This is a genomic window from Paenibacillus chungangensis, assembly GCF_042675905.1.
Lineage (GTDB): Bacteria > Bacillota > Bacilli > Paenibacillales > Paenibacillaceae > Pristimantibacillus > Pristimantibacillus chungangensis.
Genome location: NZ_JBHTJZ010000021.1, coordinates 57,672 through 115,342, shown reverse-complemented (window position 1 = coordinate 115,342; position 57,671 = coordinate 57,672). Strand labels below are relative to the sequence as shown.

General features: G+C 50.9%; 44 protein-coding genes and 1 pseudogene (2 of these 45 cut by a window edge). 31 read left to right on the top strand and 14 right to left on the bottom strand.

Features of this window, described 5'->3' with window-relative positions:
* From ACFQ2I_RS14070 to ACFQ2I_RS14050, 5 genes and pseudogenes are all read left to right on the top strand, one after another.
* Positions 1 to 676 carry the end of a CBM96 family carbohydrate-binding protein gene (locus ACFQ2I_RS14070; protein WP_377565032.1) on the top strand. Its footprint begins 4,508 nt before the window's first position, so only the last 676 of its 5,184 coding nucleotides appear in the window; the start codon falls outside the window, past its left edge; its stop codon occupies positions 674 to 676.
* Between the two features lie 121 nt (positions 677 to 797).
* On the top strand, positions 798 to 2,750 hold the full coding sequence (locus ACFQ2I_RS14065; protein WP_377565031.1) for an alpha/beta hydrolase family protein: 1,953 nt from the start codon (positions 798 to 800) through the stop codon (positions 2,748 to 2,750).
* Positions 2,751 to 2,796: 46 nt separating this feature from the next.
* On the top strand, positions 2,797 to 3,783 hold the full coding sequence (locus ACFQ2I_RS14060; protein WP_377565030.1) for a Gfo/Idh/MocA family protein: 987 nt from the start codon (positions 2,797 to 2,799) through the stop codon (positions 3,781 to 3,783).
* A gap of 99 nt (positions 3,784 to 3,882) precedes the next feature.
* Positions 3,883 to 4,692 carry an AAA family ATPase gene (locus tag ACFQ2I_RS14055; protein WP_377565051.1) on the top strand — a complete coding sequence of 270 codons (810 nt, stop codon included), beginning with the start codon at positions 3,883 to 3,885 and terminating at the stop codon, positions 4,690 to 4,692.
* 21 nt (positions 4,693 to 4,713) lie between these two features.
* A pseudogene (locus ACFQ2I_RS14050) lies at positions 4,714 to 5,040 on the top strand (type II toxin-antitoxin system RelE/ParE family toxin); the annotation flags it as partial.
* 89 nt (positions 5,041 to 5,129) lie between these two features.
* On the opposite strand, the gene ACFQ2I_RS14045 reads toward ACFQ2I_RS14050, so the two are convergent.
* Positions 5,130 to 6,005 (bottom strand): amidohydrolase family protein, encoded by an 876-nt coding sequence (locus ACFQ2I_RS14045; protein ID WP_377565028.1) that lies wholly within the window; start codon positions 6,003 to 6,005, stop codon positions 5,130 to 5,132.
* Between the two features lie 63 nt (positions 6,006 to 6,068).
* Complete coding sequence (locus tag ACFQ2I_RS14040; protein WP_377565049.1) at positions 6,069 to 6,248, bottom strand: hypothetical protein; 180 nt, start codon at positions 6,246 to 6,248, stop codon at positions 6,069 to 6,071.
* Between the two features lie 533 nt (positions 6,249 to 6,781).
* On the opposite strand from ACFQ2I_RS14040, the gene ACFQ2I_RS14035 reads away from it, so the two are divergent.
* Positions 6,782 to 8,557 carry a cache domain-containing sensor histidine kinase gene (locus ACFQ2I_RS14035; protein WP_377565026.1) on the top strand — a complete coding sequence of 592 codons (1,776 nt, stop codon included), beginning with the start codon at positions 6,782 to 6,784 and terminating at the stop codon, positions 8,555 to 8,557.
* Positions 8,550 to 9,425 carry a response regulator transcription factor gene (locus tag ACFQ2I_RS14030; protein WP_377565025.1) on the top strand — a complete coding sequence of 292 codons (876 nt, stop codon included), beginning with the start codon at positions 8,550 to 8,552 and terminating at the stop codon, positions 9,423 to 9,425. Before ACFQ2I_RS14035 ends, ACFQ2I_RS14030 begins: the two co-directional genes overlap by 8 nt.
* An 891-nt stretch (positions 9,426 to 10,316) precedes the next feature.
* Here the strand turns inward: ACFQ2I_RS14030 and ACFQ2I_RS14025 are convergent.
* On the bottom strand, positions 10,317 to 10,658 hold the full coding sequence (locus ACFQ2I_RS14025) for a hypothetical protein (protein WP_377565023.1): 342 nt from the start codon (positions 10,656 to 10,658) through the stop codon (positions 10,317 to 10,319).
* Positions 10,659 to 10,882: 224 nt separating this feature from the next.
* Here ACFQ2I_RS14025 and ACFQ2I_RS14020 point away from each other — a divergent pair, with 224 nt between their 5' ends.
* From ACFQ2I_RS14020 to htpG, 5 genes are all read left to right on the top strand, one after another.
* Positions 10,883 to 11,806, top strand: coding sequence for an ABC transporter permease (locus tag ACFQ2I_RS14020; protein ID WP_377565022.1), 924 nt, complete (start codon positions 10,883 to 10,885; stop codon positions 11,804 to 11,806).
* Positions 11,806 to 12,681: a carbohydrate ABC transporter permease gene (locus ACFQ2I_RS14015; protein ID WP_377565020.1), complete on the top strand. Its 876-nt coding sequence runs from the start codon at positions 11,806 to 11,808 to the stop codon at positions 12,679 to 12,681. Before ACFQ2I_RS14020 ends, ACFQ2I_RS14015 begins: the two co-directional genes overlap by 1 nt.
* A gap of 158 nt (positions 12,682 to 12,839) precedes the next feature.
* Entirely contained in the window at positions 12,840 to 14,519 is a 1,680-nt protein-coding gene (locus ACFQ2I_RS14010; RefSeq protein WP_377565018.1) for a hypothetical protein, read from the top strand.
* 392 nt (positions 14,520 to 14,911) lie between these two features.
* Positions 14,912 to 17,299 (top strand): iron-containing alcohol dehydrogenase, encoded by a 2,388-nt coding sequence (locus ACFQ2I_RS14005; RefSeq protein WP_377565016.1) that lies wholly within the window; start codon positions 14,912 to 14,914, stop codon positions 17,297 to 17,299.
* A 360-nt stretch (positions 17,300 to 17,659) separates the two neighbouring features.
* Positions 17,660 to 19,540, top strand: a complete 1,881-nt coding sequence (htpG, locus tag ACFQ2I_RS14000; protein WP_377565015.1) for a molecular chaperone HtpG — start codon at positions 17,660 to 17,662, stop codon at positions 19,538 to 19,540.
* A gap of 189 nt (positions 19,541 to 19,729) precedes the next feature.
* Here the strand turns inward: htpG and ACFQ2I_RS13995 are convergent, their stop codons facing one another.
* The gene (locus tag ACFQ2I_RS13995; RefSeq protein WP_377565013.1) at positions 19,730 to 20,173 is read right to left on the bottom strand and encodes a hypothetical protein; all 444 of its coding nucleotides are present in this window, start codon (positions 20,171 to 20,173) and stop codon (positions 19,730 to 19,732) included.
* Between the two features lie 401 nt (positions 20,174 to 20,574).
* Between ACFQ2I_RS13995 and ACFQ2I_RS13990 the strand changes: the two genes are divergently transcribed.
* From ACFQ2I_RS13990 to ACFQ2I_RS13970, 5 genes are all read left to right on the top strand, one after another.
* A complete protein-coding gene (locus tag ACFQ2I_RS13990; RefSeq protein WP_377565012.1) occupies positions 20,575 to 21,609 on the top strand; it encodes an HD domain-containing phosphohydrolase in 1,035 nt (344 codons plus the stop codon).
* 224 nt (positions 21,610 to 21,833) lie between these two features.
* Positions 21,834 to 22,208, top strand: a complete 375-nt coding sequence (locus ACFQ2I_RS13985; RefSeq protein ID WP_377565010.1) for a GntR family transcriptional regulator — start codon at positions 21,834 to 21,836, stop codon at positions 22,206 to 22,208.
* An 82-nt stretch (positions 22,209 to 22,290) separates the two neighbouring features.
* Positions 22,291 to 23,076: a hypothetical protein gene (locus ACFQ2I_RS13980; protein ID WP_377565008.1), complete on the top strand. Its 786-nt coding sequence runs from the start codon at positions 22,291 to 22,293 to the stop codon at positions 23,074 to 23,076.
* Between the two features lie 14 nt (positions 23,077 to 23,090).
* Positions 23,091 to 24,377, top strand: a complete 1,287-nt coding sequence (locus ACFQ2I_RS13975) for a hypothetical protein (RefSeq protein WP_377565007.1) — start codon at positions 23,091 to 23,093, stop codon at positions 24,375 to 24,377.
* 24 nt (positions 24,378 to 24,401) lie between these two features.
* Positions 24,402 to 25,121: an ABC transporter ATP-binding protein gene (locus ACFQ2I_RS13970; protein ID WP_377565006.1), complete on the top strand. Its 720-nt coding sequence runs from the start codon at positions 24,402 to 24,404 to the stop codon at positions 25,119 to 25,121.
* Between the two features lie 706 nt (positions 25,122 to 25,827).
* On the opposite strand, the gene ACFQ2I_RS13965 is transcribed toward ACFQ2I_RS13970, so the two are convergent.
* Positions 25,828 to 29,265, bottom strand: a complete 3,438-nt coding sequence (locus ACFQ2I_RS13965; protein WP_377565005.1) for a DEAD/DEAH box helicase — start codon at positions 29,263 to 29,265, stop codon at positions 25,828 to 25,830.
* Between the two features lie 158 nt (positions 29,266 to 29,423).
* On the opposite strand from ACFQ2I_RS13965, the gene ACFQ2I_RS13960 reads away from it, so the two are divergent.
* From ACFQ2I_RS13960 to ACFQ2I_RS13950, 3 genes are all read left to right on the top strand, one after another.
* On the top strand, positions 29,424 to 30,185 hold the full coding sequence (locus ACFQ2I_RS13960) for a DUF4184 family protein (RefSeq protein ID WP_377565004.1): 762 nt from the start codon (positions 29,424 to 29,426) through the stop codon (positions 30,183 to 30,185).
* A gap of 75 nt (positions 30,186 to 30,260) precedes the next feature.
* Positions 30,261 to 31,295 carry an LLM class flavin-dependent oxidoreductase gene (locus ACFQ2I_RS13955; protein WP_377565003.1) on the top strand — a complete coding sequence of 345 codons (1,035 nt, stop codon included), beginning with the start codon at positions 30,261 to 30,263 and terminating at the stop codon, positions 31,293 to 31,295.
* Positions 31,296 to 31,394: 99 nt separating this feature from the next.
* Positions 31,395 to 32,606, top strand: a complete 1,212-nt coding sequence (locus tag ACFQ2I_RS13950) for an MFS transporter (RefSeq protein WP_377565001.1) — start codon at positions 31,395 to 31,397, stop codon at positions 32,604 to 32,606.
* Positions 32,607 to 32,876: 270 nt separating this feature from the next.
* On the opposite strand, the gene brnQ is transcribed toward ACFQ2I_RS13950, so the two are convergent.
* Positions 32,877 to 34,211 (bottom strand): branched-chain amino acid transport system II carrier protein, encoded by a 1,335-nt coding sequence (gene brnQ, locus ACFQ2I_RS13945; protein WP_377565000.1) that lies wholly within the window; start codon positions 34,209 to 34,211, stop codon positions 32,877 to 32,879.
* A 203-nt stretch (positions 34,212 to 34,414) separates the two neighbouring features.
* On the opposite strand from brnQ, the gene ACFQ2I_RS13940 reads away from it, so the two are divergent.
* Positions 34,415 to 35,125, top strand: coding sequence for a hypothetical protein (locus ACFQ2I_RS13940; RefSeq protein WP_377564999.1), 711 nt, complete (start codon positions 34,415 to 34,417; stop codon positions 35,123 to 35,125).
* Position 35,126: 1 nt separating this feature from the next.
* On the top strand, positions 35,127 to 36,692 hold the full coding sequence (locus ACFQ2I_RS13935; protein WP_377564998.1) for a DUF4127 family protein: 1,566 nt from the start codon (positions 35,127 to 35,129) through the stop codon (positions 36,690 to 36,692).
* A 345-nt stretch (positions 36,693 to 37,037) separates the two neighbouring features.
* Here ACFQ2I_RS13935 and ACFQ2I_RS13930 read toward each other — a convergent pair whose 3' ends face one another.
* The 6 genes from ACFQ2I_RS13930 to ACFQ2I_RS13905 all read right to left on the bottom strand — a co-directional run bounded on the left by ACFQ2I_RS13930 (position 37,038) and on the right by ACFQ2I_RS13905 (position 47,302).
* Positions 37,038 to 42,401 carry an RICIN domain-containing protein gene (locus ACFQ2I_RS13930; protein WP_377564996.1) on the bottom strand — a complete coding sequence of 1,788 codons (5,364 nt, stop codon included), beginning with the start codon at positions 42,399 to 42,401 and terminating at the stop codon, positions 37,038 to 37,040.
* Between the two features lie 42 nt (positions 42,402 to 42,443).
* Positions 42,444 to 43,247 (bottom strand): metallophosphoesterase family protein, encoded by an 804-nt coding sequence (locus ACFQ2I_RS13925; RefSeq protein WP_377564995.1) that lies wholly within the window; start codon positions 43,245 to 43,247, stop codon positions 42,444 to 42,446.
* Positions 43,248 to 43,331: 84 nt separating this feature from the next.
* Positions 43,332 to 44,045: a histidine phosphatase family protein gene (locus tag ACFQ2I_RS13920; RefSeq protein WP_377564994.1), complete on the bottom strand. Its 714-nt coding sequence runs from the start codon at positions 44,043 to 44,045 to the stop codon at positions 43,332 to 43,334.
* A 2-nt stretch (positions 44,046 to 44,047) separates the two neighbouring features.
* Positions 44,048 to 45,400, bottom strand: a complete 1,353-nt coding sequence (locus tag ACFQ2I_RS13915) for an ABC transporter substrate-binding protein (protein ID WP_377564993.1) — start codon at positions 45,398 to 45,400, stop codon at positions 44,048 to 44,050.
* A gap of 98 nt (positions 45,401 to 45,498) precedes the next feature.
* Positions 45,499 to 46,380, bottom strand: coding sequence for a carbohydrate ABC transporter permease (locus ACFQ2I_RS13910; RefSeq protein WP_377564992.1), 882 nt, complete (start codon positions 46,378 to 46,380; stop codon positions 45,499 to 45,501).
* Entirely contained in the window at positions 46,370 to 47,302 is a 933-nt protein-coding gene (locus ACFQ2I_RS13905) for a carbohydrate ABC transporter permease (protein WP_377564991.1), read from the bottom strand. The genes ACFQ2I_RS13910 and ACFQ2I_RS13905 overlap by 11 nt, the downstream gene beginning before the upstream one ends.
* Positions 47,303 to 47,700: 398 nt before the next feature.
* Between ACFQ2I_RS13905 and ACFQ2I_RS13900 the strand changes: the two genes are divergently transcribed.
* From ACFQ2I_RS13900 to ACFQ2I_RS13890, 3 genes are all read left to right on the top strand, one after another.
* On the top strand, positions 47,701 to 48,549 hold the full coding sequence (locus tag ACFQ2I_RS13900) for an AraC family transcriptional regulator (RefSeq protein ID WP_377564990.1): 849 nt from the start codon (positions 47,701 to 47,703) through the stop codon (positions 48,547 to 48,549).
* Between the two features lie 199 nt (positions 48,550 to 48,748).
* On the top strand, positions 48,749 to 48,889 hold the full coding sequence (locus ACFQ2I_RS13895; protein WP_377564989.1) for a hypothetical protein: 141 nt from the start codon (positions 48,749 to 48,751) through the stop codon (positions 48,887 to 48,889).
* A 242-nt stretch (positions 48,890 to 49,131) separates the two neighbouring features.
* The gene (locus ACFQ2I_RS13890) at positions 49,132 to 49,566 is read left to right on the top strand and encodes an SRPBCC family protein (RefSeq protein ID WP_377564987.1); all 435 of its coding nucleotides are present in this window, start codon (positions 49,132 to 49,134) and stop codon (positions 49,564 to 49,566) included.
* 379 nt (positions 49,567 to 49,945) lie between these two features.
* Here the strand turns inward: ACFQ2I_RS13890 and ACFQ2I_RS13885 are convergent, their stop codons facing one another.
* Together ACFQ2I_RS13885 and ACFQ2I_RS13880 are read right to left on the bottom strand one after the other, a co-directional pair.
* Entirely contained in the window at positions 49,946 to 50,602 is a 657-nt protein-coding gene (locus ACFQ2I_RS13885) for a M15 family metallopeptidase (RefSeq protein ID WP_377564986.1), read from the bottom strand.
* Positions 50,603 to 50,736: 134 nt separating this feature from the next.
* A complete protein-coding gene (locus ACFQ2I_RS13880; RefSeq protein ID WP_377564985.1) occupies positions 50,737 to 51,783 on the bottom strand; it encodes a LacI family DNA-binding transcriptional regulator in 1,047 nt (348 codons plus the stop codon).
* 157 nt (positions 51,784 to 51,940) lie between these two features.
* Here ACFQ2I_RS13880 and ACFQ2I_RS13875 point away from each other — a divergent pair, with 157 nt between their 5' ends.
* The 6 genes from ACFQ2I_RS13875 to gshAB form a co-directional block, all read left to right on the top strand.
* Positions 51,941 to 53,494, top strand: coding sequence for an FAD-dependent oxidoreductase (locus tag ACFQ2I_RS13875; protein ID WP_377564984.1), 1,554 nt, complete (start codon positions 51,941 to 51,943; stop codon positions 53,492 to 53,494).
* Between the two features lie 268 nt (positions 53,495 to 53,762).
* A complete protein-coding gene (locus ACFQ2I_RS13870) occupies positions 53,763 to 54,083 on the top strand; it encodes an ArsR/SmtB family transcription factor (RefSeq protein WP_377564983.1) in 321 nt (106 codons plus the stop codon).
* 13 nt (positions 54,084 to 54,096) lie between these two features.
* Positions 54,097 to 55,155, top strand: a complete 1,059-nt coding sequence (gene arsB / locus ACFQ2I_RS13865; protein ID WP_377564981.1) for an ACR3 family arsenite efflux transporter — start codon at positions 54,097 to 54,099, stop codon at positions 55,153 to 55,155.
* Between the two features lie 19 nt (positions 55,156 to 55,174).
* The gene (arsC, locus tag ACFQ2I_RS13860; protein ID WP_377564980.1) at positions 55,175 to 55,597 is read left to right on the top strand and encodes an arsenate reductase (thioredoxin); all 423 of its coding nucleotides are present in this window, start codon (positions 55,175 to 55,177) and stop codon (positions 55,595 to 55,597) included.
* A gap of 61 nt (positions 55,598 to 55,658) precedes the next feature.
* Positions 55,659 to 57,002: an MATE family efflux transporter gene (locus ACFQ2I_RS13855; RefSeq protein ID WP_377564979.1), complete on the top strand. Its 1,344-nt coding sequence runs from the start codon at positions 55,659 to 55,661 to the stop codon at positions 57,000 to 57,002.
* Between the two features lie 26 nt (positions 57,003 to 57,028).
* Positions 57,029 to 57,671: the beginning of a bifunctional glutamate--cysteine ligase GshA/glutathione synthetase GshB gene (gene gshAB, locus ACFQ2I_RS13850; protein ID WP_377564978.1), read on the top strand. The gene runs 1,697 nt beyond the window's last position; only the first 643 of its 2,340 coding nucleotides appear in the window; it begins with the start codon at positions 57,029 to 57,031; its stop codon lies beyond the right edge, outside the window.

Here is a 57,671-nt window from a genome sequence, read left to right as displayed (position 1 = left end):
CCCTCTTGTTAACCAACTGACCAATCGCATGGCTCAAGTCCAGCATCACTATTCAGCTGGCCGAATAGCACAAGCATACAAGCATCTGGAAGATTTCCTGAAGCATATGAACAATCCGCCTATGCAACAGAATATTGAAGCGGACGCCAAGCAAACCTTGGAACAAATGGTGAGAGAGTTGCTGGCTCAGTATGTTACGGTCGAGCCTACAGACGATGCCAGTGTGCGGGGCGGGATACATGCGGATAACAATTATGGAAGCGCTAATCAAATCCGAATTTACGAAGGACCGAATGCCAATACGAGAAGAAAGGGATATGTGCAATTTCAGCTACCAGCGCTTGAGGACGTAGATCGTGCGACTTTAAGACTGTATGGTGGGACGAATGGCGACCATGCAACTTTGAATATTCACGTGCTATCAGATCATGCATGGAGCGAGTCCGGCATAACGTGGAATACAGCTCCAATGTCCGGGACGCTTGTCGGCACGCTGCAATTCACCGGGACCGAACAGTTTTGGGATCTCGACGTCTCCCCCTATGTGCAGAGCGGGATGTCCGATGGAGTGTTCTCCTTCATGCTGGACACGGAGGATGAAGGAGTTTTCATCGATCTTCACAGCAAAGAAAACATCAATGGTCCGCAGCTCATCCTCAGACATTACGACTATTGAAGTAGGGCCTTCTGGAGCTGAGCAAGCCTGATTTTGTTGCAACCTGAAACGGATCGTCTGCCGCACCTTCTAGCAGGGCGTTGCGGACGATCTGTTTTACGGAGAAAGGGGAACATGTACGATGCATATAACAGACTATCTGATACGGATTGCAGAGGAAATAACTGATCAGCCTTTACCAAGCTTCTCCGACTTGGCTGAATTTCAGATTTGGCGCAAACAACGGCAGACTGAGTTTCACAAGATGATCGGAATTGAAACGTATTTACATACCCCGCGAACGGACTTGAATGTAACGCGAACAGGAACCTTGCAAAGAGAGGAATTTCGGATTGAGAAATTGTATTACGAAAGTCTCCCGGGCCTTTATGTAGCAGGGAATTTGTACATTCCGAATGAGCTTGACCAGCCTGCCCCGGCCTTACTCTATTTGTGCGGTCACTCTCCCACTCAAAAAGTTTCTTACCAGGAACATGCGCGAAGATTTGCCCAACTCGGTTTTGTCGTTCTGATTCTGGATACGATCCAGTTCGGCGAAGTGGAAGGTATCCACCACGGCACGTATCGTCATGGGCATTTCAACTGGATTAGCCAAGGGTATACGCCGGCTGGCGCGGAAGTATGGAACGCTATACGCGGGCTGGATTTGCTGGAGGAACTTCCGGAAGTGGACAATGATTGTCTGGGGGTTACCGGCAATTCCGGAGGCGGCTCGATGAGCTGGTGGACTGCTTGTGCAGACGACCGGATCAAGGTTGTGGCGCCATCTTGCGGAACGGGGACCATCGCCTCCCATATTCGCGAGCAGACGATTAACGGACATTGTGATTGTGTACATCCGAACAACCCATATGGCCGCTCGCTGATTGAATGGGGAGCGCTCATCGCGCCCCGGCCGCTGTTGATCGTTTCGCCTGACCGTGATCTTTTGTTTTCAATCGATTCGGTTCGTCTTGTATACGACAGATTAAAGGTACTCTACCAAAACCTTGGATTCGAAGATGCGATATCGATGATGGAGTTTCGAGGACCTCATGGATATAGTCCGGAATCCAGAAAGTCCGTATCACAATGGTTCCTGCGTCATCTGAAAAATCAGGAAGCGGAGTTGGAGCAGATCGCCGATTTCGACGGGATTACAGAAGCCGAGGATGATCTTCTTGTGTTTGGAGGCAATCCGCCTGCCAATGACCGTTCAACTTCTGTACAAGATTGGTTTATTCCTGTTGCAGAAGCGGGGAAATTTGCCGGGATTTCTTCTTCAGATGAACTGAAGCTTGCGAAGCAGAAGCTTATATCTGATTTGAAAGCGGAATGTTTTGCGACATTTCCGGAAGAACCCGTTTCGCCAAGCGTTGTCGTGAGGCAGCAATCACTGGATAACCGCAATCATTGGCATCATAAAATTTCTTACCAGACGGAAACGGATATACAGCTGAATGGAAATGTGAAAGGAAGACTGGACACCGAGCATTTCCCATCGCCTGCGACGATATATTTTCGCTCGGCTACAGAATATCGCAGGCAAGAATCGATCTCAGCTCTCGAAGGACTGGATGAAAAATGGCTGAAGATTCAGCTTGATTTGCGCGGGATCGGTTCGACTTCCTGGTCGCCGGAGCTGAATTGGTACGTGAGAAGATCATTGGCACTGACGGGAAGAACGGTTGCTTCTATAAGAATATGGGACGCGCTGCAAGGGATTCGAGCGGTGAGATCATTGCCACATGTCGATGAGGAACAGATCGCGCTTGCCGGTAAAGGTGAAATGGCCGTTGTGGCCATGTATGCCGCATTGCTTGACGGGAACATCGACACGGTAATTTTACAGGATGCGCCGGCAAGCCTTCACATGCCTGGCGATGGAGATGGCCTGGATCCCGCAACGGAAGTGATGAATGGCTTGCGATATGCGGATCTGCTGGATATCGCAACACTGCTCTGGCCGACACGAGTTGTTTTCCTTGGCGACAGGCCGTCATTCTACCAGAAGGCGGAAGATGTACATCGGCGTTTAGGAAGCCCTGGCGGAGTGTGGCGAGTGAAAACGTTGGCAGAATGGAGAACACCTTAAGCACGAGGGACAGCCGTATACTAAGAAAGAGTAGGAGGGGATTGTTATGAGCACGAATTATAAAGTAGCTATTATCGGCGGCGGGGCAATCGCTGAAGCGCATCTCAAGGCGTTGCGCGAAGTGGAACAAGTGAAGGTAGTGGCGATTGCTGAGAAAAACGAGAGTCGTCTGTCCTATTTGACAGAAAATTACGAGAGTATAACTTTTTACACAGATTATGGAGAACTTCTTGAGCGGGAACATCTCGATATTGCCATTATCACATTGCCTCATTATCTTCACTGTGAGTCTGCGATCCGGGCGGCTGAAGCGGGCTGTCATATTATTTTGGAGAAACCAATGGCATTACATACACAACAATGCGACGCGATTATAGAGACGGCTAGGCGCAAGCGAGTGCAGGTGCTTGTTGGGCATACACAGCATTTTTTTGCGGAGAATCGTGCAGTGAAGAAAGTGGTTGACTCTCAAGAGTTAGGCCAGCTGGTGATGATAACGGATACACGGCATGTTGATTACTATAAGAGCAGTCGGCCAGACTGGTTTTTGCAAAAAGAGCTGTCGGGCGGCGGTATTCTGACTAATCTTGGCTCGCACTCCGTAGATAAGCTGCTGTGGTTTACGGGTTCGCCGATTGTGGCAGTGAAAGCTCAGATGACATTTCTGGGTGACAGGGGAGATGTGGAAGGCAGCGGAATCGTCATGCTTGAGCATGAGAACGGTTTATGCACGACGATCGCTCAATCGGGATACAAGGGCAGCTCCAATCATATAACCGAATTGTCGTTCACAGCCGGGCGAATCCGGCTGCAAACAGGAGTTGGAGCGTGGATCAGTCGGGGAGATGCGGACTACGAGCCGTTGCCAACAGAAAAATTGGCTGCGCCGCTCGCGCTGCAAGTCTATGATTTGATTGAAAGTATCGAGACGGGTCGCGAACCGTTATGTACAATGGAATACTCGCGCTCTATTGTTGAAGTTGTTGAAGCGATGTACCGCTCTCATGAAAACAGACGTGAAGTGAGGCTCTGATCCGCAGGGCCAGCCCCATCTTTTTGCAGCGAAGAATATAGTACAATGGGAACAGATTGTCCCATATGGGCATAGAAGGAGGCGGTTGAGTTGGAACAGATGAAAAAGCTGCCTATCGGAATAGACGACTTTCAGAAAATAGTGATTGGAAAGTACTATTACGCAGATAATACGTCGTTATTGCAACAATTGGATAATAGTGGAGCAGAGGTTACTTTGATCACTCGTCCCCGCCGGTTCGGCAAAACGTTGACGCTCAGCATGGTCAACTGTTTTTACAATGTGAAAGAAAACTGCCGGGGGTTGTTTGCCGGTTTGCAGGTAGAGGGGCAGCCGATTTTCGCTGACGCGGCGCATTATCCGGTCCTGTTCTTCAGTATGAAGGAGTTGAAGGATACAGCCTGGGAAACCACTTATGAGAAAATCAGTTTGTTGATGCAAGATTTGTACAGAAATCACAATGAAGTAACGGCTATATTGGAAGATAGCGAGCGCGAATATTTTGCAAATATCAGGAACAAGAAAGCAAGCAATGCGGAACTGCAACTGTCACTTAAAAAACTGACCGACTATCTGGAAAGATACTATCAGAAAAAAGTGATCGTGCTAATTGACGAATATGATACTCCGATCATCAGCGGATACAGCCACGGTTATTTTGAGCAAGTTATCGGATTTATGAGGAACTATCTCAGCGCTGCACTGAAAACCAACTCCAGCTTGAACTTTGCGCTGCTCACCGGGATTACCCGGGTCAGGAAGGAGAACATTTTCAGCGGGTTGAATCATCTGGATACGGCTTCTGTTGTCAACGGAGGCTACGGGGATCAACTCGGAAACTTATGGGTGAGCTTGCAAAAGGCAAACAATCCGGAGAAGAAAATGGTTGGCTTTCAGCTAGTGATGTGAGAGCGCCTCAAAGCACTTAAAGACCTAGATGATATTTGGGAATATATTGTAGAAGATTTAGACAATTCTGAAGCGGCAATGAATGTAGTAAGTCGAATTATGGACGCAGTATATCGTTTACAGGATTTTGCCGAATCGGGAGCCAAACTTTCCTCTATTGTTGATATCGAGAGTGATTATCGTTTTTTGGTATCGGGCAATTATCTTGTGTTTTATCGGGTACTTCCTCCAGATGTTTATATTGACCGTGTGCTTTATGGCAGACGAGACTATGTAAACATCTTGTTTCATATGCAACGATTGATTTCCTTAGGTTTACTTAAGCCGCTGTTCTGGAGCAGAACATGATGGAGTTGCTCTATCATGGAAACTGAGGATGCTCGACGAAGAGAGGGCTGTTGGATATTCTCCAACAGCTCTCTCTTCGCTTCCTTCCCTTAAAGCTGCTCCAATCGCTGCGCGATTCGCGGGAATACGCGGAATGCATTGCTGTAGAATACGTCGTTGTGATGCTGCTCGGGCACAAGCTGACGCACGAAGTCGATATAGACGTCGATAGGCGCCAGCGGCCAGTCGGTGCCGAACAGCATCTTGTCGTAGCGATCCGCATAGATGAGCGCTCGGCGGAAGTGATCCATGAACAGCTGCTCGCTCTCGAAGCGGGCGAACTGCCGCTTCTCGCCGACGAGCAAGCCGGACAGGTCGGCGTAGACGTTCGGATTCTTGGATACGACCTCCGCTGCATCCATCACCCACGGATCTCCCAGATGGCAGAGCATGATGCGAACGTCTCTCTGCTGATAAGCGAGCTCGTCGACCGTCAGCGGATGGGAATACTTCAGCAGTCCGTTGATGGAATAGGTGTCGCCCGTATGGATGACGATGGGCACGTCGTATTGCTTGGCCAGCTCATAGATGGGCCCGTATACAGGGTCCGTCACATAATAATGGTAGTAGCCGGCATACAGCTTAATGCCGGCCACATCCGGCGAAGCGAGGCGCCGCTCGATCGCGTCCAATTGCTCCAGACTGTTCGGAGCAGTCAGCTGGACGGGATTAATGCCGACGCATTCCATCAGGAATGGCGGCATCGGCTGGGCCAGGTCCAGCGCCATTGGATTGCTTGCCGTCGTATCGGGGAATGCGCCTCGGGATTGCTCCTCTACACCCATGCCGATACCCAGCACCACATCATTGTCCGCGAATTCCGCTTGCAGTCCTGCCACGCTATAATCCACGCCCGACAGATCCCGTGCCGTATGGTGGAAGCTCTCAATGTCGGACATATGAATATGAACATCTATAATTGGCATTGTCGACCAACCTCCCTGATCTCTACTGATTGGCTTGATGTCCAGCGAGCGCGAGCTGTCGGCTTACCAATCTAACCTCTCCAGACTGGGGAGCAGCGCTTCGGTCTGCAGCACGGTCGGGATGAAATTCATCAGATGAACGGAGTCGTCTTTCTTCTCCCAGAAAAACCCGCATTTTTTATACAGCGGAACGGCCTTCGTATTCCCTGCCCATGTGAACAGATCAAGCCGTGGCCAGCCCATCTCGACCGTCTTCTTAACGACAGTGAGGATGAGCGACTTTCCGACCTTATGCCGTGATAAGCGGGACTGACGTTCCATAATGGCACATAGAGTGCGCCTTCATCATGCTTATAGTACGCGAAGCTGCAATAGCCGACTACTCTCTCCCCGATCACAGCCAAGAATACATGCAGATTGTCGCCGTTCTCGATCTCTCGCGCCACCATCTCCGCCGTGCGCACATGATTGCCGCCGCCCCAGCTGTCCTGGCTTTCGTTCCACATATTTGCAATAGCTCCGGCGTAACTTGACTTGACTCGTACTCCACAATTCGCAATTGTGCAATGGATGGCATTCGGTTCATGTTCTCACCTCGAATAAATATTGCATTCCTTTTCATTAATTGTAAGTCACCTGGGAGTGATGGTAAAGTAGCCCAATTCGCTATAACTGATCTTGACCTGGCTGAAGAATACATGTTCATTAACACTGCGCTAACATGCCCCCGTTATACTGTGTGGATATTGGTTAAAGCTGAAGGGGATGAGTCAGTCATGCTTCGCTTTTTGCGCCGGCATTCCATCAAGTGGCAGCTTGTCAGCATAGGTCTAATCGTCTTCCTGGGGGTGAGCGCCATCAGCGCACTCTCGTACTGGCAGTACAGCAAGCTGATCTATGACAAGAACAACGATAATACGAAGGAATTGCTGCTCACGATACGCAATAATATCGGAACCAATGTCAATGCGATGAATCGGGTGATGGCTGCGATCGGCTACAACGAGATCGTTCAACAATATATAACGGAGCAGGATCCGGTGACTCGGTATGAGCTATATAACCAAATATCGAAGCTGATCGTCAATCTGAAATCGCTGAAGCAGGGCATTGTCGATGTAGCCATCATCGGGCTCGAAGGCAACTCCTTCAACTGCAACGGCTGTGCGGAAGCCATTCCGAAGAGTGAAATTCCAGAGCGGTCGAGCGGCTATTACTATACGGCGGAGCAATGGAATGGAACCAGGGTGGAGCGGGGAATCGTTGCGGCGCTGCCGGTGTATTCCATGGGAGGATACAGCGCATTCGGCATCAAAATCGGTTATGTGCTGCTGCTGGCGGACGTCTATGCGATCGCGCCTGAGATTCGGACCATCTCCCAGAAGACGTCTGGGCAATTCTATATCCTCGACCGTGAGGATCATGTGTACTCCAGCAACGATTTATCCAGCATTGGCGGCACATTGGCGCCATTCCTGACCGATCCCGGGATGAAGTGGGGGACAAGGCGAATGGGGGACGACGGAGTGACGTATGTCGTCCATCGGGAGCCACTGCCGGAGCTGGGAGGCGCTATTGTGAGCAGAATTCCGGTGAGTGAGCTGTTCTCGGGGATGGAGGACGTGAAGCGGATTATTTTCTATAGTGTGGTTGCGCTGCTGCTGATCGTGCTGCTGTTCTTCTGGCGGGTGAGCCGGCATATTCTGGAGCCGCTTCGCAAGTTCATCCAGTTCATCTATTCCATCCGGGTAGGCGGATCATTCGGCTTCCAGGAGCGCTTATCGCTGGAGGGGTATAAGGAGATTACGCTTATGGCAAGCAAGTTCAATCTGCTGCTGTACGAGATCGACACGTTGACGGACAAGCTGGTGCATGTGCGTACGCGATTAATGAAGCTGGAGCTGATGAAGCAGGCGGCGGAGCTGGCTTTCCTTAAGAGTCAGATTCAGCCCCACTTCCTATACAACACACTGGAGACGATGAAGGGGATAGCGGCTTATAAGGAAGTGGACGAGCTGTACGATATGGCAGACGGTCTGGCGGAAGTGTTCCGCTACAGTGTGAAGGGAGAGGACACGGTGACGCTGCGTGAGGAGGTCGCTATGGTGGATGCGTACTTGAAGGTGCAGCAGATCCGGTTCGGCGATCGGTTCGAGACGGTCCGCTTATACGGGGAAGAAGTGCTGTCCTGCCATGTGCCGAAGATGGTGCTCCAGCCGGTCGTCGAGAACGCGCTCTTGCACGGCATTGAACCGAGCATGACGAAGTGCACGCTTGCGATCAGCTGCCGGAAGGATGCTTCGGGCGGTCTGGTCATTACAGTTCGGGATGACGGCGTAGGCATGGATGAAGCTGTGCTGAAGCGAATTCGCTTGAAGCTGAGCGATCATGAGCAGGAGCTTGAGGTGAAGGACCATATCGGACTTGTCAATGTAGACAAGCGCTTGCGATTCCTGTATGGGGCCGACGGTGCGTTAGTGATAGACAGCATGCGCGATGAAGGGACGGTCGTGACGATGACGATTCCATTAAGAGGTGAACAGAATGTATAAAGTACTACTGGTCGATGATGAGAGGTGGATTGTAGAGAGCTTGAAGAAAGCGCTGGACTGGGAGGGGTACGGCTTCCGGATAGCAGGCGAGGCTTATAACGGGGTGGACGCTTACGATCGCATTGCGGAGCTGCAGCCGGATCTGGCGTTCGTCGATATAAGGATGCCGGGCATGAACGGATTGGAGCTGATTCAGAAGGTGCGGGAGCAGGACTATGCGATCGAAATGGTGGTGGCAAGCGGCCACGCGGAGTTCGAGTATGCGCGCAAGGCGATGAATACGGGCGCTGCTGGCTATTGCATCAAGCCGTTCCATCGCGGAGAGCTGGCCGAAGTGGTGCAGCGGATTAAGAAGCGGCTGGACAAGCAGTCGGAGAAGAGGGCAGCGTCTACTCGGCAGGCGCAGCAGCTAGGGGGGCTGCCGGAACAGCAGCCGAGGCAGCATGAAGCGGGAATGCAGGCGCAGCAGTCGGGGCAGCCCGAGACGGGAATGCAGGTGCAGCAGCCGGAGCAGTTGTCAGAACAGGGGCCGTTTCTTCAAGAGAAGAAAGGCAATCCGCAGCTGAGAGAGATCCTGAGCTATCTGCAGGAGAACTATTATCACAACATCACGGTGCAGAGCGTATCCAAGCGATTTTTTATGCATCCCAACTACTTGAGCCAATTGTTCAAGAAAGAGATGAAAACGAATTTTACACAGTATGTGACGTCCATGCGGATGGCATGTGCGCAGCGTCTGCTGCGCGAATCAGAGCTTCCTGTGAGCGATATTGCGGAACGGACGGGCTATCGCGACTACTTCTACTTCGCAAGAACGTTTAAGAAGCACACAGGCATGACGCCGACCGCTTATCGGGAAGCGCAGTGATGCTCGCAGTCCGATCATTTCCCTATAGAAGAAGCCAAGAGGTTCCCATCGCGTATTGGAATCCTCTTGGCTTTTTGGCATCGGCGTATGGTATTGCGGCTTTTTTATGGTAATAGAATTTATATAATTTTGGGGTTGGAGTTGTCTTTCAACTCGACTTATTTTGGGTGAAGTGTGCGAATGGTGAGCTGCAGGGGATGTGACCTCGGTTGGAGCAAGTAAAGTGTGCGAATGGTGAGCTGTAGGCGATGTGACCTCGGTTGGAGTTAGGAAAGCGGGTGAGTGGTGGGCTGCAGAGGATGTGACCTCGGTTGGAGATAGGAAAGTGTGCGAATGGTAGGCTGTAGGCGATGTGACCTCGGTTGGAGCACGGAAAGTAGCTAGTTGTCTGGTTGCAAGGGATGTAGCCTCGGTTGGAGGGGGAAAAGTAGGCGGACGGTGAGCTGTAGGCGATGTGACCTCGGTTGGAGATAGGAAAGTGTGCGAATGGTAGGCTGTAGGCGATGTGACCTCGGTTGGAGTACGGAAAGTAGCTAGTTGTCTGGTTGCAAGGGATGTAGCCTCGGTTGGAGGGGGAAAAGTAGGCGGACGGTGAGCTGCAGGCGTTGGACGGTTGCCACAGCGCTTATTTGGCTCATAAGGGGCTATTATGCTGGCTAACGAATGCCCTGGAGCTTATGGAGCGTAGAAAGTGCGATATCGTATGTTACTGCGTGAAATAGGCTCCAAGGCAACCTTTACAGCAGAAATAGTGGAATTGGAGCGTAATAAGCTCGATGGCAGCCGTAAGGGGGTTTTCTCATGTATGGAGAGAGTAGTCTCCGAATGGGAGCATGCGAGATTGAAGAGAGGTGTAAAAGGACGCCGTTAGGCGATTTTCTCTCAAATGACCTATGCGATCGCGTCAGCAGTGTATGCAGCCACCACTAAAGTGGCGGAATCGCGTGCGATCGCGTCAGCAGTGTATGCAGCCACCACTAAAGTGGCGGAATAGCGTGCGATCGCGTCAGCAGTGTATGCAGCCACCACTAAAGTGGCGGAATCGCGTGCGATCGCGCCAGCAGTGTATGCGGCCACCACTAAAGTGGCGGAATAGCGTGCGATCGCGTCAGCAGTGTATGCAGCCACCACTAAAGTGGCGGAATCGCATGCGATCGCGTCAGCAGTGTATGCAGCCACCACTAAAGTGGCGGAATCGCGTGCGATCGCGTCAGCAGTGTATGCAGCCACCACTAAAGTGGCGGAATCGCGTGCGAGCCGGAAGAGAGTAGTTAACGAACGCGCTCGCTCATCTTCGAAAGGCCTCGATTGAGGTTTTTTTATTGATTAGATGTAAAGATGATATGTCCATACAACGCATGAGGAATGTTCATATGAGCCTTCGGCTGCTTCCGATATAGTGGGGTTATACGGCACGGCAACACCATTGCAGCCACAGAAGAAGGGGAGATGACGCCATGACGAAGCGCTCGAGACAATGGAGGCGAATAGCCGATTACAAATATTTTTATATTCTGGTGCTTCCGCTGCTGCTCTACTACTTCATCTTCGAATACGTGCCGATGTACGGCATTATGCTCGCGTTCAAACAGTTCAACTATGCGACGGGCATTATGGGCAGCGAATGGATCGGTCTGGCGAACTTCAGGGAGATCTTCCAACTGGAAGACTTCTGGATCGCCTTCCGCAATACGCTTATTATCGCCTTCGGGCGCTTATTGATTGAATTCCCGGTCCCCATCATCGTCGCGCTGCTGCTGAATGAGGTACGCAAGGCGAGAATGAAGAAGTTCTATCAAGTTGTCTACACGTTCCCGCACTTCTTGTCATGGGTCATTGTGAGCGGCATTCTGATTAACTTCCTGGGATCGGCGGGCGTGCTGAACCAGTTGCTTGCCATGATGGGCTTCGAGAAGCTGAATCTGCTCGTGGACCCTTCCTCGTTCCGCGGTCTGTTGTTCGGCAGCAGCATATGGAAGGATATGGGGTGGGGCGCTATCATCTACCTGGCGGCGATTGCCAGTATTCCGCCTTCCCTGTACGAAGCGGCAAGTATAGACGGAGCGAATCGCTTCCAGCAGATGGTTCATGTCACTTGGCCGATGCTGAAGCCGACTGTCGCCATCTTGCTCATTCTGAATGTAGGCGGCATGATGAGCTCCGGAGGCGGCGGATTCGACCAGATCTTCAACCTGTATAACCCGGCGGTCTATGAGGTCGCAGATATATTGGATACTTATGTGTACCGGCGCACGTTCGCCGTAGGATCGAGCTATGGCACATCCACCGCGATCAGCTTGTTCAAGGGCGTCATTAACTGCATTCTGCTTGTCGCCGCGAACCGTGCGGTGAAGCGAATCGGACAGGAGGGGCTTGTCTAATGAGAAGAAAAATGAACGGGGCGGACTATGCGATACATGCGGTTTTGCTGCTACTGGCTTTCATGATGATTCTGCCCTTCTACAACGTGGTCATTACGTCATTCGCCCATCCGTCCGCCGTCGCGAAGCAGAGCTTCTATCTCATCCCGACCAGCTTCGATCTGTCCTCGTATCAGATGGTGTTGCAAGGGAGTTATATCGGAACGGCTTATCTTAATTCGGTAATCGTTACAGTTGCCGGAACAATCGTCAATATGCTGGTGACGACCTGCGGCGCGTACGCCTTGTCCAAGAAGGGGATGCCCGGCCAGAGGATCATGATGTCCGGCATTATCTTCACGATGCTGTTCAGCGGCGGCCTTATTCCCTACTATCTCACGATCAAAGGGCTGCATCTGATCAATACGATGAGCGTCATGATCTTGCCGCTCGCGGTCAATACGTTCTTCCTGATCATTATGATCAATCACTTCCGCAGTATTCCGCCGAGTCTGGAGGAGTCCGCGAAGATAGACGGCGCCAACGATATATTCATCCTGTTCCGTATCGTGCTGCCGATCTCGCTGCCGACGATGGCTGCTATTACGCTGTTCTATGCGGTGGCTCGTTGGAACGAATGGTATCATGCCATGCTGTTCGTGATGGAGCCCGAGATGCATCCGCTGCAGCTCTACCTCAGGGAGATGCTGATGGATGTGACGAAGATGGCCCGCGACGATATGAGCGCTACGATGATTGCTCAGCTGTCCAACACGTATCCCGACGGGATGAAGATGGCTAGCGTCATTATGACGATGGCGCCGATCATGCTCGTCTATCCAATACTGCAGAAGTATTTCGCAGCGGGGGCGACGCTTGGCGCCGTGAAGGAATAGCCGGTTATCAGCCGCTTGACCGAACTGGCGGGCGGGAAGCAGACACGACGATATGGAATGGCAAGATGATTAGCCCGACTAGCAAGGCCAACCCCGTTTTAGGACGAGATGCTCGTCTTAAAAATATACAAAACACATATTCTCAGGGAGGCTTCATCATGAAAAGCAAGTGCAAATTGTCTGTAATGTTGAGTATGGTCTTAATGGGGGCGCTAATCTCCGCATGCGGATCAGCGTCCGAGAATGGACAGAACGGCGGCTCCAAGCCGGCGGCGACTGCGGGGACGCAGAAGGAAGAGACGAACGCAGGCAATGATTCCGGAAAGACTAGCGGGAACAACGACAAGACTCTGGACATCTCAATGGCGTACTTCAACATTGGCAAGGCATTCCCCAATCGCGAGAACGACGAGTTCCTGAAGAAGCTGGAGAAAGATTTCAACATGAAAGTGGACGACAAGGTAATCAGCTATTCCGACTATCAAGAGAAGCTGCAGCTGTGGAGCGTTTCCGGCGAGCTGCCGGACGTATTCAGCCATGATTTCATTAATAAGGAGACGTATTATACGTGGATCGAGCAGGGCGTTATCCGTCCGCTGCCGGACGATCTGAGCGCTTATCCGAACGTAGAGAAGGTGCTGAGCCTGCCGGATACGCAAAATTTGAAGGTGGACGGCAAATTCTATATGATTCCTCGCCTCACCTATCGGGACAATGATTCCTGGGCGCTGGACAAAGCGCTTGTCGTACGCAAGGACTGGATGGACAAGCTCGGCCTGCAAGAACCGGTGACTTATGAGGATTATGCCGCCATGCTTACAGCATTCGCGAAGAAGGACCCCGACGGCAACGGCAAGGACGATACGATCGGCTTGACGTTCCGCTCCAGCTCCATGCTGACGTCAATTGCAATGGGCACGCTGCCGAACGTTGCGAACGGCTCCTGGGTGAAGGAAGATGGCCAGTACATTCCATATTACGCTGCAGAGAGCATGACGAACGTTGCTGTACAGATGCGCGAGCTGTTCGCCAGCGGCGCCATTGATCCCGACTTTGCGATTATGAAGACGAATGACGGCATTGACAAGTTCGGGCAGGGCAAGGTAGGCGCGCTAGCTGGACAAGCGACCCCGAATGCGCTGAAGCAGTACAAGACCGCGTGGGAGAAATATAATCCGGATGTGAAGTTCGAGGATGCGGTTGCCGTAATTCCGGTATCCTGGGCGAATGAGGACGGCAAGCGTTACCGCTTCACGAATGTGGCATTCTGGTCTGAGAGTTACTTCAGCAGCGCAGTGGATGATGAGAAGATGGACCGTATTCTGCAACTGTACGATTACTTGCTGTCGGATGAATTCCTGACGGTGAAGGCTTACGGCTTCGAGGGCGTGGACTACAAGAAGGAAGGCGACAAATTCGTCATCACACGCGACAAGAACGAGGATGGCACTTACGTAGGGTTCAGCGAGCAGTACCCGTCCCTGCATTACCTGTTCGGACCGCTGGCCGCATGGAATCAGCAGATGGAATACGAAGACAGCGAAATTAATACAATCAATTACGGCGAAGACATAATTGCCATGTCGCATGGAGCGCTCAAGCACCATCTGGACAACTTCGATCCGATTCCGACGAACTATGCGATTCAGTTCATGTACACGCCTGCCAAGACCAAGCTTGGCGCTATCAATCCGTCCGAGGATATCACGAAGCTGATGCTGGGCAAAGGCGATCCCGCTGCGGAGTGGGAGAAGATTGTTGCCGGTTATGACGATAAAGGATTGCAAGAGGCGATTGCGGAAGTGAATGAGAAGGCGAAAGCGGAAGGTATTCAGTAAGCTTATCAGCTTCCGAGTAGCGCTTAAATGCCATTCATGTCATTCATTTCGTTACAAAACTGCTGCATGACACTAAGAACTGGATTTCATGCTACTATTTCGGCCTATGGTTGCCATCTTTTATGATATAGCCTGATTGAACTGTACGAATTCCAGTTGTCATCGTGTGAGAGTGGAGATATGGTCTTTCTAATGACATAAAATACAGTTACAGTTCGTATTCTTCGTGTTCATGAGCAGGATGGCTAAGCTCATCTGTAAATCACTTGGCTGATTGTCGTTAACTAAAGAAAATCTCCCAGAGCGCGATGCGTTCTAGGGGGATTTCTTGTCTCGTACTTGACAGGTATATTGTGTATGCTTGGTGGTAAAGGAAGGAGTTGGAGAGAAGGATGGACAAGGAAGCCTTATTACAGCGTTCGTTGGAGGAGTGGCCCTCTTCAAGCTTCGATTGCGAGTGCGGGGCGCACCATCGGGTGGAACTGCGGAAGGTCGTGCTGGAGGTAGGGGCGATTATGCGCGTCCATGACGTGCTGGAGGAACTGAAGCTGGGGGGACGGATATTCCTGCTCTCCGATTCGATCACATATGATATCGCAGGACGTACTGTGGAGCAGCACTTGTCGGATAACGGACATGAGGTAACGTCTAGCATTCAGCGCGGCAAGCCAGTCTATGCCGACGAGCTTGCGCTTGGACAGGCCTTGGTGGAGCTGCCACTTGGCACGAACTGCATTGTGGCGGTAGGAGCGGGAACGCTGAACGATATTGCCCGTTATCTCAGCTACAAGCTGGATATTCCTTATCTCATTGTGGCGACGGCTCCTTCTATGGACGGATTCGCTTCCGGCGGCTCGCCGCTTATCGTTGAAGGGTTCAAGGTGACGTATCAGGCGGTGTCGCCTGTAGCGATCGTCGGAGACCTGACGGTGCTCAGTCAGGCGCCAGCGACGATGATCGCCGCAGGCGTCGGTGATATGCTGGGCAAGCTGACGGCGCTGGCAGATTGGCAGCTGGCAAGCCTCGTGGAAGAGGAGCACTACTGCCCGTTCATTGCGGACATGATGATGCAAGCTGTAGAGACATGCGCCAATCAGGCCGTGCGGTTGGGTAGCGGAGCGGAACCGGCGAGCGGTGTGAGGAGTGGAACGGAACCAGTGAACGGTGCAGGGAGTGAAGCAGATCGGAGAAGCGGGTGCGATATTGGGAGTAAAGCTGAGCGGAGAATGAATTTTTGTACTACTGAAGGTAGAGTATACGCAGTGAGCGGCGGGGTGGATACGACAGCGATTAAGCAGTTAATGGAAGGGCTCATCTTATCTGGCATTGCCATGGGGATGCTGGGCAACTCCAGACCGGCTTCGGGGTCGGAGCATCATTTGTCCCATTATTGGGAGATGAAGCATGCGCTTCGCGGACTGCCGCCCGAGCTGCACGGCTTGAAGGTCGGCGTGGCAACGTTAATGATTCTGCAGATGTATGATCGGCTGCTGAAGCTGGATGCGGATGAGCTAGTTATGACGGCGAAGACACCGGAGGAATTGGAGCGGTGGGAGAAGGAGATACATGATGGCTACGGTCTTGTTGCCGGGGATATGGTGAAGGTTAATAAAGCCATGTTCTTGCCTCAGCAGCAATTGGATGTGCGGGTGAAGCGGCTGCGTGTGCGGTGGGATGAACTGAAGCGGCAGCTTGTCACTTGTCTGGCGCTCGTTCCCGATGTGCAGCGCATATTGGAGCAGGCTGGCGCGGCCTTGCATCCGTCAGAGCTTAACATCGCAAGGGAAGATTCGGCTTACGCGTTGCGGTATGCGAAGGAAGTGCGCAGCCGTTATACCATTCTCCAGCTTGCCGATCAATTGGGGCTGCTGGAGCTATGGGCAGAGGAAATATCGGAGCAGCAGTGGAAGCGCTGGGAGGAGAGGGATTGCGTGAGAAGAAGAGCGGACAAGGTGTATTGGCAAGCGCATCGCGGCGGCGGCGCTTACGAGGCTCCGGACAACACAATGGGCGCGAATGAATATGCCTGGAGACTGGGCGGCATACCGGAAGCGGATGTTCGTACGACCAAGGATGGCGTCATCGTCTGTCTGCACGATGCGACGCTGGCACGGACAACGACGGCGCCTGAGGAGATTGGGAACGTGCCTGTCTCGGAGTTGGCATTCCAGGAAGTCACGACTTGGGACGCCGGAGTGAAATTCGACCCGGAGTTCGCCGGCGAGCGAGTTCCCGCGCTGGAGGAAGTGTTCCAGGCTATGCAAGGGCGGCCGGAGCGGCTTGTATATCTGGATCTGAAGGAAGTGAATCTGCACCAGCTTGGCGAGTTGATCGATCGGTACAAGGTGAACAGGCAGGTAATCTTCACACATTATGTGCAGAGCAATTGCGCCGAGATGAAGGCCATCGCAGACGATGTCCGCTGCATGCTGTGGATCGGCGGCAATGCGGAGCAGATCAAGGCGACGTTCCAAGCGGCCCTTGAGTCGGGCTTCGAAGGGCTGGATCAGGTGCAGCTACATCTGAATGACGGGCATGACTCTGATATGTGGCCTTACGAGCTGGAGAGCGAATTCCTGAAGGAAGCACTGGCGGTTACGGCGGCGGCGGGCATTGATCTTGAGGTATTGCCGTTCCGCTTCGACCAGCGGTCTATGAGTGAATTGCTGGATATCGGCATCACTTGGTACGCGACGGACGAGCCAGCGCGCTTCGTAGAATGCGTGAAGGCGTGGGCGGAAGCGGAAGATCGTGTCGGCCTTGTCGAACTGAGTGAGTAGGCGCCGAGTCAAGTGAATAAGCGGGAGGCGGTGGTCGCAAGAGTGACCGCCGCAGCTTCGTGAATCGCGTATCAATCATCCCCAAAGTAACCCTCCATCGCGCAAAATGGTCACATCCCCCCGAAAAGTGACCGGAAAGTGTGCGCTATCGCTCAAAATGATCATATTGTAACGACATTTCCCCCATACGGTTGACATGAAAAAAGAGGTTATGGTATATAAGAAGAAGTGTTAGCACTCATACAATATGAGTGCTAAAGGCAGGCATACGTTATAATACATGCCAAGCATGCAAATCAAGTGAACGATGCGAAGTACACAAATGAGGCAAAGTACCCAATGCTGAGAGGAGAGCAATTCATGGCTAAGAAGCAATTCAAAGCGGAATCCAAGCGGCTGCTGGAAATGATGATTAACTCGATCTACACGCAAAAGGAAATATTCCTGAGGGAGCTCATCTCCAATGCAAGCGACGCGATGGACAAAATCTACTACAAAGCATTGTCCGACGATTCGCTCGTATTCAACAAAGAAGATTACTTTATTAAAGTGACTGCTGATAAGGATAGCCGGACTTTGACGATTACAGATACAGGCATCGGCATGACGAAAGAAGAGCTTGAGAACAATCTCGGCGTTATTGCGAAAAGCGGATCGCTGGCGTTCAAGCAAGAGAATGAAGCCAAGGACGGCCATAATATTATCGGTCAGTTCGGCGTAGGCTTCTACTCCGCATTCATGGTCGCCGACGAAGTGACAGCAACAAGCAAGGCGCTGGGCAGCGACGAGGCATTCCGCTGGCATTCCAAAGGCGCTGACGGCTATACCATTGAGGCAGCCGAGAAGGATACCGTCGGTACGGAGATCGTGCTGAAGATTAAAGAGAACACCGAAGATGAGCAGTACGATGAGTTCCTGGAAGAGTACCGCCTAAAAGCGATTATCAAGAAGTATTCCGACTTCATTCGCTATCCTATCAAAATGGACGTGACCACGCAGCGTCCGAAGGGAGAAGGCGAGGAAGAAGAACTCGAGGAAGTGACGGAAGAGCAGACGGTCAACAGCATGGTGCCAATCTGGCGCCGCAACAAAAACGAGCTGACTAAGGAAGATTATGACGCTTTCTATATGGACAAGCGCTACGGCTTCGACAAGCCGCTGAAGCATCTGCATATTAGCGCTGACGGCGCGGTAGTCTACAATGCCATCTTGTTCCTGCCGGAGAGTGCGCCATTCGATTATTACACGAAGGAATATGAGAAGGGGCTGGAGTTGTATTCTAACGGCGTGCTGATTATGAACAAATGCGGCGATCTTCTGCCGGATTACTTCAGCTTCGTGAAGGGTATGGTGGATTCCGAGGATCTGTCGCTTAACATCTCCCGCGAATTGCTGCAGCACGATCGTCAGCTGAAGCTGATCGCGAAGAATATCAAGAACAAAATCAAGAGCATGCTGCAGGGGATGCTGAAAGACGAGCGTGAGGAATACGAGAAGCTCTACAAGGCGTTCGGACGTCAGCTGAAGTACGGCGTATACAGCGACTACGGCATGAACAAGGGCGATCTGCAGGATCTATTGCTGTTCTACTCCTCCAAGGAGAAGAAGCTGATTAGCCTTGACGAATATGTAGCTGCTATGCCGGAAGATCAGAAATATATCTACTACGCAGCAGGCGATTCCGTCGAGCGGCTGGAGAAGCTGCCTCAGACAGAAGTCGTAGCGGACAAAGGGTACGATATTCTGTTCTTCACAGACGATATTGACGAGTTCGCCATCAAGATGATCATGAACTACAAGGAGAAGGAATTCAAATCCGTGTCCAGCGGCGATCTGGGCATTGAATCCGGCGACGATCAATCTTCCGAAACGGTAGAGACCGATAACAAGGAACTGTTCGAAGCGATGGTTGAGCTGCTTGCAGGCAAGGTGAAGAGCGTCAAGGCATCCAAGCGGCTGAAGAGCCATCCGGTATGCCTGTCCGCCGAAGGCGATCTCTCCATCGAGATGGAGAAGATTCTGAGTGCAATGCCGGACAGCGGCAACGTCCAAGCGGATAAAGTGCTGGAGATTAACGTCAATCATGATGTGTTCCAATCCTTGAAGGCGGCGCATAGCTCCGACAAGGAGAAGTTCAATCTGTACACCCAGTTGCTGTATAACCAGGCTCTGCTAATCGAAGGGCTCCCTGTGCAAGATCCGGTTGAGTTTACGAACAGCATCTGCAAGGTGATGGTATAACCGCCTGATAAATAAGCTAATGATTCAGCTTGATAACGCCAAGTACAATCCTCGTCATCGATGTGGCGGGGGTTGGCATGGCGCTCAAAAAAGTCCCTTAGGCCTTTTTGCCGCAAGGGACTTTCTACGTTTACTATGCAGCTATATAAGCAAACCCTCCATGCATCGCTCATGAATTAGCCGCAGGCATTATTTATGCCCGTATACTTGAACGTCCACTACGTCGACTCTATAGCTGCGGTTGGAACGTTGCGGCGTTGCTGTCGCTCGAATGTCAAGCGTCTGGCCTGGTACACTGTACGTTTGTGTATATGTCTGTCCCGGTGCCAGCATGACCTTATCCAGCTTGGCTATGAAGCGGTCGTCTTGCGACACTAGCAGCGAGATTGATACGCTGGTCGCAGATCTGCTGCGGTTTCTCGCATATACGCGTATTGTTTCATATTTGCTAATATCGATTCCCGTGTTGTCGTGATGATGATCATGATGATGGTGGTCGTCATGACCATCCTGATTGTGATGGTTGTCATGATGATGATCGTGGTGGCGATCGTTAGTCAATATTTTGCTTGTTCCCGGACGAAGCGATACGCCTCCTTGTGGTGTGCTGAACAGCAATTTGTTTTTAGACATTGTCTCACCTTCTTTTCTCGTGATGTACTATATGAATATGCCGAGGATCTATCTACTGCTTGTATCCTTGTCTATCACCATTCGCTGACGTCTATGGGAGCAGATTTCTCAAATCCACCTGTAATCATCAAACTAGTAGCATGAAATCCAGTTGAATACGATAATGAATGACATACTGGAGGAAATAGATACATGAAATCCAGTTAGAGAGTGATATTCTCGCGTTCATATAGAGAAGATGAGTGACTGCGGCAAGGAATAGTGTTTAGCAAATATAAATTGATAGACGCTGATGTCGGCTGAGACACATGTGTGCTAATTTTGCGACAAAATAGGAAGCGCAGACTTCTTCAAATCTGTTATGATAGAAAGAAATCCAACAACAGCGAGAGTGAAGCAGTGTGGAAGACAGTTTACGAATGTTCCTGGCGTTAGGGGACGCCGTTATTATTACCGACGAGCAGCACCGGATTATAGCAGTGAATCATTCATACGAGCGCATAACGGGGTATGCCCAGCATGAAATTGCCGGCAAGAAGGCGGGCATTGTGCGGACGCCATTCACCCCTAGATTGAGCTATGACCAGATGAAAGAAGCGATTCAAGACGGGAAGGCTTGGTCGGGCGTGTTCACGAACCGTAAGAAGAACGGACAGCTATGGCATTCCTCCATCACCATTACGCCGTTCGTCAAGGAAGAATCCACCTACTTCGTTGGCGTATTCCGCGAGCTGGAGCGCCTTGAGCGGGGCTTCTACTTAGACGAGGAGCGGATTGAAGGCATTCAGGGCTCGCTGCTGCGTGTGCTCGCGGTCTCTTGCGAGATTCGCGATCCCGGAATCGAGGAGCATCTGCTCCGAGTGCAGAAGCTGACGGAGAGGCTTGTCATTCGGCATAATGAGCTGGCGGGGCTGAAGTTGAGCGAACGGAAGCAAGCCCAGATCGCCCACTCCAGCATTCTGCACGATATCGGGAAGTCTGCCGTGCCGGAGGGTATTCTATACAAGCCTGGGCCGCTGGCTTCCTACGAGCGAAAGATCGTGGAGATGCACACACAGATCGGCGTGGATATTCTGGACAAGGTGAACGTAGAGCTGGACGATACGTTATTCGAGCATGAGTTCGCTACCGCTAAAAATATTATTCTTCACCATCACGAGAGATGGGACGGCTCTGGGTATCCATATGGTCTATCCGGCAGTCAGATTCCGCTGGAAGCAAGAATCGTCAGCGTTGTGGACGTATTCGACGCCTTGACGTCGAAGCGTCCGTACAAGGAGAAGTGGAGCACGGATGGAGCGTTGCAATACTTGAAGGATAAGAGCGGCAGTCAGTTCGACCCCGCAATCGTGGATTCCTTCCTATCTTTGTATGAGGACGATTCACTAGTGGAGAATGAGCTGCAGCATCATCAGATGACGGTCACTTCTAACTAGCATCGATTAGTCTAGCCGTCCCGCTATGGGGCGGCTTTTTTCTGATTCGAGATCGGATGCGGCGAATGTAGCGGTTGCCACAGAGCTTAATCGGCTTGTCACTAAACGGGAGTGCGCCTCAGAATGTGCCAGGATGCAGATGGAGGTCATGAAGCGTGCACCGTTTACATCATTTGTGTATTATGTATATAATACATAGAGATAGGAGAAGGGTGGGGAGGGCGGTGTATCATTTTCATGAACTGAAGCTGAGCAGCAAGCAGCCGGTGTATATCCAGATCGCCCTCTACGTGAAGCGTCAAATTCTGCTTGGAGCGGTCGAGTCCGGAGAGAGGCTACCGTCTCGTCGCGATGTCGCCGTACAGCTGAATGTCAATCCCAATACGGTGCAAAAAGCCTACAAACTGATGGAGGACGAAGGGTATGTTCGCACGATGGGCAATCAGGGCAGCGTGATTTATACTGACGAGCAGTTGATTAGCCGAATCGAGGAAGAGCTTACTTCTGAACTCGTACAGGATTTTATTGCATCTGTGAAGGAGATCCGCTTGAATTACAGGAACGTAATTGAGCTCATCAGCAAGCATTGGGACGAATGACGGAGTGTCTAATCGTTTTCGATGATAGGGAGAGTCTGAGTTTTATGTATTACTAGACTAGTACAAGAGGGGGTGGCAAGTCATGAAGAGCTTTTACCAATTGCTGAATCATGAGTTCGGAACGATAATGAGAAGCACACTGCTGCTGTCGCTGGGTATGTTCATTACGCCGTTCATACTGATGAAGCTGAGAATGGAGCAGTTGGGGGCAAAGTATCAGACTTTCGAGACGGTATTCGACACGTCCGGCAGCGCTATCGCTTGTGCAGCGTATATGATAGCCTTTGTGCTCCTTATGCTAAGGTCGATTTACTCCGGTTATCGGGGAAGCAAGAGCATCTACACGCTGCTGGCGCTGCCGGTGCCTCGCGATATGATTTATTGGAGCAAGCTGGCGGCGTTTTTTATCGGATTGTTCATGCTGTGGGCTTCGCTCATGCTCAGTGTCATTATTAACTACGGGAGCTGGGAAGCGAATGTGGAAGCCAGCGTCATGGTGATGGAAGCGAGCGCACAGCTGCCGATGCATAACGGACTTTTTCTCGCTGTGCTCCGCTCCGCTTTTCTAAGCATCGTTTTTCCGCTCAGCGCGAAAGGGCTGCTCGCGACGGTCAGCACAATGGTTGCAATGATCACGTTCGTTTTTTATGCGGTATTATGCGAGAGAAGCAGGCGAAAATGGGGCGTCGTTTTATTGGTGGGCGGATGGATTTTTCTGATGAGGGGGACTGTCGTCCGCTTGAATATATCCTCTAACTTAGACCAAGCATCCATGCTCACGATGAATAGTATCATCTTGCTGCTGTTCGCATCACTGTATATGTGGCACAGCGTTCGGTTATATCGGGCGGGGACAATAGCGGAGTGAGGGGAGGGGACGGGATGGTGAATTTAAAACGGCATGCGGCATTGCCGCTTGGGTTGATTGGACTCGCGATTGTGGTAGGGCTTCTGATTCATCTGTACCAGCTGCGGGGTGATGGGACCCTTGTGCTGGATGATATCCGCGGCGATCGCGCAGCGATTGAAGATGTAACGATTAGCGGTGTCGTGAAGGATGGTTATCATGAGACGGCGTTCCGAATGGAGGAAGGCACGATGCATACACGTACGACCTTATACGATTATCCGATGAGGGTCAGAAGCAATATGCTCGCTGCAAGTAAGGAAGAGTATCCGGTAGTCATTGGAAGTGGCGAATATGATGCTGAGAATGCCTTCTATGATGGAATGGGCAGGTACCGGATTGTAAGGAAGAATTATAACCGTAATCGTTCCGAAATGTATCGTAGCTATGCCATTATCGAAACGGGATTACGTTATACTGGCGATAAAATTCCGTCAACTAATCGGCATGAATACGGTCTTGCCGCCATCGGAGACCGACTGTTCTTCGTACCTGTCACAACGAGTGAATATAAGGGAGAGAGCGGTATCTATGAAGTAAGGAGTTTCCAAAGATATCCCAATGTGCGCCTGAAGGGAGAAGAGAATGACGTCCGCTTGCTAACGCCAATTGCGCTCGAGGAAGGGAAGGTAGAAGTGCTTGGACTGGAATCGGTTGGCGGGAAGCTGGTGCTACTTCTGATGAAGGAGGGGCAGCTTGTCATTCAAGCCTATGACGGCGATACGGGGAAACGGATTGGGGAGTTAACCGTGCGAGAGCTGGTATCAGTCGAAGCCGAAGGAATGGCGGAGCACCCCGCGGAACGCTTTTATCCTAATTATGAAGCATTCTCTCATCCAGAAGATGAGATGATCACTTTCAGGTTCGATATTGCTGCGGACAACAAGAGGGCGATGAGGGTGATCAGCTTGTCCGTCGCAGACGGGGTGGAGCGGGTTCATTCACAACGGCTTAATTACCCGGGAAATCAAGATAGATGGAAGGACTTCAATTATTTCATCTATCTTCACGACAAGCTGTATATGCTGACGCAAGTCGCTTATGATTATGCCGACATTCACATTCCCATAGCTTCCCATAAGCCCAGACGGATTGTCATTCGAGTCTATAGTTCTGATGAAGAGCTGCTGTATGAGGGTGAGCTGAAGACGGATATGAACGCGGATGAACTGGAAGGAATATTGGCGAAGGAAGCGGAAGTGTCAGGCTATTCCCCTTCTTCGGTGAAGGCAAGAATAGTCGATAATATCCGTATTCAATAATGCGCGATTCGGAGGTGAATGAGCATGCTGGAGTTTAGACATTTGTACAAAAGCTATCGAGCTAGCCCGTTCGCGCTGTCGATCGGCAATCTGACAATCGGAGATGGTGAGGTTGTCGGCCTGCTGGGGGCGAACGGCTGCGGCAAGACGACGTTCTTGAAGACGGTTATGGGACTGGTGGACGGTTTTGAGGGCGAGGTACTCGTGGATGGGCTGCCGCCGAGCCAGCAGTATGGCCGGATGGCTTTCGTCACGGAGGAGGGCAGCTACTTCCCGGATATGACGCCAATGCAATACGCAGCATTTCTGGCCGACTTTTATCCCCGCTTCGACAGAGGCCGCTATGATCGGTTAATGGCCTTCTTCGACCTCTATGAGGATGAACCGATCAGGAAGCTGTCCAAGGGACAGCGCGCCAAGGTGGAGATATGCGCGGGGTTCTCCAAGGGGGCGAAGTACATTTTGCTGGATGAACCTTTCCTGGGGAAGGACGTATTCGCGCGCCGAGATTTCCTGAAGCTGATGATTACAAGCTTGAAGAGGGACGAGACGATCATCGTGACGACACATCTGGTGGATGAGATTCAGCATGTCATCGATCGGGCGCTCATTATTCACAAAGGGATGATTAGGGTGGATATGCCGATGGATGAGCTTCATGAGCAAGGCCGGACTCTGGAGGAGCTATTGATGGAGACAACGGGCTACAAAGCAAACAGGTACAGGGAATATCTGGAGGAGTAGCGTTGCATTACGACAGAGGGTGCGACGCGGATGAACCGCGCGCGGCGGGTTGTAGTGGTGTCGTGTATGTGGCATGCATTGGAGCGCCGAAATGGTGCGTGCGAGCGGAATTAGTGTAGGTGGCATGCATTGGAGTGCCGAAAAGGTGGGCTTGAGTAGAATTAGTGTAGGTGGCATGCATTGGAGCGCCGAAATGGTGCGTGCGAGCGGAATTAGTGTAGGTGGCATACATTGGAGCGCCGAAAGGGTGGGCTTGAGTAGAATTAGTGTATGTGGCATACATTGGAGTGCCGAAAAGGTGCGTGCGAGCGGAATTAGTGTAGGTGGCATACATTGGAGTGCCGAAAAGGTGGGCTTGAGTAGAATTAGTGTAGGTGGCATGCATTGGAGCGCCGAAATGGTGCGTGCGAGCGGAATTAGTGTAGGTGGCATACATTGGAGTGCCGAAATGGTGCGTGCGAGCGGAATTAGTGTAGGTGGCATACATTGGAGTGCCGAAAGGGTGGGTGCGAGCGGAATTAGTGTAGGTGGCATGCATTGGAGCGCCGAAATGGTGCGTGCGAGCGGAATTAGTGTAGGTGGTATACATTGGAGTGCCGAAAAGGTGGGCTTGAGTAGAATTAGTGTATGTGGCATGCAATGGAGAAAGGAAGAAAGGCGGCTGCCAGTGATGGCGAGCCGCCTTTCTTCGAGTTGCACTGGCGTCTTACTCCTCCAGCGAGAGAATCTCGCGAATGTCCTGCTCTGTCAGCGAGGACAACGCCTCCTGTCCCGGCTGAATCACTTCGTCGATCAGGCTGCGCTTGCGCTCCTGAAGCTGATACATCTTGTCTTCGACAGTACCACGAGCGACCAGTCGAATGACCTGCACGACGCTGCGCTGGCCGATGCGATGGGCGCGGTCGGCCGCTTGCTGTTCAACGGCGGGATTCCACCACAGGTCATACAAGATGACGGTATCCGCGCCTGTCAAGTTCAATCCCGTACCGCCCGCCTTCAGCGAGAGAAGGAACAGATCGCGCTCTCCGGCATTGAATCGATTGCACAGCTCCACACGCTGGGCAGCGGGAGTGGATCCGTCCAGATAGAAGAAGGAGATGCCGCGATAGCCTAGCTCACGGCCGATCATCTCCAGCATCGAAGTGAACTGGGAGAAGATGAGCGGCCGCTTGCCGGATGCGGCACATTCCTCGATTAGCTCCAGCAACTGCTCGAACTTCGCGGAGCTCCCCTTGTAATCCTCTGCGAACAGGGACGGATGGCAGCAGATTTGTCGCAGACGGGTAATGCCGGCCAATATTCGGATACGTTCCCGCCCGAAGTCGTCGCTGTCCAGATGCTTCAATGTCTCATGCCGCAACTTGGCGAGATAGGCGGCGTACAGCCTGCGCTGCTCCGGCAGCAGCTCCGACGTCTGTATCGTCTCAATCTTCTCCGGTAGCTCCTTCAGCACCTCGCTCTTCAAGCGGCGCAGCAGGAAAGGCCGAATCCGTCTGGCGACGGTCTCCCTCGTCAGATCGCCGAACGTCTTCCGATCCGGGAATAAGCCCGGGAACACGACGCGGTAGATGGACCATAGATCCTCCAGCCGGTTCTCAATCGGTGTTCCTGTTAGACCGAATCGATAATCCGCGTCCAACTCGCGTGCCACCTTGGCTATCGCTGTCGTTGGGTTTTTGATCGCCTGGGCTTCATCCAGAATAAGGGTATGATACTTGCGACAGATGTAATGCTCAGCGTCTCTTCGAAGCAGCGGATAAGAGGTGATGATGACATCGACACTATACTTAGTATCAATAGCGCTTCCGGCAGCATCACTTCCATCATCTCCAGCAATCCGCAGCGTCTTCTCCCGTTCCTCCTTGATACCATCGGCAATGACTGCCCGGATATCCGGGGCGAAGCGGGTCAGCTCGTTCCGCCAATTGTACATGAGCGAGGCGGGAGCTACGATAAGCGCCGGCATTCCGCGCTCGCGAATATCGGGAAGCATGGCCAGCAGGAAGGCGATGCTCTGAATCGTCTTGCCCAGCCCCATATCGTCTCCTAATATGCCGCCGAACCGGTAATGCGCGAGGGTGCGCATCCATTGATAGCCGAACGTCTGGTAATCGCGCAGCAGCGGCTGCAGCGGTTCCGGCACGGGGAAGTCCATATTATCGGGATGACGGATATTGTCCAGCAGCATGCGCAGCGACTTGCCCAGCTTGAGCTGGCTGCCATGGTCCGGCAAGCCGGCAAGCGCCAGCGCCCGAATGGCGGGCAGACGCACGACGGCATCGTCGAATAGCGCCGGCTGATGCAAGCCGACCTCGTTCATCACGCGCATCAGCGCCTCGAAGTCTTTCGATTCCAGAGGCATCAGCGAGCCGTTCGGCAGCTTGTAGTATCTTCGCTTCTCCTGCAGCGCCTGAACGATTCGCTTGATCTCCGCCTGCGGGATATCGTCCAGCGTGAACTTGAACTCCAGCCAATCGGTCCGCTCATCCCAAGTGAGCGAGATCTTCGGAAGCGGGGTATCGACCACAAGCCGCGTCTTCACAGCGGATGTGGCATAGATATCCATCAGCTCTTCCAGACGGGGAACGATATGATGCAGGAACTCATACTCCGCATCGTCACCTTCGATGACATAACCGCCTTCCGTCTTGCCGAAGCTGTCGTTCTCCAGCAGGGACAATATATACCGTTCCCGCTCGCCGTTCCGCATCAGGATGCGGTCCGTTCCCCGCTGCTGCGCAGTCTCCTCCAGCGGGTTGATGATCACATCGCCGTACTGGAACTCCAGTCCGGCCAGCAGCCGCTCTCGCACCCTGTCCAGATACATGCGTGCCTGGAGCGGCTTGTACACCACTCGCTCCGATACCTGCTCGGACATATGCACGCCGCCCAGCTTGGTCAGCTGCGGTACGATGCGATCCAGGAAGCGCTCCATCTGCTCTGGTGCGATCAGGATATCCTCCTTCTCAGCCCCTTCCAGAAGAGACTTCAGATCAGTTAATCGCCGGGCCGTTTGTTCATCGATGCGATACCACTTGCCCTCTGAGAAGGCCACCCCGTAGGGTTCCAGGAACGTCAGCTGCTTCAAGCCTTGCGGATGGAAGCGATAGCCCTCTCCGTCTTCCGCGCAGTCGAAGGTGAAGCGCAGCGGCAAGTCACCATCGACGAGCTGGAATCCTTCATAGAAGGAAGAACGTGTCAGCAGCCCCCTGCGGCCGGTCCTGCTTATATACTCCACTCTGACAGCGCCTGCCTGCTGGAGAAGCGGAATCAGCTGCGACCACGCATATGGAGGGATAAGCAGCAGCCGTTCATTGCGGGCGGGGCGAGCGTCGACATAGAGTGAGCTTTGCATGGTGCGTTTATAGTCCCTTTCTTGCTTGCAGATATGAATTAGCCCCTGAAGGAGAGCGTAATCCCTGGGATGGAAATAATGCTCATCAGGCCGGTAAGTGAACAGCTTCGTGAACACATAAGACGAGGCTTTATCAATATGCTCCAGCACATCCTTTATTTTCTGCACTTGATAGAGCCGCTTCACGCCCAGCTTCAGCTCGATTCCGATTGTGGAGCTCGACAGTCCGCCCCCCAGCTGAACGGTTGCTTCCAGTTGAAGCCGCTCCCGATGCTCTAGCAGCACTTCACTGCCGGCTCTGGCGGGCTTGTCCCGGAACACGTCGAATACACTGTCCACCAGCCTGTTGTCGGAAGCGGCGCTATTCCGCTGCCATCCGCCGGCAGCTGTCTGCTGCCGAGCCAATCGGCTTGATAGCGGCTCCGACTCTTCCTTATAGGTAGTCAGAATGCTTGTGGAGTAGGAATGCGCAGGGGCTTTATTGCCGCCATGCGCATCCTGATGAATCGCGAGCAGCGCTGCCGCCACATGCTTGCAATATTTATGATCGGCATAGAATGACAGGCAGCTGCATTCCGCCTTCACGTCTCCGTTATCGTCAATGACGACGGAGACGTCGAACTTTTTGTTGGCCAGGATGGTTGCCGCATAGGTTCTCTCTTGCTCCCCGTGATCGCCCCCCCAATGACGCACCGTGACTTGTCCGTTCTCCCAATAGCCCATGCCCCGTTCATAATGCTCTGCTCCGCATAATAGCTTAATCATTCGTTGCGTCAATTGATAGCCCATGCCTTCTCCTTTCTTTCCCATTCGTCAAAGATCAGTAAATTCATTATAATACAAAACAGATCTTTCACATAAAGTGAAACCATTCTTCTCTTATCTGCGTCTAAATAAGGTTGCTATTTATGACGCTTATGCTGTAAGTATGGGATAGGAGAAAATTTATGCCCTTTACATTTGCTCATCCACTCTATGCCGCTCCGCTGAAGCGGATTGCACCGCGGATGTTCAGCCTGACCGGCCTTGTGCTGGGAAGCATGTCGCCGGACTTTGAGTACTTCATTGCACTGGAGCCTCACCAGACGATAGGGCATACTGCCACCGGGCTGCTGCAGCAAGCTCTGCCGCTGAGTCTGCTGCTGGCATTCATGTTCCATTGCATCGTGAAGAATGCGCTCATCGAGCATCTGCCGTCATGTCGGGGGTGGAGCGCCCGAGCGAAGACGCTTGCGCAAGCTTATCCGTGGCGATTCGATTCGTGGCGGGATTGGCTTGTCTTCGCAGTATCTGTAGCGATCGGCTTCTATTCGCATGTATTCATCGACGGCTTTACGCATGCGACAGGTGCCTATGTCCAGCGATTGTCGATGTTGCAGCAGCCCCTGCTGTTGGAGCTTCCCGCCTATAAAATATTGCAGCACGGCCTGTCGTTGATTGGCTTGTCCACAGGGCTGCTTGTTGTATTCCGGCTCTTGAAGCGGATGCCTGCCAAACATTCAGAGACCTCTGCTCCCTCTGCACGAAATAAGCTGTTTTACTGGGGAATAGTTGCTGCAACGACTGTCGCAACGGTGATGGGCAAGCTGCTTGTCACTTCCAGCTCGAATGTGATCGGCATCTTCGTCGTTGCCATCATATCCGGCTGTGTGCTAGGCGTGCTGCTGGCTTCAATTGTAGTTATGGTAAAGAACAAGTATAGCCATTGACTAGAGGTAACTGTATAGAATAAGATTACAGTACCCATAGTGGAGCAATCTGAAGAGATAAAGCAGGTGGTAGACTTGAGTAATAAAGGAATTATTGATGAAGCGGATCGGCGCAATGCCTCGTTCGGCATCCCGTTATCCGTACTTGACCTGTCGCCGATACTGGCGGGCGGCACTGTGACGCAGTCCTTGCGGAATACGCTGGATCTGGCACAGCATGCGGAGCAATGGGGGTATCGCCGCTATTGGCTGGCGGAGCATCATAACACGCCCAGCGTAGCGAGCTCCGCGACATCGCTTGTCATCAGTCATGTGGCGGCGGGAACGTCGACGCTTCGCGTAGGCTCCGGCGGGATTATGCTGCCGAATCACGCCCCGCTTGTCATCGCAGAGCAATTCGGCACGCTGGACGCGCTCTATCCCGGCCGGATCGATCTGGGATTGGGCCGGGCGCCAGGGACGGACGGCTTGACGGCGAAGGCGCTGCGCGGCGAGCGCGGCGGATCGGGGCACAACTTCCCCGAGCTTCTGGAGGAACTGCAGGCTTACATGAATCCAGAGGGAGCAGCAGCGAAGCCGCCTGTAAGAGCGATTCCAGGCGAAGGGGCCGATGTCCCGATCTGGCTGCTGGGGTCCAGCGATTTCAGCGCGCTGCTCGCTGCGAAGCGGGGCATGCCGTTCGCCTTCGCGGGACACTTCTCGCCGATGTTCACCGTGCCAGCGATGAATCTGTACCGCAGCAGCTTCCAGCCGTCATCGGAGCTGGAGCGGCCGTACGGCATGGTGGCCGTCAATATTGTCGCGGCCGATACGGATGAGGAAGCGGAATACTTGTCTACGTCGCTGCAGCAGGCATTCCTGTGGCTCATTCGCAACAATCCGCAGCCTCTGCCGCCGCCAGTGCGCAGCATGGATGCGTTATGGACGCCGCAGGAGCGTCATGCGCTACAGCAGCAGCTCGGCGGAACGATTACGGGTAGTCCGGCCACACTGAAGGGGAAGATCATCCGCTACATTGAAGCGACGGGAGCGGATGAGCTGATGATATCGTCGCATATATACGATCATACTGCGCGGCTGAAGTCCTATGAGATCATTGCGGGACTTTAAGCTGCAGGTCAATCAAGCTGCATAATGGGCATATGGATGGATAGGTCGAGATCAATACAAACAAAGATAGATTAAATCTAGGGTAGGGTGAGACAACCAATGTCACAACAACACACAGGCGGCGGCCGGATGCCGCTGCTAATGCTCAACATGTTCATTGCCATGCTGGGCATCGGCCTTATTATTCCCGTATTGCCGGAATACTTGCGTGAATTCGGCGCAGGAGGTTCGACAGCGGGTTATTTGATCGCCGCATTCGGCATCACGCAATTCCTATGCTCGCCCATCTTCGGGGAGATGTCCGACAAGTACGGACGCAAATGGATGATTGTGACAGGGCTTGCTCTGTTCACGATATCCAATCTTATATTTGCCACTGCTGATCACATTGCCATGCTCTACGTCTCGCGCTTCGTCGGGGGCGTAGGAGCGGCGGCGATGATTCCATCTATGCTGGCGTATGTTGCGGATATTACGACGGAGGAGAATCGGGGCAAGGGGCTAGGCCGGATCGGCGCAGCTATGTCCTTCGGCTTCGTTATAGGTCCTGGAGCGGGCGGCTTCCTGGCGGAGCTCGGCTTGCGCGCGCCGTTCTATGTGTCGGCGAGTGTCGGCGTGTTCGCCGTGCTGTGCACAATGTTCTTCGTGCCGGAGTCGCTGCCAATGGAATCCAGACTAGCGGCCAGAGCGTCAACAGTGAAGCGAGATTTCATCTGGGTGCAGATCGCCAAGTCCTTCAAGGCACAATACTTTATTCTGCTCGTGCTGGTATTCACGCTGAACTTCGGCCTGCTGAACTTCGAGGCGATCTTCCCGATGTTCGTCGATGAGAAGTACAGCTATACGGTTCGCGAGATTTCACTTATTATTACGATCGGAGCAGGCGCGGGTACATTGATTCAGCTGTTCTATATGGGCAAGCTGATTGACCGCTTCGGAGAGCAGCTGCTGATCAAAGCGACGCTGCTGTTGTCGGCCGTAACGCTGGTGCTGATGCTTCTGTCGGGCAACTTCTACTACGTACTGCTTCTGACGACGTTCTTCCTGACGCTCACTTCCATCATGCGGCCGGCGATCAATACACTTCTGTCGAAGTCGGCGGGCAACGAGCAAGGCTTCGTGGCCGGCATGAACAACGCCTATATGAGCTTGGGCAATATATTCGGACCAGCTGCGGCAGGTACGCTGTACAATCTGCACTTGAACGGCCCTTACTTGTTGGGCGCAGTCGTGTTGCTGTTCAGCCTGTTCCTGGCGATGTCGAGAGCGGGGCGCGGCTCGCAGACGACTAATGTGAAGTTAGGCGGCTGACGCTTCTGCTATTGCTGCTGACGGTTCAGATGATGTGTGCAATCCAAACTATTGATCGCGGAAAAACAGATTGCTGAAGGTGCAGAATTACTTGATCATAATGCAGTGATGGATAGAATTCGGAGGAAAATCGATGCCGCAAAAGATTAATATTAAATATTCTTCGGCAGCGGTTGATGATATGGATGAGATTTTCTCTTATATATCACAAGAAAATGTTTCAGCTATTTCTATCGACAGGCTAAGTATAGGGAGATCTAGCGGATCTCCTTATACTTTTTTTCTTCCCGGCCCCATACTTGAATGCTCCGGCAGCAGAAGTCCTATCAACCCTCCCGCGCACGCTGGAATCAACCAGCCCAATCCGAGATCATACAGGGGCAAGTACAGGTTAAACCAGTCGCTCAGCTGCACGATGTCAAGCGGCGTATCTTCAAGGCCGTCGACGAGACTGATCAGGAACGTAAGCAGCAGGCTAACCATGTATACTGCACGCTTGCCCTGAAACAAATGATGAAGGAATGTAAGCAAGATAAGCACGATAGCGAGCGGATATAAGATCGACAAAACAGGCACGGAAAACTGAATTAATTGCTCTAGTCCAATATTGGCGAGCAGGGCGCTTACAACAGTCAAGCCGATGCAGAGTTGCCTATACGACAAGGCTGGAATGATCGTCTGAAAATAGCTGCTGCAAGCGGTGGTCAGGCCAATGCTTGTAGTCAGACAGGCAAGCAGCACGATGATGCCGAGTACGAATCCTCCGAATGTGCCGAAATAATGGCTGGTCACCAAGTTGAGCACCTCGCCGCCATTGGCTAGCACACCAAAGACGGATACACTGGTAGCGCCCATATGAGCCAGAGATGTGTAAATGACGGCGAGCATGGACGCTGCAATCAGCGTTGCTCGGAAGCAGACGGACAGAATGCTTTTACGCTCAGTAACTCCCTTAGCCTGAATCGTGTTGATGACGAGAATGCCGAATACCAATGCCGCAAGCGCATCCATCGTCAAATATCCCTCTTGAAACCCTTTGAAAAAAGCTTGTGAAGCATAACCGGACTCCGGTTGTTGCAACTCTCCCATAGGCAGCGTAAAGGATGCAATAGCTAGTATTGTGATGCATGTAATCAAGATAGGTGTCAGTATCTTGCCTACAATGTCAACCATTCTTGCCGGGTTAATGGAGAAGAGCAAGGTCACTCCGAAGAATAATACGGTAAAAATGGCCATTCCTAGAGAGCTATGCTCAGATCCGATATAAGGCTTAAAACCTATTTCGTATGATATACTGCCGGTTCTCGGCATGGCAAACAACGGTCCAATCGTTAAGTAAAGCAACGTTGTGTAGCCTAAGGCAAACCAGGGATGCACGCGATTGGTCAATGCGAGCAAATTTTTCAGACCGGAAAACCCGAGTGCCAACGTGCCGAGCAAGGGCAGCCCAACGCCCGTAATCAGGAAGCCCAGATTGGCTTGCCATAATTGATTCCCTGCGAACTGACCCATCATGGCCGGGAATACGAGATTTCCCGCTCCGAAGAACAAGGCGAATAACATAAATCCAATGGTCAACGTACTGCTAAACGGCATGCGATGCATAGAATGTCTCTCCTATATCAAATAATGAAATAAGGCCTCTTTATGGTAGCATCTCAACGCTGCATTTGCACTGTATAAATCTTCTTGATTTTATAAAGTCATCGATCTACCAAAACATCTCATCGACCTCCCCTATGTCTTCGGCCGCGCTGGATGTACCATGAAGGGACATTGGATATTTTACAAGCTAGGGGGACTCGGTAATGAGAAAGGCAACAGAGCTTCTGAAGCAAAAGATTTCACTCTTTGTGAGTTTGCCTGCGAATCAAATTGACATGTATGAAGCGGCGTTGCATGGCGGCGCCGATGTCATTAAGGTGCATATCAACGTGGAGCACCGGGCCAGCGGCAGCCGCTTCGGAACGTTGGAGGAGAATCTGCCATTTCTTGAGCAGATCGCCTCAGAGCGCAAAGTTCCACTGGGCATAGTGCCCGGTGATTCTGCTGAGAAGGTCAACGAGGAACTGATTGAAAGTCTGGCTAATTTGCAATTTGACTTCTTCTCCCTATATACGCATCATACGCCGGCTTGGCTAATGAACGATTCCAGATTGTCCAGAATGATAGCGGTGAGCAACCAATATGGCTTGGATCAAACCTCTGCACTGTCTTCTATCGGAGTTGATATACTGGAGGCATCGATTATGCCGCCCGAAAGCTACGGCTCGCTTCTGACGGCTCAGGATTTGGCTGCTTACAGGTTGTTGGCGCAAGCGGTTGACAAGCCCGTCGTTGTCCCAACGCAGAAGCTTGTTCGTGAATGCGATCTGGAAGCGTTGGTGCGAACCGGGATTCGAGGCATCATGATTGGAGCGATTGTCACTGGCAAAGAGCCTGAGTCGATCTATCGCGCCACGAAGCGATTTAAGGAGCTTCTTGCGGGGATAGAAGAGCAATTGGAGGGGGAGCGGTAGCATGAACAACCGAACAATTGGCGTGATACCGCTGGATAACCGAGCTTGCTGCTTTCAATTTCCGAAGCGGATTGGAGCAATCGCCGGATATGACATTATCCATCCTCCAATTGAAGCGCTTGGCAACTTTATGGATGCCGGTGACAGTGAGCGGTCGAAAGAGTGGATCCGCAAGCAAGCCGGCTCCGTTTCATGTCTCGTACTCTCCATTGACCAACTCGCCTATGGCGGATTGATCGCATCCCGAGCAATGGATCGAACATTGGAGCAATGCAAGGAATTACTAAGCATCATCCCGGAAATCAAACGCGAGTACCCGAACCTGAAAATTGCGGCAGCGAGTGTGCTGATGCGATTGTCCATTACGTATAAGAATAAAGAGTTTCTGGAATACGGCATGATGATCTTCAAGTATTCGCAGCTTTATGACAAGGTTCATCGGTTGGGAGAGTCAGAGCTGCGGGAAGAGCTGGAGCAGTTGCGCGAGTGTATACCGGCACATATTCTGCAGGAGTACTTGGAGGCGCGCAAACGGAACCACGAGATGAACAAGCTGATTCTCGATTGGTGCGCACAGGGCATTGTTGATTATGCGGTCATTACCCAGGAGGACGCGAGCCCTATAGGCATGCACCTGTCTGAGCAGAAGCTGCTGATGGAACAGATTTATACGAGCAGAATCCAGCATAAAGCGATGGTGTATCCCGGGGCGGATGAAGCCGTTCAGACCTTGCTCATTCGCATGATTCAGGAGCTTGAAGGCAAGCAGGCGCGAATTTATCCCAGGTATTCGTCGACAGCCGGCAAGCTTGCGGTAGCGGACTTTGAGGATCGTCCTGTTGAAGAGACGGTGAACTGCCATATTTTAGCTTCCGGAGCTGTGCGTGTGGATCATCCTGACGAGGCGGATATTGTGCTTATTGTCAACACGCCGGAACCCGATGATCGACCTCAGGATACCAAGGCATATTTCAACTCGCGCCATAACTACTGGGACATCGTGCAGGGGATCAAGCACGAGATTTCGAGGGGCAGGAACGTCGCTGTTGCGGATGTGGCCATCTGTAATGCTTCCGACCTGGAGCTTGTGCAATATGTTTTGGAGGAAGGCTTGTATCTGGAGCTTATCGCTTATGCCGGATGGAATACAGCCGGCAATACGCTGGGCACTGTGCTCGGTCATGCGGCTGCCCGCTGGCTTGGCATGCAGGATTCAGCCTTAGCTCATAAGTCCGCTCCATATCATTACACCTTTATGTTGGAACGGCTGCTCGATGAATGGGCTTACCAGGCACAGGTGCGAGGGGAAATTAACAAGTGGATCGATACGGAGCTTGGATTGAATCCGAACCATTTGGAGAATCAATACCTTATCGTGAATGAGAAGGTCCAGTTGCTTATGAAGGAGAAATTCGAACAGGTAAGAACAGTGCTGTTGCAGCAAATAAACCGCACGAACAGGGACGGCATCGGCGTTGCAGATTTCCATATGAAGGATGTCCGCTTGCCTTGGAATCGTACATTCGAGGTCTCTGTTGTCGCAGATTGCAAATTTAAGCAAGCTTAAATAAAGATGAATAATAAAAAAATGAATGTTGCAAGGGGTGTCCCATAAGCCATAAGCTGATGGGGGGCACCCCTTCTTTTTGTCCTTGGCATAGAAATAAGCTCTGCTAAACGGGAACAAGTTTTCGAACCAACAAAATCTTAGGATCTTAACTTTTGCAGCTTGAAATGGGCAAATAAGCCTTGATGTAGCTGGGTGAAACAAAGAAGTCGATCGGTGGAAGCGGCAGGGCGGGGCATAACTCGTGAAGGAATATTCGAAGGCTTATCGCGCTCGGTGACGGAAAGAGGAAGACCACCTGCTGAGCAGTTGGTCTCCTATGGGTGTATTGAGTAGGCTTCCCTACTAAGACTTAACGCGATTTAAGCTAAAGTTGAGGCCGTTCGCGCTTCCGGAATTGAACCACATCAACAGATTGGCTCCCGGCGAGACTGAACTGTGACTGATGTCCAGGAATATCCCGCTTCCTGCGTTGATCAGGTTGTATTTCGTGCCGTTCTGGACGATCCACCAGCGCTGGGCCGGGGTATCGTTGCTATCTTTCTGTGCTACCGGGTTGCTTAGAACATTGACGCCGTTCTTATTCTCCATGACCTTTCCGGTAAGGTAGTTGGTTATTTTGTAAGATCCGTCGCTCTGCCGCTGGAACAGGAAGATCTGCTCCTTGGATCTGTTCGTTCCCTTCGTAGCGGTTTTGAACTGCGTGCCGTTGTTCGAGTCAGAGATGCTGATATTGGTTGCGTTTGTGTTGTTCGTGATGAAGTAATAGGCGTCCAGTATTTTCACGGGAACGATCGGCCTCCATACCGCGTATAAGGTGATGCTGGAGTTTGCGGTATAGCTCTGATTCGGAGTGTATACCCTAGTCGTTCCTGCGCTGTCGGTATCCCACCCGTTAAAGTAGTAGCCTTTTCGGGTCGGGATCTCCTTAGACAGATTCAGATTGACGCCGCTAACCTTCATCTGCGGTACAGGCGCGCCCATGCCGCCGCCAACGTCATAGCGTATGGACAATCCCGCCGGATTCAAGCTGAAGTTGAGGCCGTTTGCACTACCGGAGTTGAACCACATCAACAGATTGGCTCCCAGCGAGACTGAACTGTGGCTGATGTCCAAGAATATGCCGCTTCCTGCGTTAATCAGGTTGTATTTCGTGCCGTTCTGGACGATCCACCAGCGCTGCGCCGTGGTATCGTTGCTGTCGTTCTGGGCCACCGGGTTGCTCAGCACATTGACGTCGTTCTTGTTTTCCATCACCTTTCCGGTGAGGGAATTCGTGATCTTATAAGTTCCGTCGCTCTGCCGCTGGAACAGGAAGATCTGCTCCTTGGAGCTCAGTGTTCCCTTCGCGGCGGTTTTGAACTGCGTGCCGTTGTTCGAGTCGGCGATACTGATATTGGTTGCGTCCGTGTTGTTCGTAATGAAATAGTAGCCGTCCTCTACCGCGGCAGGAACGATCGGCTTCCATACCGCGTACAAGGTAATACTAACGTCTGCCGTATAGCTCTGATTAGGAGTATACACCCTGGTCGTTCCCGCACTGTCGGTATCCCACCCGTCAAAGTAGTAGCCCTCTCGGGTCGGGATCTCCCGTGACAGATTCAGATCGACGCCGCTCACCTTCATCTGCGGTATAGGTGCGCCTGTGCCGCCGTTAGCATCGTACCGTACGGACAACCCTGCCGGATTCAACGCGAAGTTGAGGCCGTTCGCGCTTCCGGAGTTGAACCACATCAACAGATTGGCCCCCGGCGAGACTGAACTGTGACTGATGTCCAGGAAGATCCCGCTTCCTGCGTTAATCAGGTTGTATTTCGTGCCGTTTTGGACGATCCACCATTGCTGAGCTGCGGTGTCGTTGCTTTCGTTCTGGGCTACCGGATTAGCCAAAACATTGACGCCATCTTTGTTTTCCATCACCTTTCCGGTAAGGGAATTCGTAATCTTATAAGATCCGTCGCTCTGCCGCTGGAACAGGAAGATCTGCTCCTTGGAACTGATCGTTCCCTTTGCGGCGGTTTTGAATTGCGTGCCGTTGTTCGAATCGGCTATGCTGATATTGGTTGCGTCCGTGTTGTTCGTGATGAAATAGTAGCCGTCCGCTACCGACGCAGGAACGATCGGCTTCCATACCGCGTACAAGGTAATACTGGCGTCTGCCGTATAGCTCTGATTAGGAGTATAGACCCTGGTCGTTCCCGCGCTGTCTATATCCCACCCGTCAAAGTAGTAGCCCTCTCGGGTCGGGATCTCCCGTGACAGATTCAGATCGACGCCGCTAACCTTCATCTGCGGTATAGGCGCGCCCGAGCCGCCGTTAGCATCGTACCGTACGGACAACCCTGCCGGATTCAACGCGAAGTTGAGGCCGTTCACGCTTCCGGAGTTGAACCACATCAACAGATTGGCTCCCGGCGAGACTGAACTGTGACTGATGTCCAGGAAGATCCCGCTTCCTGCGTTGATCAGGTTGTATTTCGTGCCGTTCTGGACGATCCACCAGCGCTGCGCCGTGGTATCGTTGCTGTCGTTCTGGGCCACCGGGTTGCTCAGCGCATTGACGCCGTCCTTGTTCTCCATGACCTTTCCGGTAAGGGAATTGGTAACTTTGTAAGATCCGTCGCTCTGCCGCTGGAACAGGAAGATCTGCTCCTTGGAGCTGATCGTTCCCTTCGCGGCGGTTTTGAATTGCGTGCCGTTGTTCGAATCGGCTATGCTGATATTGGTTGCGTCCGTGTTGTTCGTGATGAAATAGTAGCCGTCCGCTACCGACGCAGGAACGATCGGCTTCCATACCGCGTACAAGGTAATACTGGCGTCTGCCGTATAGCTCTGATTAGGAGTATAGACCCTGGTCGTTCCCGTACTGTCGGTATTCCACCCGTCAAAGTAGTAGCCCTCTCGGGTCGGGATCTCCCGTGACAGATTCAGATCGACGCCGCTCACCTTCATCTGCGACGCCGGCGCGCCTGTGCCGACGCCCACATCGTAGAAAATCTGATGAGTATTGAACTTTAAGTCAACAATTACCGGATAATGATCGGAAGCGTTGATTGAACTATCGTTTACGTATACCCTATGAGTCAGGGCAGTCAGGCCGTTTGGACTATAGAAAACCAAATCTTCATTGACGCCGTTTGTTTGTCCGCTTCCAATCGTTTGGTATGTGCCATACCCCGGGGTATGTTTGACCTGAGCATTATCGGTTGCCTCTAGATAACCGTTTTGAATGACAAAGTTATAGGGCTGATTCGGTTTCCAGAAATACCAGTCTCCGCTAAGGATAACAGGGATTTCTCCGTACTTCACCAACAATTCATTTACTCTATTGATCGTTTGCTCGGCAAAGAAAGTAAATTTCCCTCCCGGCATGTGCTGAGGGCCATAATGGTTATTCGAGACGAGGAAGACGTGGCCAGTAGCCAGTTCCCTGAACAATCCCCATGTAAGGTGGTGAAAGTATACCAGTTCCCCGTCGTAAAGCCTATAACCCGAGTCTATGACCTCATATTTGTCGGTACGGTATGCGATGGGAGTCTCATGATAGGACCCTAATCTCGGATCATTCAGTGCCGATAAGTCGTACGCGTTCTCAAAAGGCGCTTTATCAATCGTATAATAATCTTTAATTAGATCAACAATTCGATAAGATATATCATTCAAGAATTCATTAAAGGTAATTATGTCCGGCAAAGTCGCAAGGTAAATATCCGCCTGAAGCTCAGCGCGTTGCTGGAATGAATAGCCGTTTACGAATTCCGGAGAATGAAAGAAGATATTGCTCTGCAAGACTTTCAGATCCGTATCGAAGGGAGACAATGCAAACGCCTCCGTCTTGCAATCGCCAGACAGATTGAGGCCATTTCCTATCGCCAGGCCGCTCAGCCCCATTATATACGCTTCGAACGCATCTTCCGCCTTGTCACCCGACATCTTGCCCTGGCTTACGATCAGCAACTTATCTCCGGCGGGCTTAACGGTATAGTAGACATTAGGCCTGTCATACTCCGTGTAAACGTCGCGGCTGGCCTGTCTTGATGTGCTGCCTACTAAAATTTCATAGTTGCTTTCAGGCATGGTATCAGGAACGACCTCTAAATTGGCACCTGTTTTATTCAGGAGCATGTCGCGCACGTTGATTGCCGACTCCTTTGAATAAACCAGCTTCGAGTTGTAGACGATTTTATACTCCGTAATTGGATTGCCGTTAATGGTATAGTCTGAAGTTCCGCTGTCCCATACGTCTTCTTCCACGCTGTCCTGCATAATATGACCGGCGTATACCTTTATGTTTTTAATGGCGGACTTTACTGTACTCGGAGTCGTGGCATCGGCAAAGACATCTTGAATAGCTAAGGCAAGAACATCGCTGGTATACCCGGATTCAAGATGTCTCTGCAGCGGTTTGCCCACATCTCCACTAAGTAGATTAACTCCGTTGATGTAAACGGTGATCTTATAACCGTCGATTTCGATAGCCACATTCGTGTAGCCATTGTCGACATATATGCTGCCATTCTGCTTCATAGCGTCGGAATACTCGACATAAGACGAATAACCGTTAGGATTCTGGCCGTACAATAAGTTCCCTTTGCCCTCGGGATTGTCCTCAAAGCCGGCCGAGCTCATGTATGAACCGTTGGTGCTAATGCGAAGTCCGGTGCCCGCGTCTACAGGCATTTTATTTTGATAGGTTACAGTATATTTGGAACGGGAATTAAGGGAAAGGTTAGTATAGCCTCCGTATAAAGCTTGGTTTGCAACATAGTGTCCGTATAACGTTTGGCCTACGACGCTTTGATTCAATGTCGATATCGTCGCGCCTTCATGCGCGTCATAAGAGTAGGTCGCCATGTTCTCGGAGGATTGGTGAGAGATACCCGGCGTATATATCGTGCCCTGCGCTCCGGTTGCAGGCTGCGTTAAATCGGACAGCTCAAGCAGCAGCTCGCCGTTAGCCTCGGGCGTTAGTCCACCGCGAACCAACAAGCCATCGTATACTTTTACGTCATTGAGGCTCACGGAAACGTCGGTGCCGAATGTAAACAGGATCATCGATAAATTCTCGGTTCCGAAGTCCAGAACCGGAGTGGCACCGACAAATTTATAAATGCCGCCCGATCTGATATAGCATGAGATGACGCCTGTTTCGCCATCCACTTCATATTTAAAGTATTGAGTCGCTCTTCCATCCTGATCGATCACAGTATCCCTTGGGGGATAGGTAACGAAACGATACCCTTCAGGACCCTGTTCGCGACTGCCAATTTGATAGCGTGCCACATACATCTGTCTGGAGCCGAAGGTGCTAAAACCATAAGATAAGGCGCCGTTACCGTTCAGGTTTTGTGAATCGTTAAAGGCATGGACGCCCGCGCTTCCCGAAGCTTCATCTGTACTTCGGATTATCGAGAACTCCACTGTATAGCTGTTGTTCGCGAGAGGTAGATTCGGAATTTCACCGCCCCAGAAATAGCCTGATCCAGCGGCGCCGGTAATCGTCACCGCAGAACCGTCCTGTGAAACATCTACATCAGGAGTTCGTAAGTCGGCTTTACTCTTAAATCCCCAGATCGGATCATTGAAATTGGCCTGGTACAGCAATTGTCCTTCCTGAGATTCGAGAGCCTTCGTAGATGCAGGTATAGACGGGAATAGAGATATAGTCAAAAACATCGTGAGCAAAATGGAGATTAACTTATTATTCATAATAAACCCCTCCTCACAAAGTAATTTCGAGGCAGATTCTGTTCAAAACTCAAGCAATACACGCCGGGAAGGGCGGCCCTGGTTTCGGGTGCTGTCATATACGGAGGCGGTTATGCCGTTGGATCCCACCTCAACTACCCAATAACAGGTGCGGGTCCGCCCGTCCACCACCGACCGCAAAGTGTGATAACCAATGCCGTTCTTGACGCTCTTACGCCCGGAGTGCATATGTCCCTGAAGCACGACCAGGGGTTTGTTGCAGTTTTCCAGTATGCGGCGCACCTCGGCAGCGTTTCTGATGACATGGGGGTCCTCGAAGTCATCCAGCAGGGCGTGCACCATCAACACCACGATATTCGGCTTTGCTGTCGCCAAATCGGCCTCAAGCCAGTCCAGTTGAGGACGGGGCACGTAGCATTCGTCCCATTGAGTCGCTTCCGGTCGGTAGTGCATGCCCTGGGCGTTGAAGTTGCAGTCCAGCGCTATGAAATGCACACCTTTGTGGTCAAAGGAATACCAGGTTTGTCCGCCCGGCATTTTCCACAGCTCGGCCAGTTCGGCGCTAGGCACCGAGTCTACGTCGTGGTTGCCCAGTAAATAATACATGGGACCGCGAAATTCTCGCATGACCGGCATGATGGCGGCCAATGCCTCTCGGCCTTTGTCCGGCCGGTCGGGCCAGTCGATGAGGTCTCCCAGATGTATGCAAAAATCTACTGACATGGCGTTAAACGCGTCAATACATTGTCGCGTTTTTCCCAAAGCATTCCGGTAATACCGTCCCATCCGCATGGGGCGGTCTGCATATTGTATGTCTGCGAAAAGACCAAAGCTGAATGGTTTCATCGCATTGCTCCTCCGATCGTTGGGGTGTGACCGAGCCGCTTGCAACGATAAAACGCAGCCCCGGATTTCCGGGGCTGGGTTCCGTCATTGGAAATTGTATAGCAGCCCGCTCGTATTGGTGTTCAGCCCTTGTGAAGACAGGTGCGAGGTATCGCCGATACACACCAGCCTCGGGTTGACCCGATGCTTATCATACTGCTCCATGAGCACCGTGGACACTGAGGTAGGCGGCAACCATACAGAGCGCCAGAGAGCTGCCACCGGTATATCCATGATCATCGACAACAGAGCCAGTCCAGCCCCATGGTGACAGAATATCGCCACATCGTTGCCCAAGTGCGGAATATCGGTCGTCCAGCCCTCGTCGGTCATCTGAATGTGAGACTGCCGCAGCCATTCGATCCAGCCGTTGCGCAATTCCCGGAATCTGTTTGCGGTTTGGGGCTGGGGGAACAGATCGCTGTGAGTCCCTTGGTTATCTTTCACTCCCTCGGCCCGGCGCAGCTGATGTCCCGGCAGATTCCAAATCACCACCGGATCTGGCAGCGCGCTTGAGAGGGGGCTGGATTTTAATTCACCCATCTCTCTTATCCATTCCAAGGTTTGCACTGGCAATCCTTTTATCTCGGCGGTATACCGAGCCGTTGCCTGGGCCCGCCCCATAGGAGACGAAAAGATGCGCACCAGCGGCAGGCGCTCCATGCGCACAGCCAGCGCCTGAGCTTCAATTTTGCCCAAGTCTGTCAAGTCATCATTTAGGTAATCAGGGTCACCATGTCGAATAATATGCAGTCTCATGTTTAGTCGGCCAATAAGGCTTGAGCATCTTTCTGTGCCTGTTGGAGCGCAGCGGCGATGTCGGCGTTGTTCAGATAGATCTCATCAAAGACGTTATTGATCAGGGTGTTCATTTCACTTGAATTTTTTCGGACCCGATAAACCTTCTCCAGGGTTGGAGCGAGCTTTGATAACTGCTCATACTGGGGCTTCTCTTCGAACAAGGTCTTAAGTACAGGCTCTTCGTAGGCTAATTTATTCACTGCGAAATACCCGCTGACGGCCATCCACTCCGCGGCAGCTTCCGGACCGGTCAAGTATTTCACGAACTCCCAGCTGGCGTTGATCTCTTCCTGAGGATGCTTGTTCAGGATAATTAAGCCTCCGCCGCCCATGACGTTAACCGATTCTTTGCCGTCTTTAGCGGGAACTGGAGCAACGCCAAAGTTGAAATCAGCAGTGTTCACAATATTACCCAAAGAGCCACTGGTGTTTAGGATGACAGCGGAAGTCCCCGCTATGAAATTCTCAGCTACGCCGCCGTAGCTTTTGTTCATTTTGACCAATCCGTCGTCTTGCAGTCCTTTGAAAAACTCTACTTGTTCAATGTGTTCGGGACTGTCGAGGTTCATGTTATCCAAGTCCTTATTGATGTAGCCGCCGTTGGAGCGGACCAAAGCCTGACCCATCCACCCATCATCCATAAACTCAAACGGGATAAGCTTGGAATCATGGGCCTTGATAGCCTGGGTAACCGTTTCTAATTCGCTCCATGTAGTTGGAGGGCTTTCAGGGTCTAGGCCAGCGTCCGCCAGAACCTCTTTGTTATACAGCATAATGCTTGAGCTGATCTGGTACGGCATGGAGTGCTGAAAACTATTATTGGTAGGATCGACGAAAGCAGGGAAGAAATTCGGTATATAATCGTCCTTGAAACTGGAAGGTTCCTTGGCGATCATGTCATTAATATTCACCAACGCGCCCATTTCGAGAAGCTTGTGCGAATCACTGGCGAGAACTACATGAGGGGCATTGCCGCCGTTGACGGCCGTTAACGTTTTTTCCATCGTTGCTGCGTAATCGCCTGTGAAGGTGAAGTTCACGTGGATGTCGGATTGCGACTCATTGTAATCATTCACAATCTTCTCCATTGCAACGGCCAAGGGGCCCGAAGCCTGGATAGGGAAATAATAGGACAACTCAATCGCCTCTCCGTTACTAGCGGATGAGGAGGCTTGCGGGGCGGTGCTGGCAGACGACTGAGCGTCCGGTGTTGTGGACGTATTGCCGCTGCAACCCGCCAGGAAAACGAGGATGAGGGACACCGCAGTACAAAGCATTGCGGACCTATTGTTGCTTCTGTTCCTGTTCTTCATGATAAATTAATTCCTCCATTTCAATTTTTTATCACACACATCAAACGTGCATAATACAAAGTTAAAGCATTGCGGAGCTAGTGCTAGGTGGCAGGGGGTTACTTAATGCCCGAGGTAACGAAGCTATTCACCAGTTGTCGCTGGAAAAACACCATGGCTAACAAGAGGGGCATGATCACCAAGATCGCCGCAGCCATGGTCAGCCCCCATTCCGAGGCGCTTTCTGCCTGAGTCCCAAAGTAGGCCATGCCTACGGCAAGGGTGCGCTTCTCCACCGATTCGGTAATAACCATGGGCCAGAAGTAGCTGTCCCATTGATACACCAGCGATGTGATTGAAAACGCGATGATGCGGGATTTGATCATAGGAATGCCAACCACCAGCATATATTTGAAATCGCCACAGCCGTCGATACGGGCACTGTCTTTCAACTCTTTGGGGATCTCCAGAAATGCACCGCGGAATATAATGATACAAACAGCCGAGGCAAAGCTAGGGAGAGCGATGCCCAGCAGGGTGTTATACAGGTTCATCCCGTTGATGATGAGGTAAGTGGGCAGCAACAAGCTTTCTCCGGAAACCAGCAGCCGCGCCAGAACGAACAGGAAGAAAAAATGCTTGAACCTGAACTTAAAGCTGGAGAAGGCGTATGCAGCCGGAATGCCGATACAAAGCTGGGCAACCAGGATTCCCAGCGCCACCACGATGGTATTTTTATAAAAAACACCCCAAGGCGCGCGACGAAGCACTTCTTTCATATTCTCCACAAACATGAACTCCGACGGGATGATGGCAAGCGGGTTCTTCAGCACGTCCAACTGACCTTTCATGCTGCTGATGATAATCCATGCCAAAGGGAACAGAAATATAAGACTGGCCATTACAATAATGGCGTTAATAACTACCATAGACACAATTTTCTTGCGTTTGGCGACTGCGTTGCTTTTGTCCAGGCTAAGCTTTGCTGCTTCAACGCTCATAACTTACGCTCCTCTCGCCATACCGCAGATAAATGATGGTAAAGGCAATCAATACCGCGAGAAACATCGTGCTCACCGCACTGCCGTAGCCAATGCGTCTGTTAACAATACCTTCCTGATAGATGTAGTACATCAGCACATTGGAAGAATTGCCCGGCCCCCCCTGTGTCATGATGGCGACGAGATCCATCGACTGAAAGCTGCTAGTAATAGACAGAAGACAGACCACAAACAGTGTGGGCATTAGCATGGGCAGCGTGATCCGGAAATAGAGCTTGACCCGGTTGCTTGATTCAAGTGCCGCAGCTTCATAATAATCTTGCGAAATATTCTGCATTCCCGCGAGAATTAGCAAAAAGCTGAACCCAAGCGATTTCCATACCGATACGATGATAAGCGACAGCAGAGCGTAATCAAAGCTATCCAGCCAAGGTATACGTTGATCCAGCAGCAGGTTAATGGCGCCGCGGTAAGGGTGATACATGTACATCCACACCATTGCAGCGACCGCTATGGGCAACACAAAGGGGTAGAAGGCCGACATCCGGAACAATGTGCGGAATTTAACGAGCTTGCTGTTGGCTATCGCTGCAAATAATAAGCCCAGTGTTATGGTGAGAGTGACCTGAGATAGCCCATAAATGCCGGTGTTCCCAACAATGCGCCAGAAGTTCCTATCCTCATTAATAGCGTCATAGTTTTCAAAACCGATAAATTGCATTTGGGTGAAATCGACGTTCGTATCCATAAAGGATAAATATACGGTTCGCAGCATGGGATAAATGCTGAACGTACCAAAAATGACTACCATGGGCAAAATATAGAGATACGGTTTAACATCCCATTTGCTCAATGAACCTTTTAACAATAGCTTTCCTCCGTTCCCAATGAATTGATGGTTTGCGCAAAATGAAACATCCATTATTAGAACCATCAAACTTGCCGATAAATGGGTAATACTGTCCTTTCAATTAGGTGAGTTTTCGCATACATTCTTAAAAGTTATCCAATTATTTCATGCTAGCCCTGAAATGTAAGCGCTGCTATAAAATTGTACTAAGTTTTTGTAAATCAAGTGAATTCGATCTTTCTTTCTGTTAATTTTGTCTTATCGTCCTCAATCACCTCGATTATGAAATATCATTGAAAACTTAGAGTGAATTGTGCGTAAGGTTAAATGACATTTGCAAATACTTATAACAACGTCACTTATTCCTTCTAAATCATATCGCACTTGATCTGGATAGGAAATGTCAACAGGTAGTCTATTTTTATCATTTTGTAGTCTGTTTAATAATTCGTTTAAGGAGTGCTTGGAACATGCAGGAAACGCCTTTAGAGTTTATCGATATTTGGTATTACAAACCCGATGGATTTGCCGAGCTGGGCGGAGTATGGCCCATTCGTATTGGAACTAATATTGCAAAGCCTAATTATCGGAATGGACCACGTCAGACTCCCTATTGCAATATTCATTTCATCCATGAAGGACATGTCAAACTTATCTATAACGGAGGGCAAGTCGTTTTGGGCAAAGGGGATATGTTTTGTAAATTTCCGAACACGATATATACCTATCGAATTGCGAATCCAGAGCATCCTCTTCGAATGACATGGATTACTTTCGACGGCCTTCAGGCAAGGGAAATATTGTTGATGACTGGCTTTGCAGATGAACAGCCCTTCCAGAGGGGAACGGTGGATAAAGATATGGAGTTGTTGCTGCAGCAAATGTTTCAACGGTGCAAAGGAGACAGCCGCAAACAACTGATGACGATGTACAGCCTTATGTATCGTATATTCAGTAAGCTGCTGCCCGACGCTCGTTCGAGCGATGCTGAGACGCCAAGCGATTGGGTAAGCAAGAGCCTGGATTTCATCCATGCCTTTTATACGGAAAAAATCACAGTTGATGATGTGGCGAGGTATGTAGGTCTGCACCGAACATATATGTCGAAAATCTTTACAAGGGAAGTCGGGATGCCGCCTTCCGAGTACTTAATAAAGACAAGGCTCGAACAAGGCAAGAAACTGTTGCTGGAGAGTGCGTTGTCCGTGACCGAAATTGCCTTATCCGTCGGCTATCCCGATATCTATTCCTACACCCGCGCATTTACGCGCCAATTCGGCAGTTCTCCGAATGCAATTCGCAAAGAGGAGAAAGCTTGAAGCTTGAATATACAACTCAACTTTCATAGCTTGAAAGCCTTGGAATTCTTTTTGCAGGCGCAGCAACAATTTGGACTTTCAGTTCTTTAAGAGCTGCTTTGCCGGATGGGATCCCAACGTCTCGGCATTCTCCGAGGGTGGTTATCCGGTGTTGAAGGGCATATGGGTCTCCCAGTAAGAGGATGCAGCACCGCCTGTCATGTCGGGAGCGAATGTAGAAGCAGATGCGCTCAACCGGTTAGTGCTGGACTTTGACGAGGCGGTTCAAATGACGGATGTCTCGGGACTGACCGGCAAAGTGGATGGGATTTCGGTGCCCATCACTTCCGGAAACGAATAACTTCGAATTCGTTCCTTCGAGCATGGGGGAGCGATCGTGCAGGGCAAGTCGGCTTCGGCATTCGCCCGGGATCAGAAGATTATGCGGACGGAATTCGCGGCGCTGCTGGTGCGTTCGCTTGGATTTATCTATTTCCCTTGACCTCGAATATCCAGTTAAAGTATATTCATTGTGACTAAAGTATGAAGGGGAACAAGTGAAGATTGAATCATATACTGGATTACGATGAGGAGGCTATTCATATGGGGACAAGCAATCCTGTAACGATAACGGTAGAAGCTATCGTTCAAGCACCGATCGAGCAAGTATGGACATTCTGGACGGAGCCGGAGCACATTACGAATTGGTGTGCAGCATCCGATGACTGGCATGCGCCAAGAGCCGAGAATGATTTGAGAGCAGGTGGGAAATTTGTCACAAGAATGGAGGCGAAGGACGGCAGCTTCGGTTTCGATTTTGGCGGCATTTATGATGAAGTGAGGGCGAACGAATTTATTTCGTATACGATGGAAGATGGAAGAAAAGTTGCAATTACTTTTGTTAGTCAGGGCAATGACACGAAGGTGGTTGAAGTTTTCGACGCGGAGACGGCCAACTCCGTGGAAATGCAAGAAGCGGGCTGGCAGGCGATCTTGAATAATTTTAAAGCGTATAGCGAAGCGTCGAAGGGAAGTTAGAAGAGTCTACAGGAGCGGATGTAGCGGTTGTCACTGCGCTTAATCGGCTCAGAATGGGTGAGTATGCAGGACTGAGAGATTGGAGAAGTTACCGCTACGGCTGCTGCTCTGGCGGTAAGCCATTATGCGAGACCAGCTATTAAGGGAGACGTGCCCGAGAGGCCTAAGCGTCTCCCTGTTTACCACAATATAGTTTATAAATTTCGAATTGAATACCCGAAGCTATTGGAATGACTCGTGCGTGTCTGCATTGTATGCAGCCAACACTAGAGTGGCGAAATCTCGAGCGAGCTTGTCCCCAGTGCCTTACACCGGAGCGTCGTAAAGGTGTATACGAGCAGGAATAAAGTAGTAAATGTACGCCGTAAAGGCGTATTTCTCATTGACCAGGCACGACTGCCGCTTCATGTTCATCAAGGGGATAAAAACCGCGCTGAAGCTGATGAATCGTATAGCCGAAGTCCATCTGCAAATGCGGATAGTCCTTAAAGCTCTTCCAATCCCCGCCCCAGCTGAACCCCAGCCCTTTCGCAACCGCTACGACCTCCAACCAGTCTGCATGCTTGTTCTGGTTCCCGTCGTATTCCAGATCCCAGATCAGCTTCCCTTTCTTCGTCTTCAGTGCAAAATCGATGGCAAGGCCATAATTGTGATACGATTCTCCACCCTTCGCATGCGTCACGATCGGTCCGTCGGCTGAGCGCCCTTGCTGGAATAAAGTGTTCTGCTCGTGATGGCTGCGGAACCCATCAGTAATGACGACATGAATGCCGAGCGCCGTACATTCTTTCACCAATTGCTCGCTCAGTTCATGCACGACAGGATGCAAGCCGATAATAGACGGCGGCTTCTGCTTCGCCCACGGCAGCAGCCTTTCTACTTCTTCATAGCGGTTAACGAGCAAGGCCGCTAGTGTGAATAGAATGAGCAGTATCAGCAGCGCGTTCCGGCTCCGACGCTGGCGAGGCGACGGCGGCGGTGTGTGAGATGGTGGTGCGTGCGGCGGTGTATGCAGCTGTGGCGAATAGGGGGACATAGGCATCTCCTTGCTAAGCGGACGAGTAGGTGTCGCTAGTCTTCTTCGTTCCCATTATTATATGACGATAGAATGCTATATTCCAGCCCAAAGATTTGCAGCTCTAGCCGAGGAATTCTGGCCTATGGCCAGCTTCAAATACGGCGTACCGTCTCTCCTTCATAGAACCCGCCTTGAAGCAAAATGTGCTCGTAGGGCAGATAAGGGTTGGCAAGCCGCCACAGCATACGCTCGGCGCCGCGAATGCCTGCTTCCCGTATGAGTAGCTTGGGTCGTGTCAGTTGCGGTAAAAATTCGTTGCGCGTATGCTCCAAGCTAACTAAAGAATAGTCATGCGGGATCTGCTTGCCGTTCATGCTGCAGGCATGATATACCCATGCGACTTGCTGATTGGCGCCATTCAGTATCGCCGTCACTTCACGCCTGGCCAGCTTCTCCGAGATATCCGCCATCCACTCTTCCTTCCGTTGGAATCTGCCCGTGACATGCTCGCTACTGTCCGTCACGATACCCGCCTCCTTCAGAGCAGCTACGAATGATTGCCATCGCAGCTTGAGGCCCCTGTAACGATCAATGGAGCCTACGTATAAAATCTCCCGATGGCCGTGCGACAGCAGGTAGCGAACCGACTGGTGAATGGAAGTTCCTACGTCCCATACAACACTGTCTACTTCTGCCGCAGGAAGCGGGAAGTTAAGCATGACACGTGGGACGGGCAGTTGCAACAGCTTCTGCTCTAAATGCGATTCTATCAGCGGCGGTACGAATACACCGTCCGCATGTCTCAGATGATGCCTCTCCGCCCACTCCTCGAACGATTCTTCCAGGTCGTGTTCAAATGCATGAGGCAGCAATACGGTTTCGATTGTATGGCCATGCTCAGACAGCTTTTCCTGCAAGCCCCCCAGCAGCAGCTGATTCATATCGGAGGATAAGGCCCCGCTTGTAATGACCAACTTGAAGTTTCTCTGCTTGTGCGGGAATAACGGAATGTTCTCCATTACGAGCGTACGCTCCTGATCCTTCGTGCGGTAGCCTGCCTTCCTGGCGGCTTGCAGCACAGCTTCACGCGTTTCCTCCGACATACCCGGCAGTCCGCGAAGCGCTTTGGATACTGTATGAACAGACAAGTGAAGCTGCTCTGCCAGATCTTGCAGAGTGACTGATTTTTTGCGCGGCATCGTTCTGCTCCTTCTATGTGAATGTAATTACTTCAATTTATAGCACAAGAAACAAGTAAAATGAAACAAAAGTATAACTAAATTTAAATTTCTTTATTCGATATAATGTAAGCGAAAACTGCAAATAGCATATTTTCTGAGAGGTGGAATGCAGGTTATGACAGACTTTCGGAATTTGAAGTATTACGTGGAGACGCCTCCGCTTGACGCTCCTGTCTCCGTAGAAGCGGATCTGTGCATCTATGGCGGCTCCTCCGCCGGCATTGCTGCCGCCGTACAGGCGCGCCGGATGGGATTGCGTGTCGTCATTGCGGAGTTCGGCAATCATCTGGGCGGCTTGACGACCGGCGGGTTAGGCGCTACTGACATTGGCAATAAGGCGGCAATCGGAGGCATTTCCCGCGAGTTTTACAGTACGCTGGGCACTCATTATGGGACAGAGACGGACGGCGGTACACAGTGGACATTCGAGCCGAGCGTTGCAGGGCAAGTGTATCAGAGATGGCTTGAGGAGAATGAAATTGAGGTTTATTGTCAGAGGCGCCTGAAGCAGGTGGGCAAAGGCAGCGATGGGCGGATCAAGGAGCTGATCATGGAGAATGGTGATATATTCAGGGCCGCCATGTTCATTGACGCGACATACGAAGGGGACCTGATGGCCATGGCCGGTGTTTCCTATCATGTGGGGCGTGAAGCCAACTCCGTCTATCAAGAGACGTTGAACGGTGTTCACTACGGCCACCCGCATCATCGCTTCGAGACGTGGATCGATCCGTATCGGATTCCCGGCAAGCCGGACAGCGGATTGCTGCCGGGCGTAACGGATGCTCCATTGCTGAAGCAAGGAGAAGGGGATGCCAGTGTTCAAGCTTACAATTTCCGTATCTGCTTGACGAACATGCCGGAAAATCGCCTTCCATTCCCTCAGCCGCCGGGTTACGATCCTGATGAGTTTCAGCTGCTGGCCAGATATATTCAGTCCGGCATATGGGATGCGATGCAGCTCCATAAGATGATGCCGCGCGGCAAGAGCGACCTGAACAATCGCGGAGCGGTGTCCACCGATTATATCGGAGGCAATCACAAGTGGCCTGAAGCTTCTTATAAGGAAAGAGAAAAAATCTTCCAGGAGCACTTCCGTTACAATCTGGGCATGCTCTACTTCCTGGCCAATGATGAGAGCATACCTAAAGCGATTCGTAATGAAGTAAGCGAGTGGGGGTTGCCTGCGGACGAATATCCGGCAACGGGACACTGGACGCCTCAGCTCTATATCCGGGAGGCGCGTCGTATGATCTCCGATGTCGTGATGACGGAGCAGCACTGCCGCAGGCTTACTATCGTTGAAGACCCGATTGGTTTGGCGGCATATGGAATTGATTCGCATCACTGTCGCAGAGTGGTGATCGACGGACGTTGCGTCAATGAAGGGAATGTGGAAATTCATACGCCGGCTCCATTCCCTGTGTCTTACCGCTCAATCGTGCCGAAGCGCGGGGAGTGCGCTAACTTGCTGGTACCAGTCTGTTTGTCTTCCTCCCATATTGCCTTCGGGTCTATACGCATGGAGCCGGTCTTCATGATACTGGGCCAGTCTGCCGCAACGGCTGCTGCGCTTGCGCTTGAGGCGGACATCCCTGTACAGGACGTCGATTACAAGCCGTTAAGAGAGAGACTGCTTGCGGACGGACAAATTTTGGATTGGGCATAGAAACACTATCGGCATTTTCAAAAAGAAGGTCATTCGATTGCACAGACTTAGCTCGCCGACGCCATTAACATAGTACTGGGTCGACGCCACTATGAGAGTGTCTGAAAGGAAATCGGCTCTATATCGATCATATTGTGAGTGTTCAGCTGCAGCCGTAATGGCTGCAGCTGTTTTTTCAGTGGTGGTTTAAGTTTAAAATAAATAATCCCTTGATTATATAAGTATATATTTATATAATGATTAAGAGCACAAGGAGGTGTACCGATACATGATGGTTTCAGTAGAGGTAATGGCGGAACAGTTTAAGTTATTGGGTGATAAAACTCGATTGAAAATCGTCGCATTAGTATCTCAACAACAAATGTGCGTATGTCATTTAGTGGAGATATTGCAAACGACTCAGCCGAATATTAGCCAGCATCTTCGTAAATTAAAAGACGCAGGTTTAGTGGCTGAAGAGCGAAGAGGACAGTGGATTTATTACTCCCTTTCGATTGAAGATAAACCTCACTTAAAAGAGGTGCTACAGTATTTGCCGCAGCCAGGGGAAGAAGAACAGAAAAAAATAAACGCGACGTTGTGTGAATAAGGGTGTGGATGAAATGAGTCAAGGAAACACGAAGAAACTCTCCTTTCTGGATCGCTATCTCACCTTTTGGATATTTGGAGCAATGGGCATTGGGTTAGGATTAGGTTACCTGGTTCCTGATTTCTCTGAAGTGCTTTCCAGCATGCAAATTGGAACAACTTCGGTGCCGCTGGCCATCGGTCTAATCGTAATGATGTATCCGCCGCTTGCAAAGGTGAAGTATGAAAAGCTCGGACGGGTGTTTAAGGATTGGAAGGTACTCATTCTGTCCTTAGTGCAGAACTGGATTATCGGTCCGGTTTTGATGTTCGTTCTAGCCATTCTATTCCTTAGCGATATGCCTGAATATATGATCGGACTGATCATGATTGGACTGGCAAGATGCATTGCCATGGTTTTGGTGTGGAGCGACCTTGCAAAGGGAGACCCTGAATATACAGCAGGTCTTGTTGCATTCAATTCCATCTTTCAGATCTTTTTTTATTCTGTGTTTACGTATGTGTTTATTACGGTATTGCCAGGTTGGTTTGGGCTTGAAGGCGCTGTTGTCGATGTCTCCATGGGACAGATTGCTGAGAGCGTGCTGATTTACTTGGGGATTCCGTTTGCAGCAGGGCTACTTACACGCGTGATTGGGATCAAACTGAAGGGGCAGAAGTGGTATGAACAAGTGTTAATACCGAAGATTAGTCCCCTTGCCCTTATGGCATTGTTATTTACAATTGTGTTGATGTTTACGCTTAAAGCAGAAATGGTTGTGGAGTTGCCGTTCGATGTGGTGCGTATAGCGATTCCGATGATCATTTATTTTGTCATTATGTTCTTGGTATCCTTCTTCTTATCGAAAAAGTCGGGCACCTCTTATCCAGTCGCTTCATCGCTATCCTTTACGGCTGCAAGCAATAACTTCGAATTAGCGATAGCTGTAGCCATTGGCGTATTTGGTCTGGATTCAGGGGTCGCATTTGCCGCGGTGATAGGACCGCTTGTTGAAGTGCCGGTGTTGATTGGGCTTGTCAATGTATCGCTTTGGATTAAGCGGAAGTATTTTGAGCCCGCAATAATGAAATAAAGGCTGGGAGAGATTAAGAATGAGTAAACCTTTGATTTATTTCCTATGTACAGGAAACTCTTGTCGGAGCCAAATGGCGGATGGATGGTTGAAAGCTCTTGGCAGCGACCGGTATGAAGTGAAAAGTGCGGGGTTAGAAGCGCATGGCTTAAACCCAAGAGCGGTTCAAGTGATGAGTGAAGCAGGGGTTGATATATCGGGCCATACATCTGATGTGATCGATGCTGAAATCCTTAATCGTGCTGATTATGTCATAACCCTCTGCGGGCATGCGGATGAGCACTGTCCTGTGATCTCGAATCCAAATGTGATAAAGTGGCATTGGGGATTTCATGATCCAGCGAAAGCGGTTGGAACTGAAGAGGAAGTCATGTCTCAATTTCGTGAAGTACGCGATGCCATCAAATTCAGAATCCAACATTTCCTGAATGAAGGGAAATAATCAACTTTAAAAAAACCGACCTTGTGGTCGGTTTTTACATAGGGCATGAGGAGTTCGTAACATGAAAGGCACAACGGATTTAACCCATGGGAAGATTGTTCCAACTTTGATGAAGCTAACCCTTCCGATCATTGCAACCAACTTCATCTCTACAACCTATGGGCTTGTCGATATGATGTGGGTGGGCCGGCTGGGAAGCGGCCCTGTTGCTGCCATAGGGACAGCGAGCTTTTTTATTCAACTTGCTGTTGCATTGTCTACGATGATTATGATCGGTACGGGCATTAAGGTGTCCCATTGTATAGGGGCGGGCGAGGGTGATAAAGCGAAGATCTATATTAAGAACGGATTCATCATGTCTGTACTATTAGCTCTTCTTTATATGGCATTCATTTTTTTGACGAAGGATCAACTTATTGGTTTTTTTGATTTAGGCAGTGCTGAAGTTGAGCTGATGGCAAAGCAGTTCTTACTGATTTCCATTACGGGCACGATCTTTTCGGTTGTGAATACGTTGTACTTAACCGTATTGAATGCGATGGGAAACAGCAAACAACCGTTTCATATTTTTACAGTTGGTCTTGTGCTTAATATCATTCTCGACCCTTTGCTCATTTTTGGCGTTGGACGATTTGAAGGTTTTGGGGTTGCAGGGGCAGCTCTTGCAACTTTGACAGCAAACCTTCTTGTGACGGTATTATTTGTTATTCAAACTAGACATTCCGAGTTGATTGTGAAATCATCCGTATGGAATGGTCGTCTTATGAAAGAAGTCATCCATATGGGGCTTCCGATCACGATTCAGCGGCTTACCTTTACATTGATTTCTATCATCATTGCGAAGATTATCGTGCGCTTTGGCGCGGATGCCATTGCGGTTCAAAAGGTCGGTATTCAGATTGAATCCATCTCCTATATGACCATTGGCGGACTGCAAGGCGCGATTGCTGCTTTCTTTGGACAAAATTATGGAGCTCGTCGATTGGATCGTATCCAGCAGGGTTACCGCCAAGCTTTGCTACTGACTTCGGGGTTTGGTATTTTTATATCGCTCCTGTTCATTCTCTTTCCCGAGCAATTGTTTTCCGTATTTTTGTCTGATGAGACGAGTTTAGCTTTAGGTACGGATTATATGAGAATTATTGGATATTCCCAGTTGTTTATGTGCATGGAGCTTATGACAGTCGGTGCTTTTAACGGAATTGGAAAAACACATATCCCGCCGATATTCAGTATTGTCTTAACGGCATTGCGGATACCGTTGGCACTCATCCTGTCTGAACCGTTTGGCTTAAACGGGGTGTGGATGTCGATTGCGCTAAGCAGTGTGTTCAAAGGGCTTATTCTCGTCTTCTGGTTTAGGAGATCGCTGAGACACATGAAGCTTCAGCCAACCCGGGGTTAACATCAGTGAGAAGGAAGGTTCAACCTATGGATTTGTTAAATCGTGAATTTATACAACAACTAATGGACAAGTCGTTACATAACGATTTGTTTCTCGGTCACTTTGGCTTGGAAAAAGAGAATGCCAGGGTGGATCATGAGGGGAAATTGGCGCTGACTCCACATCCTGAAGCGTTTGGGAGCAAGACAGAAAATCCCTATATTCAAACCGATTTTTCGGAGAGTCAGATTGAGATGATTACCCCTTCCTTTGGCTCCATTGAAGAGACCTATCGGTTCATGGAAGCTCTTCAGGATATTGTCTCTTTAGAACTGAAAGGGGAATACTTGTGGCCGAGCAGCAATCCGCCGATATTGCCCGAAGATGAACAAATCCCAATTGCCAGGATGAATGATCCCTTAGCGGTTAAGTATCGCCATGAATTAGCGGATAAGTATGGTCGTAAAAAACAGCTGCTGAGCGGGATTCATTATAATTTCTCGTTTGATGAACGATTCTTGCGAAAGCTGCACGAAACGTTCGGACATGGTGAAGACTATAAAGATTACAAGGATTCGATTTATTTTAAAATCACGCGCAATTTGCTTCGTTACCGTTGGTTGCTCATTTATTTGACTGGAGCTAGCCCGGTCTTTGATAAGACCTATATCGAAAAGTGTGTATCAATGG

Coding starts and splice junctions, on each gene's coding strand:
- ACFQ2I_RS14065 (WP_377565031.1), top strand. CDS start 798: ATGCATATAACAGACTATCTGATACGGATTGCAGAGGAAATAACTGAT.
- ACFQ2I_RS14060 (WP_377565030.1), top strand. CDS start 2,797: ATGAGCACGAATTATAAAGTAGCTATTATCGGCGGCGGGGCAATCGCT.
- ACFQ2I_RS14055 (WP_377565051.1), top strand. CDS start 3,883: ATGAAAAAGCTGCCTATCGGAATAGACGACTTTCAGAAAATAGTGATT.
- ACFQ2I_RS14045 (WP_377565028.1), bottom strand. CDS start 6,005: ATGCCAATTATAGATGTTCATATTCATATGTCCGACATTGAGAGCTTC.
- ACFQ2I_RS14040 (WP_377565049.1), bottom strand. CDS start 6,248: ATGGGCTGGCCACGGCTTGATCTGTTCACATGGGCAGGGAATACGAAG.
- ACFQ2I_RS14035 (WP_377565026.1), top strand. CDS start 6,782: ATGCTTCGCTTTTTGCGCCGGCATTCCATCAAGTGGCAGCTTGTCAGC.
- ACFQ2I_RS14030 (WP_377565025.1), top strand. CDS start 8,550: ATGTATAAAGTACTACTGGTCGATGATGAGAGGTGGATTGTAGAGAGC.
- ACFQ2I_RS14020 (WP_377565022.1), top strand. CDS start 10,883: ATGACGAAGCGCTCGAGACAATGGAGGCGAATAGCCGATTACAAATAT.
- ACFQ2I_RS14015 (WP_377565020.1), top strand. CDS start 11,806: ATGAGAAGAAAAATGAACGGGGCGGACTATGCGATACATGCGGTTTTG.
- ACFQ2I_RS14010 (WP_377565018.1), top strand. CDS start 12,840: ATGAAAAGCAAGTGCAAATTGTCTGTAATGTTGAGTATGGTCTTAATG.
- ACFQ2I_RS14005 (WP_377565016.1), top strand. CDS start 14,912: ATGGACAAGGAAGCCTTATTACAGCGTTCGTTGGAGGAGTGGCCCTCT.
- htpG (WP_377565015.1), top strand. CDS start 17,660: ATGGCTAAGAAGCAATTCAAAGCGGAATCCAAGCGGCTGCTGGAAATG.
- ACFQ2I_RS13995 (WP_377565013.1), bottom strand. CDS start 20,173: ATGTCTAAAAACAAATTGCTGTTCAGCACACCACAAGGAGGCGTATCG.
- ACFQ2I_RS13980 (WP_377565008.1), top strand. CDS start 22,291: ATGAAGAGCTTTTACCAATTGCTGAATCATGAGTTCGGAACGATAATG.
- ACFQ2I_RS13975 (WP_377565007.1), top strand. CDS start 23,091: ATGGTGAATTTAAAACGGCATGCGGCATTGCCGCTTGGGTTGATTGGA.
- ACFQ2I_RS13970 (WP_377565006.1), top strand. CDS start 24,402: ATGCTGGAGTTTAGACATTTGTACAAAAGCTATCGAGCTAGCCCGTTC.
- ACFQ2I_RS13965 (WP_377565005.1), bottom strand. CDS start 29,265: ATGGGCTATCAATTGACGCAACGAATGATTAAGCTATTATGCGGAGCA.
- ACFQ2I_RS13960 (WP_377565004.1), top strand. CDS start 29,424: ATGCCCTTTACATTTGCTCATCCACTCTATGCCGCTCCGCTGAAGCGG.
- ACFQ2I_RS13950 (WP_377565001.1), top strand. CDS start 31,395: ATGTCACAACAACACACAGGCGGCGGCCGGATGCCGCTGCTAATGCTC.
- brnQ (WP_377565000.1), bottom strand. CDS start 34,211: ATGCATCGCATGCCGTTTAGCAGTACGTTGACCATTGGATTTATGTTA.
- ACFQ2I_RS13940 (WP_377564999.1), top strand. CDS start 34,415: ATGAGAAAGGCAACAGAGCTTCTGAAGCAAAAGATTTCACTCTTTGTG.
- ACFQ2I_RS13935 (WP_377564998.1), top strand. CDS start 35,127: ATGAACAACCGAACAATTGGCGTGATACCGCTGGATAACCGAGCTTGC.
- ACFQ2I_RS13930 (WP_377564996.1), bottom strand. CDS start 42,401: ATGAATAATAAGTTAATCTCCATTTTGCTCACGATGTTTTTGACTATA.
- ACFQ2I_RS13925 (WP_377564995.1), bottom strand. CDS start 43,247: ATGAAACCATTCAGCTTTGGTCTTTTCGCAGACATACAATATGCAGAC.
- ACFQ2I_RS13920 (WP_377564994.1), bottom strand. CDS start 44,045: ATGAGACTGCATATTATTCGACATGGTGACCCTGATTACCTAAATGAT.
- ACFQ2I_RS13915 (WP_377564993.1), bottom strand. CDS start 45,400: ATGAAGAACAGGAACAGAAGCAACAATAGGTCCGCAATGCTTTGTACT.
- ACFQ2I_RS13910 (WP_377564992.1), bottom strand. CDS start 46,380: ATGAGCGTTGAAGCAGCAAAGCTTAGCCTGGACAAAAGCAACGCAGTC.
- ACFQ2I_RS13905 (WP_377564991.1), bottom strand. CDS start 47,302: ATGGATGTTTCATTTTGCGCAAACCATCAATTCATTGGGAACGGAGGA.
- ACFQ2I_RS13900 (WP_377564990.1), top strand. CDS start 47,701: ATGCAGGAAACGCCTTTAGAGTTTATCGATATTTGGTATTACAAACCC.
- ACFQ2I_RS13895 (WP_377564989.1), top strand. CDS start 48,749: ATGTCGGGAGCGAATGTAGAAGCAGATGCGCTCAACCGGTTAGTGCTG.
- ACFQ2I_RS13890 (WP_377564987.1), top strand. CDS start 49,132: ATGGGGACAAGCAATCCTGTAACGATAACGGTAGAAGCTATCGTTCAA.
- ACFQ2I_RS13885 (WP_377564986.1), bottom strand. CDS start 50,602: ATGTCCCCCTATTCGCCACAGCTGCATACACCGCCGCACGCACCACCA.
- ACFQ2I_RS13880 (WP_377564985.1), bottom strand. CDS start 51,783: ATGCCGCGCAAAAAATCAGTCACTCTGCAAGATCTGGCAGAGCAGCTT.
- ACFQ2I_RS13875 (WP_377564984.1), top strand. CDS start 51,941: ATGACAGACTTTCGGAATTTGAAGTATTACGTGGAGACGCCTCCGCTT.
- ACFQ2I_RS13870 (WP_377564983.1), top strand. CDS start 53,763: ATGATGGTTTCAGTAGAGGTAATGGCGGAACAGTTTAAGTTATTGGGT.
- arsB (WP_377564981.1), top strand. CDS start 54,097: ATGAGTCAAGGAAACACGAAGAAACTCTCCTTTCTGGATCGCTATCTC.
- arsC (WP_377564980.1), top strand. CDS start 55,175: ATGAGTAAACCTTTGATTTATTTCCTATGTACAGGAAACTCTTGTCGG.
- ACFQ2I_RS13855 (WP_377564979.1), top strand. CDS start 55,659: ATGAAAGGCACAACGGATTTAACCCATGGGAAGATTGTTCCAACTTTG.